The organism is Campylobacter sp. W0066.1, assembly GCF_024723635.1.
Lineage (GTDB): Bacteria > Campylobacterota > Campylobacteria > Campylobacterales > Campylobacteraceae > Campylobacter_D > Campylobacter_D lari_C.
The window spans coordinates 1-57,671 of the sequence record NZ_JANQCW010000009.1 but is presented as its reverse complement, the minus strand read 5'-3'; the positions used below and the strand labels follow the sequence as shown (position 1 = coordinate 57,671).

Below are 57,671 nucleotides of genomic sequence, written 5' to 3'. Positions count from 1 at the left end.
AACAAACTATCATTGCAGAGCTTGGTTTTGGTATAGGTTTAAATTTTTTCCTTACTTTAAAGCGTTTTATAAAGGAAAAAAAAGAAAATCAAAGATTATTTTATCTTAGTTTTGAAAATTTTTATATAGAAAAAGATAAATTAAGAGAAATTTATAAAAATCTTGGTTTTTATGAGGAATTTAAAGAGCTTTTAGAGCAGTTTTTAAAATTTTATCCCCCATGTAAAGATGGAGTTTATAGATTTTATTTTCAAGATTGTTTTTTAGACTTGGTATTTGGCGATGCTAAAGAAAAGTTACAAAATTTAGACTTTAAAGCCGATGTTTGGTATTTAGATGGTTTTGCTCCTGCTAAAAATCAAGAGATGTTTGATGAGGATATTATAAACAAAGTTGCTAAAAATTCAAAAATAAATGCTAAGATTTTAACCTTTTCTTCTGCAAGTATTTTAAAAAAAGCTTTAATTAATAATAATTTTCAAGTACAAAAAATCAAAGGTTTTAGAAAAAGAGAAATGATACAGGCTATTTTTAACGGTCTTGATTTTGAAGATAAATTTGCTTATTTTAACACTCCAAGTTTAAAAAAAGATATACAAAAAATAGCCATCATCGGAGCAGGTATAGCCGGAGCTAGTATAGCTTATGAGCTTTCTTTAAGAAATGTCCAAGTAGATGTTTTTGAAAAAGAAAATTCATTAGGCAAGGGTGCTTCTGGAAATATCAATGGAATTTTAAGCTCTTTGATTTTAAAACCTGATGTATTATTGGGTGAGTTTTCACAATATGCTTTTTTAGAGGCTAGTAGATTTTATAGGCAAATTTTAGGTTTAATTCCTCAAGGGGTTTATGAATTTGCTCATAATGAGCTTATGCAAGAGCGTTTTGATAGCCAAAAAGATAATGTTTTATTTGAAATTATTAACAATCAAGCTTTTTTAAAAGATGGAGCTTGCATAAAACCTCAAGAGCTTGTGAAAATGCTTTTACAAAAAAGCAAGGCTAGGGTGTTTTTTGAGTATGAATTTAAAGATTATTCTTATGAAAATGAAAAGTTTTCTTTGCAATTTAACAATCAAAAAATATTAAAAGATTATGATGTGCTAATTTATGCTCAAGGCGCTGATGTTAAGAATTTTTTAGAGTATAAATATATGAAATTAAGTAGTGTTAGAGGTCAATGCACTCATTTAAAACCATTTTTAAAAAATTCTCATGCTTTATCTTCAAAAGGCTATATTTGCCCTATCAATGAAGAATTAAATTTGCAACTTATTGGTGCAAGTTATGATAGGCTTAATCAAGACACAACGCTTTTAAAAAATGATGATTTGCAAAATATTGAAAATATAAAAGAATTTTTACAAGGTGAAAATTTAGAAATTATGGGTGGTAAAGTAGGATTTAGATCATATTCTAGTGATAGATTTGCCATAATAGGTCAAGCCTATGATGAAAATTTTTATATGCAAAATTATAAGGCGCTTTTATGGCATAAAAATAAAAGTCAAGTAGTGCCAAATGATTTCATTCCTTTATATTTTTCTATCGCTCATGGATCTAGGGCTTTTGCTAGTGCTATTATTGGAGCTAGAATGCTTAGTGCATTAATCTTTGATGAACCAAAAATAGAAAAAGATTTTTTATATGCTACTCATCCTACTAGATTTTTAATCAGAATGCTAAAAAAAGGAAAAATTTTATAACAAGTAGTTTTTTTGTTTGAAATGCTATTAGCTATATTGTAAAAATATAATGCTATTATAAATATAGAGTTAGCAATATTTCATGATAAATGTGGAATTTTGTATCTTTATAAAATAATACATTAGAGGTTGAGTGAAAAAATACATTTTTTTAAGCTGTATATGCATAAATGCATTTGCTTTAAATTTAGAAGAAAGCTTAGGTGAGGGTGAGGCTAATGTTAGCAAAGAGCAAAAAACAAATACAGTTTCTAAGCAAGTATTTTTTCAAAAACCACAAGAATATCAAGCCCAAAATGTTGATTTTGGATCCTTTGCTAGTAAATCTTTAGGGCAAGTTTTAAATTTAAGTTCTAAAGATAAAACAGAAGCAAGTTTAGACTACAATGCTTTGAGTGTTAATATAAAAAATATCAATTCGATATTAGATTATGATAATGCTACCTTACTTTTAGAAAAACAAGCAAGAATAGATCAAGCAGAGCAGGCATATTCTTTAGGACTTATTAATCGTTATGAATTTGATGAGTTTAATTTTGGTTTTAATTATTTTAATGATCAATATAAAGAAGCTTATACTAAGAATAGCTTTGGCGCTGAATTGCAGTTTAGTCATTATTTTAAAGCATATGCTAATCATTATAAGATCAAAGAAAACGATAGTGATGATAGTACAGAACTTGGAATTGTGTTTGACTTGCCATATTTGAATGTTTTAAATGTAAATTCTAATATAAAAGAATTACAAAACCAATATAACATTACTTATTCTCCAATTTCTATTTTAGATTTATCACTTAATTATCAAGATGAAAAAACTAACGCCAAAGATCAAACAGCAATGTGGGTAAGATTTAGACTAAATTATGAGCAAAGTTTAAGTAAACAATTTTACAATAGCTTTTACCGTAAAAACAATATAGGCGAATTTAACCGTTATGATTTTGCTACTAGGACTTATTAATTGTTCATAAAACGAGTAATATCATTATAAGTTACAAACACCATTAAACTTAAAAGTAAAGCCATGCCAAAATAACTAAGATATTCAAAACATACTTTTGGTACTTCTTTTTTAAAGATTAACTCATAAAGGTTAAAAAGTATATGTCCTCCATCTAGCGCTGGGATAGGAAGTAAATTTAATACTCCAAGGTTGATAGAAATTAAAGCTGTGATTAAAAATAAAACCACTATGCCGGTGTTTGCTGCTTTGGAGGTTATATCTACCATAGTGATGATTCCACCCATGTTTTTAGCGTCTAACTCCCCGCTGATGATTTTAGCAAGGCCTTTAAAAATAAGCAAAGAAGCCTCTATACTTTCTTCATAAGCGTATTTTAAACTACTAATTCCTGGATGATAAATAGTAACAAACTCACCCTTAGGTGCTATGCCAATTAGTGGTTTTTGAACTTTTTGATAAAACTCATTATAACCTTGATCAATTTGCGGGGTTAGGGTGAGGTTGATGAGTTTACCATCGCGTTCTATACTAAGTAAGGTTGGTTTTATATGTACAAGTTTGCCAATTTCTTCAAAGCTTTGAATTTTAACTCCATCTATAGCTAGGATTTTATCTCCAATTTGTAAATTTGCTTTTTGTGCAGCTGAATTTGGTGCTATATTGCCAATAATAGGTGCAAGTTTTTGCACACCTAAAAAACCTATGGCTATATAAAGCAAAAATGCTAAAAAGAAATTAAAAAATGGTCCTGCAAAAAGTATGTAAATTCTAGCTAGAGGACTTAGAGTGTTATAGCTATTTGGTTCGTAATTTTTTTCACTAGGATTTAAATCATCTTGTCCTTTAAGTTTAACATAACCACCAAAAGGTAGAGTAGATAAGCGATATTCTGTGTTTTTGTAGGTTTTTTTAAAAACAGCTTTTCCAAAGCCTATGCTAAAAATTTCTACATCGACTTTCATATGTTTTGCGGCTAAAAAATGTCCTAGCTCGTGAAAAAAAATTAAAAAAGATATAACCAAAAGTGTTATTAAAAAACTAAAAGAATAAAATTTAAAGCCAATAGCTAAGATAATAAATAAAAATAAATATGATTTCAAATTATACCTTTTTTAAATGTTTTATATAAGCTAGTATGTATTCAAAAGCCGAATAAAGTGTAAGTACTAAGGCAATAAATAATAATGTATTGGCAAAAGGCCATTGCATGATTAAAAATATAATGGCTATCATTTGAAAGGTTGTTTTTATTTTTCCTGCAAAAGAAGCACTTACATCAAATTTTTCACTCACCATAACCACTCGAAAACCGGTTATAAAAAATTCTCTTACTAAAATAATATAAATCATCCAAGGATCAGCTTTTTGGGTGAGTAATAATCCTAAAAAAGCAGCCAAAACAAGCATTTTATCCGCTAGTGGATCTATAATGGCTCCAAGTTTTGTAGTTTGATTCCAAGTTCTTGCAATATAACCATCAAAAAAATCAGTTAAGGCAGCTATACCAAAAACAACACAAGCAAAATAATTTACCCAACTAGGATGAATATTTTCAAAATCATTAATAAGCAAAAAAAACAAAAGTGGAGCTAATAATATCCTTATAAATGCTAAGATATTGGGTAAATTCATTGTTTATTAATCCTTGTGTTTAAAGAAAATACCCCAAAATGGGGTAATGAATCATTTAAAAGTGGTACCACCATCTACGATTAAGGTATGTCCTGTGATCCAATTTGCTTTATCAGAACATAAAAATAAACATGCTCCTGCTAAATCTTGAGGTTGTCCAATGCGGTTTAATGGACTAAGATTAATAGTTGCATTTTTAACTTCTTCATAATTTGTAAATGCCTTAAGCGCATCAGTGTCAATTGGTCCACCACTTACTACATTTACGCGGATGTTTTTAGAACCAAGTTCGGTTGCAGCATATCTTGCCATAGCTTCAACTGCTGCTTTTGCTGTACCGTGTCCTGCATAGTTTTCAATATGTACCAAATTTCCTGTTGAAGAAATAGATAATATACTACCTCCACCAACTTTTTCCATTCTTTTTGCTGCTTCTTGTGCTCCAACAACAAAAGCATTTACAGTTGCTGTGAAAATATTATTTATTCCACGAGGTTTTAATTTCATAAATTTAGTATATCCACCTACAACAGCACGACCTGAGATAATAGCATTAGAGATGAAAAAATCTATTCTGTCAAAATCTTGATCGATTTTTTCAAATAAGTCTTTATAAGTTTCTGGTTCAAGTATGTTAAACTCATAAGCCTTTGCTTTGATTTTATAGTTATTTTCTAAATCTTTTACAATTTCTTGAGCTAAATCTGCATTAGAATTATAAGTAAAAGCTACATTAGCTCCTGCTTTTGCAAACTCATATACAATAGCTTTACCAATCCCTCTTGTTCCACCGCTAATTACTAAAGTTTTATTTTGAAAAAAAGTATCCATTAAAATCCTTTTATATTATAGTTTTTCATAATCGCTTCTATTTTTGCTAAATTGCAATCACTAGGTTTACAAAGTGGCAAACGATATTCTAAAGTAGGAGTTAAACCTGCTATATACATTGCTGCTTTAATAGGTATAGGATTGCTTTCGCAAAATAAAATTTTATTGATATTATACAACTCATCATTAATTTTTTTAGCTTCAATATATTTTTCTTCTAAAGCTTGATGAGTTAATTTTGAAATCATATCAGGAAGTAAATTTGAAGTAACTGAAATCACACCTTTACCGCCATTTGAAAGTATAGGATAATTAATTGCATCTTCACCACTTAAAAGCATCATTCTAGGCTCATGTGCTAGCAAATCAACGCATTTATCAATGCTCCCACTAGCTTCTTTTACCCCATAAATATTTTCACAATCTCTAAATAATCTTATAATGGTTTCTGTTTGAAGTTCACAGCCTGTTCTTCCTGGCACGTTATATAAAAGTACAGGTATATCTATGCTTTTTGCTATTTCTTTATAATGCAAATACAAACCTTCTTGTGTGGGTTTGTTATAATATGGAGTAACGCTTAAAATTCCATCAGCTCCATGTTCTTGTGCAAACTTAGCCAAACTTACAGCCTCATGCGTAGCATTGCTTCCTGCTCCTGCTAAAACCTTACAAGAACTTCCCTTGCAAGCATCTAGTGCTATTTCTATACAAATTCTATGTTCTTCATGGGTTAAGGTGGCACTTTCTCCGGTTGTTCCAACAGGCACTACCGCATCAATCCCATTTGCTATTTGTCTTTTGATGAGTTTGTGGTAAGTTTGTTCATCTAATTTTCCATTTTTAAATGGAGTTATTAAAGCTGTCATTGCTCCTATGATGATTTTATTGTCCATTTTCACCCCTTTTTTAAGATTATTGTAGTAGATTTGTTTTCATTGAAGTATTTTTTAGCACAATGAATTAAATCATCTTTGCTTAGATTTTCTATATTTTTTTCATAATCAAGCAAAGGCTTTAAATCACCTTTTGCAAGATAAGAGCCATAAATATTTGCAACGCTACTTGCATTGCTTAGTGAAAAGATAAAATCACTTTTTACGGTATTTTTGATTTTTTCCATGATAGTATCATCAAATTTGGCATTTTTTACATCTTCAAGAATTTTTAAAAGCTCTTTTTCAACATCTTCTGCTTTTATACCTTCATTGCAAACGCAAATAAATATAAATAAATTCTCATCTATATTTTCACTTGCATAAGCATAAAATTCATTGATTAATTCTAATTTATCAATTAAAATTTCACTTATTAAAGAACTTTTTCCATTTCCCAAAAGTTCGCTTAATGCACAAAGTTTTGGCATATCTTCATGATTAAATGCAGGAATTTTATATGCAAGTGCTAGTAATTGTGTGTCGCTTTCTTTATGTAAGATCACGCGTTTAGCACCATCTTGTTCAGGTTCTTTTTCATGAACTATAGGGATTTCTTTGGTATTTTTTATATCTTGAAAATGTTTTTTAGCTAAAGTAAATACCTCATCTTCGTTAATATCGCCACTCACAAGCAAAATAGCATTTTTGGGTTGATAAAAAGTTTGATGAAAATCTTGTATATCTTCTATTTTCCAATTTTGTATATCTTTAAAAAAGCCTATCGGGGTCCAGTGATATGGATGGTGTAAAAAGGCATGGTTGTATAATCTAAAATACAAATATCCTAAAGGATTATTATCAGTTCTCCAACGCCTTTCTTCTAAAACTACATTTCTTTCAGGTTGAAACTCATCATCTTTTAAATTTAAATTACGCATTAATTCAGCAAAAAGCCATAAAGACTTATCTAAATTTTCACTAGAGCATTTTATAAAATAATGCGTATAGTCAAAGCCCGTGCTTGCATTATCCACTCCACCAAAACCTTTGACTATTTCATCAAATTCACCTGCTTTTAAATTTTTTGTACTTTTAAAATTTAGATGTTCAAGCATATGGGCTATACCACTTTTTCCCATTTTTTCATTTCTTGAGCCAACTTTATAAAAAATATCTACACTTATAACCCCGCTTTTTTTATTTACAGGTAAAGTATAAACTTCAAGTTTATTTTCAAGGGTAATTTTTTTATAATTAATCATTTAAAATTAACTCCTATAGCTTGACTAATATGATTAAAACCATCTTGTTTTAAAAGCTCAATTAAACCTTGATTGATATTTTTAACAATGCTTGGTCCTTTAAAAATCATAGCTGTATAAATTTGAACCAAACTAGCCCCGTTTTTAATGCGCTCATAAGCAAGTTCGGCACTATCTATGCCTCCACTTGCTATTAAAATAGTATCTTGATAAATTTCTTTAGCTACTTCTTTAAAAAATGTCGCACTTTTTTGGGTGATTAATCTACCACTAATTCCGCCAAAAGTTCTTGCATTGTCAATCAAAGAATAATCTATACTAGTATTTGCCATGATAATGCCATCAGCTTTTGCACTAACAGCACTTTTGCAAAGTGAAATTGCGCTATCTATATTCATATCTGGAGCAATTTTTAAAATCACAGGTTTATTCGTGATTTCTTTTGCTTGGTTAAATAAAGTACTTACAAATTCCTCGCTTTGCAAATCTCTTAAATTTTTGGTATTTGGAGAGGATATATTAACCACAAATAAATCACATAAATCTTTAAATTCTTTTAATAAAATAATATAATCATTAATAGCTTCTTCATTCGGAGTGATTTTATTTTTACCTATATTTGCCACTAAAGGTATGCTAAAAGGATAGATTTTTTTTACTTCTTTTGCAATGGCGTCTTTGCCTTTGTTGTTAAAGCCCATAGCATTTTGAATACTTTCTTGTTTAACAAGTCTAAAAAGTCTAGGTTTTTCATTACCATTTTGAGGTTTTGGAGTAAAAGTTCCATATTCTAAAAAACCAAAACCTAAAGCACTTAGCGGTCTTATCATAGTTGCATTTTTATCAAAGCCACCTGCTAAACCTACAGGATTATAAAAATTTAAATTAAAAATTTCTTGATTTAAAATTTCATCATTTATCACACAATCTTTTGCAAAAAAACCAAGTCCTCCAGGAAATATACAATCTAGTGTTCGCATACTAAATTCAGCTAAAGCATGAGCATTTTCTGGATCTAATTTATATATTAAAGGTTTTAAGCTTTCATAGGTCATATTTTTCCTTTTTTACAAAATAGCATATTGTACTAAAAAAATGATAATTCTTAGTTTTCATTTTCATTAACTTTATCAGTTTTTTGTACTTTTTGTTTTAATTTTTGATAAATTTCACAATGTTGCATTAAATAAGCATCATTTCCTATAGAAGCTATTTTTCCTTTATCAAGTACAGCAATTTTATCAGCATTTTCTATAGTGCTAAGTCTATGAGCGATGATGAGTATTAAGCGATCTTTTTTTAAGCTTTCTATAGTTTTTACTATGGCTTTTTCACTTTCATTATCAAGTGCTGAGGTTGCTTCATCAAAAATTAAAATTTGAGGATTTTTATATAAAGCCCTTGCTATAGCAATGCGTTGTTTTTGTCCGCCGGAGAGATTTTTCCCATGTTCTTTTAATTCAGTATGTATACCGCCAAGCTCTTGAACAAAATCATAAGCATTAGCTTGTTTTAAAACCTCTATTATACGTGCTTCATCGTATTCTTTAGCATAAGCAATATTTTGAGCTATAGTGTCATTAAATATATAAATATTTTGAGTTACCAAAGAAATATTTTCTCTTAAACTAATAATATCAAAAGAACTAATATCTCTTTGGTTGATTAAAATCTCACCACTATCTTTTTCAAAAAAATACATTAAAAGATTAATAATAGAAGATTTTCCTCCACCACTTGATCCAACTAAGGCTAGAATTTCTCCTTTATTAAAAGAAAAATTTACATCTTTTAATACCATTTTATCTTTTTGATAGCTTAAAGAGACATTTTTAAAATGGATATTTTGGATATTTTCTGTAAGTTTTTTATCACCACCTTTAATTTGTGGTTCTAAATCAGTTAAATAAAAAGTTCTCTCGCTAGCTGCTACTGCATTTTGTAATCTTGTATAAAGTGAAGAAAGTCTTTTAATAGGAGTATAAGCCATAAATAAAGCTGTAGTAAAGCTAAAAAAAGATCCTATACTTAAACTTCCATCAATTACTTCTTTACCGCCTATTATAATTACTATTGCAAAGCCAATTGAACCCATGGATTCCATTAAAGGGCTACTCAAAGCTTCGATTCTAATGCCTTTTAAGGAAAGCTTGCAAACTTCACTATTGGTTTGGCTGAATTTTTGCATTTCATTTTTACTTGCATTAGAAGCTTTAATAAGTTCTATATTAGAAAAGATTTCGCTTAATCTTGAAGTAAGATCAGAATTTTTTTCTTGGGTGTTGCGTCCTATTTTTTTGATTTTTTTAGCAAAAATAGCAAGAGGGTAAATTGCTAAAGGCAAAATTACTAAAGCAAAAAAAGCAAGTTTTGGACTTTGATAAATCACCACACTTAAAAGCCCAATGGCAGTTAAACTTTCCCTTAAAATTTCAGGTATTATGGTAGAAACTATATTTTGCAAAGCTCCAATATCAGAAGTACACCTGCTGATTAATTCCCCACTTCTGTATTTATGAAAAAAGCTCATATCTAAGCGTAAAAGATTGCCAAGAACTAATTCTCTTAATCTTCTTAAAATATCTGTCCCAACATAAGATATATAATAAACTTGCATATAAGCACCAAGATTTTTTAAAGCATAAATTAAAATCACCAATAAAGGCATATAATAAAGCAATTGAGCATTTTTTTCTATAAAAATTTTATTTAAAATAGGCTCTATGATGTATGCACTAGCTGCTGTGCCACCGCTAGTTAAAAGCATACCTATAATAGCTAAAACAAAATAAAACCAATAATCTTTATAATAAGGCTTAAAGCGAGTAAATACCTCTCTAAGCTTCATTTCTTTGTAATTTTTATCCATTTTTCTCCCATACCACACCATTTGGTGTATCCATTAAAAGAATATTCTCTTTAGCCAAATCATCACGAATTTGATCTGCTAAGGCATAGTTTTTTTCTTGTTTTGCCTTGTTGCGTAGAGTGATTTTTTCTTCTATTTCTTGACATTTTTCTTCACTAATACCAAATTGAAAATATTTTATAGTATCTATAAAACCTATACCAAAAATAAAAGAAAGTTCTTTTAAGGTTTTTTCTAATTGTATTTTATAAGTTTTATCTTTTGGATTTTGATCTAAGTAAATATTACTTTCATTGATAAACTCATCAAGTAAAGCTAAGGCTTTAGAGGCATTTAAATCATCATTTAAAACTTCTAAGATATTTTTAGCTATTTCACTTTCTATGGTAATTTTTTCATCTATAAAAGCATTTAAATTTAAGCGTTTTTTTAAGCGGTAAAATTTATCAAGTCTTTTTTTAGCAGCTTGTAAGTCTTCTAAAGCATAGTTAAAATGCGCTCTATAATGTACGCTTAAAAGATAAAATCTCAAAACCTCTCCACTAAAAAGTTTTAAAGAATCTTTTAGAAAAAAGCTATTTCCCAAGCTTTTGCTCATTTTTTCACCATTAATTTGTACAAAGCCATTGTGTAACCAAAAATTAGCTAATTCATGATTGTTTTTACAACGACACTGACAAGCTTCGTTTTCATGATGAGGAAAAAGCAAATCTATACCCCCTGCATGAATGTCAAGTTTATCTTTAAAAATACTTTCTATCATCACAACACATTCTGTGTGCCAACCTGGTCTTCCTTTGTCAAAACTTGCAGGATAAAATTTTTCATCAAATTTCCATAAAACAAAATCACTATCATTTTTTTTAGCCACGCTTTCTTCTAGGCGTGATTGATTATCTTCTAAATTTCTTTTAGAGATATAAAAATATTTATCATCTTTGCTAGTATCAAAATAAATCCCATCTTCAAGTTTATAAGCTAGGTTTAATTCTAAAAGTTTTTCTATATATATAATCATTTGCTCAATATAAGCTGTAGCCTTTGGTTTAAAATCAGGTTCTAAGATATTAAGTGCTTGCATATCCTCTTCATATCTTTTAATATAAAAATTTGTAATTTCTTCTAAACTTTTGCCACTTTCTTGCATTTTTTTTAAGATTTTATCATCAATATCAGTGTAATTTCTAGCAAAAACTACTTCATAATCATTTGCTAGTAAAACTCTTCTTAAAAAATCAAAACACACGCTACTTCTTGCATGCCCTAAATGTGCATCATCATATACAGTAGGCCCGCATAGATAAATGCTTGCTTTTTTTGCCTCATGTGGGATAAATTCACATTTTTTCTTTAAAACACTATCAAAAAAAACCATTAAAATAAACCTTTAAAAAAATGATAAATTTCAATTAAAAATTGTATTAAAATATCTTTAATTTCAAATAAGCCTAAAGCAAATAAACTTAAAAATACTATACTAATAAGCCAAAATTTAACCCTAAAAATACCCCAAAGATTTTTAAAGCCAAATTCTTTAATATTAGCATATAATAAATAAAAAGCACTAATAGATGAAGCTAATGCAATGCCTAAGCTCTTATAAGCTTCTTCTTTGATAAGTAAAATAATCACTATACTAAAAAATGCTGATATAAAAAGTGTTTTAAAGGCTATTATAGCGGCTATTTTTTGTTTAAATTTAGCATAAAGCCATAAAGAAAAAAGTTTTTGTAAGCCAAAAGGTAAAAGTCCTAAAAGATAAGCTTGTAATAAAAATGCAGTGATTTTTGTATCTTCTTGATTAAAATTTCCTCTTTGAAATAAAAACTCCACAATTTCTTTAGCTAAAATAATCCCCACTATGCTAGCTAAAATCAAAAGCACGCTTAAATATTCAAAAGCTTTTTGCATAAAAGCTAAGGCTTTTTGTTCTTCATTTGCTTTTAAATACCTTAGTATTTTTGGAAAACTTACTTGACTTAGTGCGATTGCAAAAAGAGCTAAAGGAAGCTGAAAAACCCTATTAGAATAATATAAATACGAAATACTTCCAGCCATTAAAAAACTAGCTATAGTGGTATCTAATAAAGAACTAATTTGATTTGCTGAAGAACCTAAAAGTCCATGGGTAAATGTAGAGTGAAATTTATTTAAATTAGTCTTTGTTTTTTTAAGTTTTATGCTTAAATACATACTTTTTAAAATTCTAGTGTTTTTTAAAGCAAAAATATGCCATATAAGTTGAGCTAGACCACTTAAAACAGTCGCATACGAAAAATAATACAAAGCTTCTAAAGGTTTATCTTGAGTGACAAAAAATCCTGCAATCACAACAAAAAGATTAAAAAATGAAGCAGAAAAAGAAGTGATGAAAAAATTTTGTTTATAATTTAACAAAGAGCCTAAAAAAGTTACTAAAAAAATAAAAAACAAATACCAAAAATTAATAGAAACTAAAGGCGCAGCTAGAATGATCGTTTCTTTGTTAAAACCAAAGGCAAAAATCTTTGTAAAAAATTCAGCAAAAAAACTCACTAAAACACAGGTTAAAAAAACAATTATACTAAATTGTAATAAGACATTTATACAAAAAGCACCTTTTTTACTTGCTTTTAAAAAACTTGGTAAAAAAGCTTGTCCAAAAGCCCCTTCTGCAAAAATTCTTCTAAAAAAAGCAGGCATTTTTAAAGCCACAAAGAAAATATCACTATAAATTCCAGCTCCTAAGTACAAAGCTAAAACAATATCTCTTAAAACACCCATAATCCTAGAAAATAAAATTCCCAAGGCATTGATGATGAAATTTTTAAAAATAATATTTTTTTTCATTAATTTTCATTCTTTAAACATTAGTTTGAGTATTATAAAATTTTTTAGTAGCAATAATTTTAACTAAATTTTGATTTTATTTTTGCTAAAATCAAAATTTTATACACAATAAGGAAGCTTAAGCTATGGAAGAGAAGAAAATTTTATATACTAAAGACCCTTATAAAGAGCTTTTGATATTTGCTTCTGAAAATAAATGCGAAGTTGATGAACTTGATTTTAGATTGTTAAGTTTTAGTACTTCTTATACTTATGATAATCAAGAATGGATAAAAGTTAATGAAAAAGAATTAAAAATTTTTGAAGAAAATGAAAAATTTTTAATTCATGATTTAAGTATAGAGCAAGAGTATAAAATAGAAATTTATTTTAAAAAATTTGCACGCATACCAACTTTTGAAGTTAGCTTGCATGTTAATGAGCTTTGTACTTTATTAAAAGCTAGTGTTAGAGCTAGTGAAGCTATTATTTTTCATGATAAATTAGCACTAGAGCTTTTAGAGGCTATTTACAAAGCGATGATAAAAGAGAAATATTTGCTTGGATTTAGAATTTTTGATTTTAAAAAGCAAATTATTGATTTTAATACTAAAGTTAAAGAAAAGCAAAAATTTGATTTTGAAGTTGAATTTGAAGTATGTAAGGGAGTTAATCCCCAAGAGCCCACAAATGAAGAAATTCAATATCACTATTTAGAAAATCTAAAAAAACACAATGATGTGATGAATAGAAACTATGTAGCACCTATAGGAAAAGATGAGGTGGCTATTGAGAGGATTAAACCAAAAGAGGGTAGTGATGGTAAAGATTTAAGATTTAAAATTTTAAAAGCCCTCCCGCCAAAAACAAACAAAGAAAAAGTTATTTGTTCTGATAATTTTGAAGTTAAAGAAGATGATGAAAGTATAAAATATATTGCCAAAAAAGATGGCTTTATTATCCAAAAAAAATCTATTTATGAGATAGAAAATTATTTAGAGTTTAACAAGGTTGATTTTAAAAGTACGGGTTCTATTTGGGCGGGTTTTGATAAACAAGTTATTATTGTGATTAAAAATACAAATAGCTTAGAAGATGCAATAGGTCCTAGGATTACTGTTGAGGCTCAGGAATTAGAAGTTACTGGTAATATGGCTCAAGATTCTGTCTTAAGAGGTAAAAAAGTAATTCTTAAAGGTAATATGCATCATAAAAGCACTATTATAGGGCAAAAGGTTGAGGTTAATATTTTAAGAGGATATTGTGAGGCTGAGGAAGTTTTTGCTGAAACTTTAGAAAATGGCTCTATCAAGGCTAAAAAAGTAAATATTAAAAAGGCTGTGGGTGGGGAGATTATTGCTGATGAAATTTATATACAAGAACTTGGTGGAAATTGTTTATGTAGTGCTAAAAGTTTAATCTGCATTGAAAAAATTCAAGGAAGTGGCAATAAACTTGTAATTCAAGATCTCAAAGCTTTTGATAAAGAAAAAAGTGGCGAGGAAATACTTTTGCATATTGAAGAGTTGAAAAAAGAACAAGAAAATTTAGTCAAAGAAATTGAAGAAACCAAGCATACTATCCATGTGAGTAAAGATTCTGTGAGAATTTTACAGCAAAAGGTAAAAGAATTAATGAGCGCAAAAAGAGCTATACCACAAGCTTATAAGATTACTATTAAAGATTTTAATCAAAAGATTGAAAATTTAAATATTTTAGCTAATAAGATAGAAACTTTAAAAGAGGAAGAAAAAGCAAATATAGAAAAGCTTAAAAAAATTCAAGATGAACTTCTAAAATCAAAAATTATTAATAAAAGTGGAAAATGGATGGACTTAAACGAGGTTAAATTTGTTTTATTAAATCCTAGAAAAGAATTAAGTTATCATCCGCGTAATGATGAGATGATTGAGTGTTTTGAACTTGAAAAGATAGATACTGAAGATGGAGTAAGTGTTTATGAAATTCGCTCTATTAGTAATTACAAGGAATAAGCTAAATGATAGTGGCAATTGAAGGAATAGTGAGTAAAAAAGAACCTACTTTTGTAATTTTAAAAACTTCAAGTGGAGTAAGTTATGGTGTTTATGTGTCGCTTTTTTGCTCAAGTAATTTTGAAAAAGATCAAAAGGTTGAGTTTTTAATCACACAAATTATCAAAGAAGACTCTCATAAATTATATGGATTTTTAGACATTAACGAGCAAAGAATGTTTGAATTATTAATCAAAATTAGTGGTATAGGAGCAACTACTGCTATGGCACTTTGCTCAAGCTTAGATACTAATACTTTTTATACAGCTTTGCAAAGTGGCGATGAGGGTGTATTTAAAAAGGTTCCTGGTATTGGTCCAAAGAGTGCAAAAAGAATTATAGCTGAGTTAAGTGATGCAAAAATCAATATAGAAAATTCTAATCAAGATCAAGCGCAAGCTTTGGCAGCTTTACTTTCACTTGGTTTTAAACAAGAAAATATTTTAAAGGTTTTAAGAACTTGTGAGAGTAAAAATACTAGTGAGCTTATTAAAGAGGCTTTGAAAAAATTAGCATAATAAAAGGAAAAATATAATGATATATGGTGTAATTTTTGGTGCAAATTCTTATGAGCATGAAATTAGCATTGTGAGTGCTGTGGTATTAAAAAAAGTACTCAAAGCGCAAAAAAAATTTATATTTTGTGATAAAAATAAGGAATTTTTTCTTATAGATGAAGAAAAAATGAATGCAAAAACTTTTAGTAGTGGCGCTTATAAAAAAGAAAAAGCCTTAATGTTAAAGCAGGGTGGGTTTTTTATAAAAACCATGTTAGGTGAGAAAAAACTTGACATTGATGTAGCGGTAAATATCGTACATGGAAAAGATGGCGAAGATGGCAAAATAGCTGCTTTGCTTGATTTTTATGGTATAAAATACATAGGACCGCGCATAGAAGCTAGTGTTTTATCTTTTAATAAGGTTTTAACTAAACTTTATGCACAAAGCGTAGGGGTGAAAACACTTGATTATAAGGTTTTAAATTTACATAAAGAGCAAAATGTTTCTTTAGACTTTCCTTGTATTTTAAAGCCCGCAAGATTAGGTAGCAGCATAGGTATAAGCATAGTTAAAGATGAAAGCGAGCTTAAATATGCTAAAGATGTTGCTTTTGAATTTGATGAGGATGTTGTGGTTGAAAAATTTGTAAGCAATATTAAAGAATACAACTTAGCAGGTTGTATGATAGGTGAAAAAATGGAATTTTCTATCATTGAAGAGCCTAGAAAAAATGAAATTTTAGATTTTGAACAAAAATATTTAGGTTTTTCAGAAAGTTCTAAAGTCAGTGAAGCAAATATTAGTGAAGAATTAAAACAAAAACTAAGGGATAATTTTACAAGAATTTATAATCCTTTATTTAAAGGAGCTTTGATTCGCTGTGATTTTTTTGTGATAGATGATGAGGTTTATTTAAATGAGATCAATCCAAATCCAGGATCATTGGCAAATTATTTATTTGAAGATTTTACTAATACAGTTGATAATTTAGCAAAAAATATAGAGCTAGAAAAGCAAATTAAGATTGATTATGCTTTTATTCACAGCATTAATGGACAAAAAGGTAAATTATAATCATGGCTACTTTTAGCAAAGATGAAATTTATACTGCAACTGAAGTAGTAAGAAATTTCAGTACTATGCTTGAAAAAACAAAAAAAAGTGAAAATAGCAGGGTGGTGATAGTAAAAAATAATAAATTTGAAGCCGTGCTTTTGAGCTTTGAAGAATATGAGCGTTTAAATGAAGCTGTAATGCTTTTAGAAAAAATTTATAAAGATAAAAAAGGCTAGAAATGGCAAAAACTAGAGTATATTCTAATGGATATTTTTATAATTTAAGTTATGAAATCATCAATCCAAAATGTGAAAAAACAATTCTTATTTTACACGGTTGGGGTGCTAATAAAGAGCTTATGAAACAAGCTTTTGAAAAGTCTTTGAATGATTTTAAACAAATTTATTTAGATTTACCTGGTTTTGGAAATTCAAGTATAGACGCACCTATGGATTCTTATGCTTATGCAAAGGTTGTAGAAGATTTTTTAACTACAATTGAACAAAAGGCAGATTATTTAATGGGGCATTCTTTTGGAGGAAAAGTTGCGACTATTATGTGTCAAAATGCTAATTTTCAAGGTTTGATTTTACTCTCTAGTGCAGGTGTGGTTTTGCCAAAAAGCTTTAAAGTGAGGTTTAAAATAGCCTTGTTTAAAATTTTAAAAAATCTTCCTTATGGGGATTTTTGGAGGAAATTTTTTATTAGCAAAGACGCTCAAGGTATGAGTGAAGTGATGTATGAAACCTTTAAGAAGGTTGTTAATGAAAATTTAGAAAATGAATTTCAAAAGCTTAAAAACCCTATTTTGATTTTTTGGGGTAATGAAGATAAAGCTACGCCTTTAAAAAGTGGAGCGATTATCCACTCTTTGGCACAAAAAGGAAATTTTTTTGCATTAGATGGGGATCATTTTTTCTTTTTAAAACATGCTGATTTTATAAGTGAAAAAATACATGAGGAATTTTTAAAAAATGATTAGTATGATAGCTTTTTTAAGTTTGAATTTTTTACTCGGATTTTACCTGATTTTAGCTTTGCAATGGTACTCTTATAAATTTTCACGCATAATTTTACATTTTGCTAAGCCTTTGTGGCATTTATATTTTTTAATAATTCCTTATTTTGCTTTTGTGTTTTCTTTGTATAGTGGAAATTTTTATTTATATTTTATAGTTTTTGCTTTATCTTTGTTATATGGTGGGTACTTATATAAAAATTTAGATAAAAAGCTAGTTTTTACTGCTAGGATTAAGCGTTATTTTTTATTCTTGTTGCTTTTTACTTTAGTATTTATGCCATTTTTTTGGATGGGTTTGGAAGCTTTAGTAGCTGCATTTTTATTAAGCTTTTTAGTAGAAAAAATAAACCAAAATACATTTATAAAAAAGGCAAATAAAAAAATTTGTGATAATCCAAAATTAAAAATTATTCTAATTACTGCAAGTTTTGGAAAAACAAGTATAAAAAATTTTTTATACGAACTTTTAAAAGATGAGTTTAAGTGTTATAAAACTCCAAGAAGTGTTAATACTTTCATGGGTATAGTAAAAGATATCAATGAAAATTTAGAAAATAATACTGAAATTTATATCGTAGAAGCTGGCGCAAGAGAACAAAATGATATTTTAGAAATTACAGAGTTTTTGAATCCTCAAATTTGCATAGTAGGTGAGATCGGCTTGGCGCATTTAGAGTATTTTAAAACTCAAGATAATATCCGCAGTGCTAAGTTACAAGCTTTAAAATCTAAGCGCTTGGAAAAATACTTTTTACACTCAAGCACCTTATATGAAAATGAATTTTATGATGATTGTTTAAGTGATGTTAGGGCAAGTTTAGAAGGTTTAGATTTTAAAGTAAGATTAGATGATAATATTTATGATTTTCATGCGAATTTATTGGGTGCTTTTAATGCTTATAATATTAGCGTGTGTATTTTACTTGCTCATTATTTAGGAATAAAAATAGAAAATATTATAAAAAGTGTATCAAATTTAAAAGCAGTAGAGCATCGTTTGCAAGTGATTTCTAAAGAGCCTAAATTTATCATAGATGATGGTTTTAATGGAAATTTTAAAGGTATGAGTCAAAGCTATGAGCTTTGTAAAAACTATCAAGGAAGAAAAATTTTGGTAACTCCTGGTATAGTTGAAGTTAATGAAGAAGAAAATATAAAATTATGTAAGATAATCAATGAATGTTTCGATTTTGTAATTATTACTTCAGAGGCTAATAGCACGATTTTGCAAAAACATATTACATTAGATTTTTATGTATTAAAAGAAAAATCTCAACTTGTACAAGCTTTATCAAAATTAACCCAAAATGGAGATTTGATTTTATTTTCTAATGATGCGCCAAGTTTTATGTAAAACCATTTAGCTTAAAAAGGCCAAATGGTTTCCATGAATTTTGTCCCCCAAGGCTTACGCGTTGATTTATCTATATCACCTTCTGTTTTATAAAGAATTTTTGCATCAGCTATATATTTACTATCTATCATGTTATCTTGAGAAATATCATAAGGTCTTATAACCCCACTTAGCTGAATGATTTGCTTTTCTCCATTGATTAAAAGCTCACGACTTCCTTCTATAAAATAATTTCCATTAGATAAAACTTTAATCACTCTAGCAGAAATGGTGGTTTGGAAATTTTCACTTCTAGTTTGGCTTCCTGTGCCTTGATATTGTGAAGTACTTGCTGTAGTATAGCCTATATTTGTATAATCATTGATAAAATCTCTAGCTTTGCTAAGTCCAGCACCAGTGGTTACTTGTCCTCCGCCTAAATTAACATTATTGTTTTTACTTGTAGCTTTAGAGCCTTGTGAGTTTTGTGTGGCATTTTCTCTAATGACTACGGTAACTAAATCATTTACATTCATTGCTTTTTTATCAGAAAATAAAGGATTATCTCCTTTACCAAACAACGATCCAGGGTTGCTTTGGGTGTTATGATTTTGTTTTGGAGCTAATTCTTCTACATAAGTTGGAGGTTTCATGTTAATATGCGGATCGACTGTGGCGCTACAACCAAACATTACAAAAGGTAACAAGTAAAAATTAACATTTTTAAATTTCATAGCTTTATAACCTTATATTATTGTGATGAATTTTAAAATTATTATATTACAAAAAAACAATTATTTTGTTAAAAAAGAGGAAAAAATGAAATCCATGTTTTTATTAAATTGTGTTGATGAGAAATTTTTAACACAGTCTTTAGGAAAAGTTCAAGGTAAAATAGCTTTTTATTTTCCTGTTTTTTGTGAGAAAAATAAAGAAAAAATTGCTTTAATATGCTCAAAAAATAATACTAAACTAGAGTTTTTTAGTAGTTTTGAAAAAAATGATTATCAAAGCAAATTTACTCAAAATTCAAATGATTTTTTTAAAAAAATAATTCAAGATTATGAAAAATTAAAAAAAGAAAATGATTTTGTTATAGTGGTTGGAGTAGATGATTTTGGCTTGATGGGTGATTTGAGTTTAAATATAGCCTTAGCTAAAGAGCTAAATACTCCATTATATGCAAAAAGTCAAGATGAAAATCATACTATGTTAAATTTCTTACTAAGCCAAAAGCTTAGCGACTTTGTTTTATTAAAAGAAAATGAAGATTTTACTCAAGATTTATTACAAGAATATACCTATAAAACTCAGGCAAGATTTTCTTATGAGCTTTTTGAAAAAGCAAAAGCAGATAAAAAAATAGTGGTTTTACCTGAAAGTTTTGATGAAAGAGTATTAAAAGCTAGTGAGTTTTTAATGCAAAATGAGATTGTTGATTTGATTTTGCTAGGCGATAGCAATGAAATTTGTGCTAAAGCTAATAGTTTAAGTATTAATATCGATGGTGTACGTATTATAAATCCTAAAAATTCTCAATATAATGAAGAATTTGAAGAACTTTTATATGAGGCTAGAAAAAGTAAAGGTATGAGTAAAGAAGAAGCTAAAAAGTTAGTACAAGATAAAACATATTTTGCAACCTTGCTTGTTTATACTCAAAAAGCGCATGCTATGGTAAGTGGTGCGAGCACAACTACTGCTGAAACTATTCGTCCTGCCCTGCAAATTATCAAAACAAAACCTGATGTGAGTTTGGTTTCTGGTATGTTTTTTATGTCTTTAGAAGATAAGGTTTTGGTTTTTGCTGATTGTGCTGTTATGCCAAATCCAACTCCTGAGCAACTTGCTGAAATTGCTTATGTGAGCGCAAATAGTGCTAAAGCTTTTGGGCTTGAACCTAAAGTGGCTTTGCTTTCATATTCTAGTGGAGATAGCGGAAGTGGGGCTAGTGTAGATGTAATTAAAGAAGCTACTAAAATAGCTAAAGAAAAATATCCTCAACTTGAGCTAGAAGGTCCTATACAATTTGATGCAGCATATGATATGCTAACAGCAAAAAGCAAAATGCCAAATTCTAAAGTAGCAGGAAAGGCAAATGTATATGTGTTTCCTGATTTAAATGCGGCAAATATTTGCTATAAAGCAGTGCAAAGAACAGCAAATTCTTTAGCTATTGGCCCGATTTTACAAGGCCTTAAAAAGCCTATTAATGATTTAAGTAGAGGTTGCTTAGTGGAGGATATTGTTAATACTGTGATTTTAAGTGCTATTCAAGCACAAGAATAAGGAGAAAAATGAAAATATTAGTTTTAAATTCAGGCTCATCTTCAATTAAATTTAAGCTTTTTGAAAAAGATGAAGCCCTAGCATCTGGTTTGGTGGAAAAAATAGGTGAGCAAAGCTCTAAAATAGAATTAAAAGATCTAAAAAGTGGTCAAAAATACAAAAAAGAATTAGCGATTAAAGATCATGAGCAAGGTATTGAATTAGTAAATGAACTATTTGCTCAAAGTGGAATTTTACATGATTTAAACGAACTTGATGGATGTGGACATAGGATAGTTCATGGAGGCCCAAATTTAACTAAACATTGTTTAGTAGATGATGAAATTTTAAAAGAAATTGATAGAGTTGCTCACATAGCACCTTTACATAATCCTGCACATTTGATAGGTATTAAAACTATGATAAAAGCAGCTCCAAAAGTTCCTAATGTGACAGTTTTTGACACAGCTTTTCATCAAAGTATGCCTGATTATGCTTATATGTATGCTTTGCCTTATGAGTTTTATGAAAAACACCAAGTTAGAAAATATGGCTTTCACGGCACATCACATTCTTATGTAAGCAAGCAAGCTGCGCATATACTTGGTAAAGATATTAATGAATTTAATGCAATTAGCGCTCATCTTGGAAATGGTGCAAGTGTTTGTGCTATAGAAAATGGAAAATGCATAGATACTTCTATGGGCTTTACACCGCTAGAAGGTTTGATCATGGGGACTAGATGTGGAGATATTGATCCTGCTGTATTGCCATTTTTAGCAAAAGAATTAAATTTAAACCCGTCTGATTTAGACACTATAATGAATAAAAAAAGTGGTGTTTATGGAATTTGTGGGTTTAATGATTTTAGAGATATTGAAGCTCAAATTGAACAAAATAACGAAAAAGCAAGACTTGCTCTTGATATGTTTTGTTATCGTTTGAGTAAATATATTGGCTCATATTTTGCGATTTTACCTAGAGTTGATGCATTGATTTTTACAGCTGGTATAGGCGAAAATGATGATATTGTTAGAGCAAAAGTTTGTCAAAGACTAGCGCATTTAGGATTTGATATAGATTTAGATAAAAATGCACAGCTTAGGAATGGCGAGATTAGTAAAAAAGACTCTAAAATTAAAATTTTAATTGTTCCAACAGAAGAAGAATTAGAAATAGCTAAAATTACCACAGAACTTATTAAAAATAAATAACCTTGAGTTTTAAAACTCAAGGTTTGTTTTAAAATGCAGGGACCACTGCACCTTGGTATTTTTCATTGATAAAATCTTTTACTTTTTGACTTTGTAAAGCCTTTACTAAAGCTTTGATTTTAGGATTGTCTTTATTATCTTGAGTGGTTACTAAGATATTTGCGTAAGGACTTTCTTTGCTTTCTATTAAAATAGAATCTTTTACAGGATTTAAATTTGCTGATAAGGCATAGTTTGAATTAATCACTGCAAAATCAACATCATCTAAAGCTCTTGGAAGTTGTGCTGCTTTTAACTCTTTAAATTTGATATTTTTTGGATTATCTTTGATATCAATTGGAGTTTTTAATGCGCTATTTTCAAAACTAACGAGCTTGGTACTAGCGATAATATCTAAAGCTCTGCTTTCATTTGTTGGATCATTTGGTACAGCTATGGTAGCATTTTGTGGAAGATCTTGGATGTTTTTATATTTTTTAGAATAAACTGCCATTGGTTCGATATGAACTTTTGCAACGCTAATTAATTTTGTGCCTTTATTAGCATTAAACTCATCCAAATAAGGCTGATGTTGGAAGAAATTTGCATCAAGTTCTTTGCTATCTGTGCTAAGATTTGGTAAAATATAGTCATTAAATTCTTTAATTTCTAATGTGTAACCTTCTTTTTTTAATAAATCTTTAGTTTGTTCTAAAATTTCAGCGTGAGGTACTGGTGTCGCACCTACAGTAATAACTTCATTAGCAAATAAACTTGCACCTAAAATTGTGCTTGCAGCGAGCAATTTTAACAATTTCATTTTAACTCCTTTTTATAGTTTTTAATATGCTTGATTATATTGTAAAAATATTAATAAGATAGGAAAAGTTTTATTTTTGTTTGTTTTTGTATTCTTTGGCAAAATGTTTGAGTTCTTTTATAAAATCTACATAACCACCTTTGTGCCAATTTTTTTGAGCCTTAATAAGAGCTTGTCCGATTTTATAAGAATAAGTATTTTGGTTTTTAATACCCTCGCTTTTATAATCATCATAACTTGATAAAGGTGGAAGTTTAAGATAAGGTTTTGTTTTTAAATCTTTTTGATATTGCTTGGCAAGTTTTGTGTGTTTATAGTAAATCTTTAACAAAGTAAAAGGTAAAAAAGGAATTTTTTTCTTATTTTTAGTGCATTCTATAAAAGCATAGCCTAGTTTGTATGATAAATGATATCTTGTGCGTTGGACGGATTGTTTATTATCTTTATAAAAAGATCCTGTATATTTACTTCCACCAAGTTTTAGCCATTTTTCATAATATTCTTGCCATTTAGGCCATGTTTGATTGCAAAATTTACTATTCCAAAAACGACTATTAGTTCCACAAGCGTGAACTATAGAAGCATTTTGCGTAAGATTTGTAAGATAATGAGTACTTCCTGTGTATTTGTCTTTTAAATCTTTAACTTTAAAGTGATTTTCATAAGCCATTAAGGAAAAAATTCCTTGATCTTGCCAATTTTTAGTATTTTGTGAAAGATAATTATAGATAAACTGATAACACTGTAAAGGATTTGGTATAAGATCAGTAAAAACTAAAATCCCTGTTTGATATACACGCTTATTATTATGATTTTTTTCTAAAGGTAGAGCTGTTTGAAGCAAAGTTTTACCTAATCTTGCACCAAAATGATATTTTCTAGCTCTTAATTTGCTAAGTTCATCTATACTTTTTAAAAGTAAAACATCAAAATCAAGATAAATAATACTTTCGCATTCATCTAAAAACTTAAAAGCTTCAAATCTTGCAAAAGCCATATGCGTCCATCTTTTTAAGAAAAATAAATTATTAATATCATTTTGATTTTTACTAAGAGTGGCTAAAAAATCTTCTTGAGTAAAAGGAAGAAATTTAATTGTTTTATTTTTAACAATTTTTTGCATGATATTTTGATCATTCAAGCTAAAACCATCATGTAAAATGTAAAACACATCTACCTTTTCACCCATAACATCCATAATGTTAATGAGCAAGGTTCCTATGGTAAAGCTTGAATTTTTAGTCGCTGCTAGCAAAATACCAAGTTTATGTTTCATTGTTTATCTTTTGGTGATTTTATAAAGAATATTTCCTATAAATTGTATGATTTGAACTAAAACAATTAAAATCACAACGGTTTGAATCATAATATCAGTTCTAAAACGCTCATAACCATAGCGAATAGCTACATCGCCCAAACCACCACCACCAACAGTTCCTGCCATAGCGGAAAATCCTATTACGATGATTAAAATCAAAGTGATACCATTAATAATGCTTGGTAAAGCCTCACTAAACATAACTTTAAAGATAATTTGTGCTTTGCTAGCTCCATAAGATCTTGCTGCTTCAATGATAGCAGGATCAATTTCTTTAAAAGCACTTTCAATCATTTTAGCTAAATAAGGCGCAATTCCTATGGTAAGTGGTACTATGGTAGCAGTTGTTCCTATACTAATACCAATAAGATATTTTGTAAAAGGGCTTAAAACTACAATGAGTACTAAAAATGGAAAGGATCTTAAAATATTGATAATAAAATCAAGCACACTGTAAATGCTTTTATTTTCCCATAAGCCACCTTTATCAGTAACAGTAAGCACAATTGCAGGGATAAGTGCGATTAAAAAGGCTAAAAAAGTGGCTGTAAAACTCATATAAAGAGTTTCTAATAATGCCGGATAAAGTATATTTTCAAAATTTCTTAAAATTGCTTCTAAATTCATTACACAAGCTCCCAAATAACGCCATTTTCTTGTAAATAATTTAAAACTCTTTCTTGATCTTTAGCTTCTATATTGATTACCAAATTTCCTAAAGCATTATTATTTAGCTTTTCTATTTTACCCCAAACTATATTAAAATCAATATTTATACTTCTAGCCATATGAGTGATTATGCTTTGATTTGCTTTTTCTTTGCAAAAATATAAGCGCACATTGACTCCATTTTGTGGTAAAAAATCACTCTCCCCTAGAAATTCACGCATTTTTTCACTTGGCTTTAAGAATAAATCTTCAATTTTCCCTTGACCTATGATTTGTCCATGCTCTAATAATACAGCCTTTTGTGCTATTTGCTTTACTGCTTCCATTTCATGAGTTACTAATACTACGCTGATGTTAAATTCTTGATTGATTTTAGCAATAAGCTCTAAAATATTGTTTGTGGTATTTGGATCAAGTGCAGAAGTAGCTTCATCGCTTAGTAAAATTTTAGGATTTAAAGCAAGGGCTCTAGCTATGGCTACCCTTTGTTTTTGCCCACCACTTAGTTCATTTGGATAAGCTTTGCTTTTGGCTAAAAGCCCCACAAGATCTAAAAGCTCATTAACTCTTTTTTGAATTGTGCTTTTGTCAAAATTATGAATTTCTAAAGGCATAGCCACATTTTCAAATACATTTTTTCTACTCATAAGTGCAAAATGCTGAAAAATCATTCCTATATCTTTTCTAAATATTCTTAACTCTTTTTCTTTTAAGGTAGCTATTTCTTTACCAAAAATCTCCACGCTACCACTTTGATAATTTTCTAAACCATTAATACATCTTAGCAAAGTTGATTTTCCCGCCCCGCTGTGTCCAACAAGAGCATAAATTTCCCCTTCTTTAACTTCTAAAGAAACATCATTTATAACTAATTCTTTGCCATAATATTTTTTAAGATTTTGTATTTTTATCACTTATTAGCCTTCTAAATTAGAAATTTCATCATTGATTTTTTCAAGTTGAGTTTTAATGCTTTCAAGTTGAGTTTTATTTTGCTCAACAACCGCAGCAGGTGCATTAGAGATAAATTTTTCATTTTTCATCATAGCATCTAGCTTGTTAAATTCTTTTTCAAGTTTTGTTTTTTGACTATTAAGTCTATTTAAAACACCGCTTAAATCAAGATCTTGAGTTGGTATAAATACTTCTAAATTTTCACTAACATCTCTAATGGATTTTTCTAAATTTGTACTAATAAACTCGATGTTTTCACATTTTGCAAGTGTTGAGATGAAATTGGTGTAATTTTTTAACTCAGCCATTAAACTCTCATCATTTAATTTTATACAAGCTTTTTGAATTTTTGCATTTGCAAGTTCTACTAGGGTTTTTGCACGGCGTAAGCTTACTATACTTTCTATAATGATATTGAATAATTTTTCTATTTTTTCATCTCTAGAATTAAATTTAGGATATTTTAAAATCATTATAGAATCATGAGTTTGAATAGAAGTTTTACTTAGCTCATGGTATAAATACTCACTAATAAATGGCATAAAAGGATTTAAAAGCTTTAATGCTTCTTTAAAAATGCTTCCAAGTTCTTTTATACTTGATTTTTCAGCCTTACTAAGCTCGATCCCCCAATCACAAAATTCATCCCAGAAAAATCTATACAAAGTATTTGCCGCATCATTAAAGCGGTAATTATCTAAATTTTCTCTTGTTTCTTTTACGCATACTTCAAAACGAGACAGCATGTATTTTGCCAAGTTAGTTTGAATTTTGCTTTTATCTAAATCCTCAAATTTTTCTTCATTTAAAAGTAAAAATTTGCTTGCATTATAAAGCTTATTCGTAAAATTTCTAACTTGTATGAGTTTGTCATTGCTTAATTTTATATCTCTACCTTGGATAGCTAAAAGAGCAAGGGTAAAACGCAAGATATCAGCACTATATTCATCCACGCTTTGCACAGGATCAATGACATTACCTAAAGACTTGCTCATTTTTCTACCTTGCTCATCTTTAACCAAAGCATGCAAATATATATCTTTAAAAGGAAGCTCACCTAAAGCATTAGTACTTTGAAACATCATTCTTGCAACCCAGAAAAATAAAATATCAAAGCCGGTGATTAATAAAGAATTTGGATAAAAATCTTTTAAATCATCTTCATGCCAAAGTGTATTTTTGCCCCAGTCTTTATTACCCCAACCTAAAGTACTCATAGCCCAAAGACCTGAAGAAAACCAAGTATCTAAAACATCAGGGTCTTGTTTGAAATTAGTGCTTTGGCATTTTGGGCATTGACTTGGAGTTTCTTCGCTTGCCCATTCATGAGAGCATTCACAGTAATACACAGGAATTTGATGACCCCACCAAAGTTGTCTTGAAATACACCAATCTTTTAAATCCCTCATCCAAGCATTAAAACTATTAATCCAATGTGCAGGGTAGAATTTGCTTCCACCAAGATTAACTTTTTCTATGCTTTCTTTTGCGATTTCATTTTTTACAAACCATTGTTTAGAAATGTAAGGTTCAACTACATTTTTACAACGATAACAATATCCTACTTGATTAGTATAATCTTCTATTTTTTCAACAAAACCTTTTTCTTGTAATTCTTTTATAGTAACATCTCTTGCTTCTAATCTTTCTAAGCCTTTAAAATGCAAGCAGTGTTCATTTAAAATACCTTTTTCATCAAAGATGGTAATAAATTCAAGTTTATGTCTTAAGCCTACTTCATAGTCATTATGATCATGTGCTGGGGTTACTTTCACAAAGCCTGTACCAAATTCCATATCTACATGCTCATCAGCAATAATAGGAATTTTTCTATCTATTAAGGGTAAAATGACATTTTTGCCTATTAAGTGTTTAAATCTTTCATCGTTTGGATTAACCATCACAGCGCTATCACCAAAATAAGTTTCCGGTCTTGTGGTGGCTACTACGATGTATTCTTGAGAATTTTCTAAGAAATATTTTAAATAATATAATTTTCCTTTATTTTCTTTATGTTCTACTTCTATATCACTTAATGCTCCATCATGAGTACACCAATTTACCATGTAATTTCCACGCACGATAAGCTTTTTACCATAAAGATCTACAAAGGCTTTTTTTACCGCATTTACTAAACCTTCATCCATAGTAAAGCGCAAACGACTCCAAGCAGGAGTGATACCTAAAATTCGCATTTGCTTAACTATGGTACCACCGCTTTGCTCTTTCCATTCCCATACCTTTTTTATAAATTCTTCTCTACCAAGTTCTTCTTTTTTAATACCTTGAGCTAAAAGTTGTTTTTCTACAACATTTTGTGTTGCAATGCCTGCATGATCAAGCCCTGGTTGGTAAAGGGTTTTATAACCATCCATTCTTTTATAACGCGTTGTGATATCTTGTAAAGTACAAGTTAGAGCATGACCTATGTGCAAAACGCCTGTTACATTAGGTGGTGGCATCATAATACAAAAGTTTTTACCTTTTTCTTGAATTTTTTCATTACCATTGATTTCAAAATATCCGCGTTCTTCGCAAATTTTATAATATTCTTTTTCTAGTGATTTATCATACATAATTGCTACCTTGAGAATGAAAATAAATTGTTATGTTAGCTTAAAATTGTTAAAGAAGTTTTGAAATTTAGAAATTAGTTATAAAAAACTAATTTCTACTTTACGATTATTTTGTCTTTGAGAATCAGACTTATCTTTAGTAGGGTAGGTATCTTTTCCCAAAGATTCTATTTCTATAACCTCAGTAAAACTAAAGAAATGTTTGGCCACGTTCATTGCTCTATTTAACCCTATCATATAGTTTGCAAAAGTGCTACCTCTATCGTCCGCATAACCTTGAATTTTAACTCTTTTGAGTATATCTTCTCTTGCTAGATTTTGATTGATTTTTTCAAGTAAATTTTCATTGCTATATTCGCTATATCCATTTCTTTCAAATAAAAATTTTAAATCAGAAATTTTAACATCTACATAATTATATTTTTTCTTATTTTTAGCAAAAACAATATCTTTATTATATATGCTTAATTTCATATTGTTATTTGAAAGCATATCGATAAAAATAGTTAAATTATAATCTTGAGAATTAACTTTAACAGGATTAATCATTTCTTTTAACATATCAATTCTATAATCACTTAAGCTTTTTCCATCTAATACATAAACTTTAACAAAATCATCACTCAAACTTGGCTCATATCTGCTAGTTTTACCTTTTGCAATGTATTCTTGCATGGTATTTTTACATTTTGTTGTTTTTTCTTTTTTTACGCTTGTTTGTTTGTTGTTTTCAACGAGAAGTTTTTGTTCTTCTTGGGTTGCTTTAGGTGTAATAGTTTCATTTTTAGAAACTTCAGCCATATTTGTTTGGGTTGTTGGCGCGACTTCTTGAGTGCTTGTATTTTCATCCATGATAGGATTATTTTGCACTGGAGTTTCTTCTTTTAAAGGCTCTTGAACTGTTTGTTGTGATTGATAAGTATTATCACTTATATTATTTCTTTCTTGGTTGTATTGAGTACTTGGCGGAGTGTAGCTTTGATAAGAACTACTTTTTTTATAATCATATACATAAGTATTTGAATCATCTTCAAAATACCACATATAAAAACCAATACTAGCGCCTATTAGCACCACAAAAGCTATACTAAAAGCAATAATACTTTTCATTTTTTATCCTTTGTGAAGTCCTTAAAAGGACTTTTGATTATTTATAATTTTTAATAGAATTTTCTAAAATTTCACTTGCTTTTTCAATGCCTGCAAATTCTTTTACTTTTACCCATTTGTTTGGTTCAAGCATTTTATATGTTTCAAAGAAATTTTTGATTTTATCTAAGCTCGCTTTTGGTAAATCATCTAAACTTTTAATATTATCATATCTTGGGTCAATTTTGCTTACAGGAACAGCTAGTAATTTTTCATCCATACCGCTTTCATCTTCCATTAATAATACCCCTATTAAACGACAAGGAATCACAGCTCCTGCTTGGATAGGGTATTCATTTAAAACCAAAACATCAATAGGATCGCCATCATCTGCAAGAGTATTTGGTATAAAACCATAGTTTGCTGGATAAAACATAGCTGAATACATCACACGATCAACCATGATGGCTCCGCTTTCTTTATCAAGCTCGTATTTGATGTTTGATCCATAAGGAATTTCAATAACTGCATTAAGTTTGTTTGGTACTTCTCCAACTTTGATTTTGCTAATATCCATTTTTTATCCTTTATTTTAATAAATCATTGATTAAATTTTTCATATCAGCTACGATAGCTTCAATACTTCTTTCACCATTGATTACATGGTGGATATTTTCTTTAGTATAGAAATTTGTTATTTCTTCTAAAGGTTTTAAAAAAACTTTCATTCTATTATTGAAAACTTCTTCGTTATCATCAGCACCTCTAGCACGCCCTAAAACTCTTTCTCTAGCAACTTCTTCGCTAACTTTAACTTCTATAACACCTTTTAAATTTACTTCACTTTGATTTTTTAATACCTTATCAAACTCAAGCATTTGTTCAACGCTTCTTGGATAACCATCGATAAGTATCGTGTTGGTTGGTGCATTTTTTAAAGCAGTGATGATGGTATTTACAACTACATCTAGTGGAACTAAATTTCCTTTAGAAATAAAACTATCAATAGTCTTTCCAAGTTCGCTTCCACTAGCCACTTCTGCTCTTAGTAAATCACCTGTAGAATAATGAGTAATATTTGCATCATCTGTAGCTATAATGCTTGCATCAGTTGTTTTGCCACTACCTGGTGCGCCTATGATTAAAAATAATTGTTTCATTTAGTATTCTCCCTTAATCTTATACCTAATTCTCTCATTTGTTCATTGCTTACTTCGCTTGGAGCTTGAGTCATAAGACATTGCGCTCTTTGTGTTTTAGGAAATGCTATAACTTCTCTAATGCTTGAAGATTTTGTTAAAAGCATGATAAGTCTATCAAGGCCTATTGCTATACCACCATGTGGTGGTGCTCCAAAGCTTAATGCATCAAGTAAGAAGCCAAATTTCTTTCTTTGTTCTTCTTCATTAATATTTAAAAGTTTAAAGACTTTTTGTTGGATAGGGCTTTTGTGAATTCTTATACTACCACCACCTAATTCTACACCATTTAACACCACATCATGTGCAATAGAATTAATTTCTTCTAAATCTTGCTCATCAATATTTTTTGGCATAGTAAATGGATGGTGCATTGCAGAATAGCTTCCATCATCATTTTGTTCAAACATAGGAAAATCAATAACCCATAAAAATTCTAATTTATCCTCATCAATAATTTTCATTTCATCAGCAAGGAATAATCTAAATCTACCCATATAATCAAGCACGGTTTTCTTAGCCCCTGCACCAAAAAATACTACATCTCCAACTTCTAATTCACATCTTTGAATTAAAGCGTTTAAATCCTCTTCACTAAAGAATTTGCAAAGTGGACCCTTAGGACCATCTTCTTTCATTTGTATAAATGCAAGTCCTGCTGCTCCAAATTTGCGTACAAATTCTTCAAATCTTTGCATTTGGCGTTTAGAAAAAATCGTATCGCCTTTTGGAACTCTTAAAGCTTTAATGCGATTTTTCTTTGTATCTTTTGCAATATTTGCAAAAATTTCGTTATTTGATTTTGCAAAAATATCAATCACATCAATAAATTTCATATCAAATCTTAAATCAGGCTTATCAGAACCATAATTTTCCATAGCTTCTTTGTAACTCATTTGTCTAAAAGGTATGCTAATTTCTTTTCCGCAAGCTTTGAAAATATCTTTGAGTAAATTTTCTGCCATAGCTATGATATCTTTTTGCTCACAAAAACTCATTTCTATATCTATTTGAGTAAATTCAGGTTGGCGATCTGCTCTTAAATCCTCATCTCTAAAGCATTTTGCAATTTGAAAATATCTATCAAATCCTGAACACATTAAAAGTTGTTTGAAAAGTTGAGGACTTTGAGGTAGGGCATAAAATTCGCCTTGATGTACGCGTGATGGTACCAAATAATCTCTTGCGCCTTCTGGGGTAGCTTTAGTTAAAATAGGAGTTTCAACCTCTAAAAATCCCATTTTTGCTAAAGAATTTCTTGTTGCTATACAAGCAGTTGATCTTAGAGCAAAATTATCATAAAGTTTTTTACTTCTTAAATCTAAAAATCTATATTTTAATCTTAATTCTTCATTCACACTTTCATCGCCTATAGCAAAAGGTATTACAGCGCTTTCATTTTCAATAGTAAGTTTGCTTATAACAACTTCTATTTCCCCGGTTTTTAATTTTGGATTTACAAGTCCTTCACCGCGTGGGCGAATTTTTCCTTGTGCTATTAAAATATATTCATTTCTTACTGATGAAGCTATATTGTGTGCTTCTTGATTATCTGCAGGATCGCATACTAACTGTATAAGTCCGCTACGGTCTCTAAGATCGATAAAAATTACACCTCCATGATCACGGTAAGAATTTACCCAACCACATAATGTTACTTCCGCGCCAACATTTTGTATGTTAAGCTCTGTATTGTAATGAGTTCTCAAAATTTTTCCTTAGCTTAATTTTGTTCAATTTTGTTATTATAGTATTTTATTCTTTTGCTTAGCTAAGTTTTGTTATAATTTTTTTATGAAAAAAAATATAAATATAGAAAAAATTCAAAAAATAGGCTTATTTTGCAGGTTAAATACAAATTTAAATGAGCAAATTGCTTTTTTAAAAACAATTTTTTTGCAAAAAAATATAGAGCTTGTATTATTAGAACAAGAAAAAATTAATCTAAAAGATTTACAAAAATTAGATTTTTTGATTTCTCTAGGTGGGGATGGCACGCTTTTATCTTTATGCAGACAAGCTTATCAGGCTAAAAAGCCTATTTTGGGGATAAATGCAGGAAATTTAGGTTTTTTAACAGCCCTTTCTTTTAATGAGATAGAAAGTTTTTTTGAAGATTTTTTTAAAAGTGATTTTAAAATAGAAAAAGCCAAAATGCTTCAAATTACCTTGTATAAAAAAAATAAAATCATTAAAAAATTTGCTTTTAATGACGCGGTTTTTTCGCGTGATAATGCTTTAATGGCAAATGTGGAAGTTTTTTTTGAAAATAAACTTTTTAATGCTTATTATGGAGATGGTTTAATCATAGCTAGTTCAAGTGGTTCAACTGCTTATAATATTAGTGCAGGTGGACCTATAGTGCATCCTTGGAGTGAAATTTTTGTTTTAACTCCAGTTTGTTCTCATTCTTTAACCCAAAGGCCTATAGTTTTACCTTATGGCTTTGAGCTTGAACTAAAAGTTGAGCATTGTTTGTTGTATTTAGATGGGCAAGAAGTGATTGATCCTAAAGAATATGATAGAATTATTATAGGACTTAGTAAAAAAGAACTTAGTTTTATACATAAAAAAGATAGAGATTATTTCCAAGTTTTAAAAGAAAAGTTAAATTGGGGTAAGTGATGATAGAGAGTATTTTAATCAAAGAAAATTTAGGTTTTAAACAAGCAAAATTAGACTTAGAAGCGGGGCTTACTGTCTTTACTGGCTTAAGTGGTGCTGGAAAATCGGTGCTTTTTAAGGCTATTTTGGCAGCATTTGCTCTAAGTGAGAGTGAAGCTAAAATGGTAGAAATTTTGTTAAATGATGAGCTTGAATTAGATGAGTTTGGTATCGAAAATGAAGAATTAAATGTATTTAAACTTTTAAAAGATAAAAGCTCGCGTTATTTTATCAATAATCAACTTATTTCAAAAAAGAATTTAGTCTTGCTTTCTAAGAAATTTGTAAAATATCTTTCAGCTAAGGAAAATAATGAGTTCTCAAATGAAAGATTTTTAAACTTACTTGATTTTATGCAATCAAAAGAGGATAAGAAATTTCAAGATTTTTTAAATGAATATAAAAATATTTATAAAGAATACATGGAAAATAAAACTAAATTAGAAAAAATTCAAGAAGAAGAAAAAAAAGTAGAAGAATTAAAAGAATTTACGAGCTTTGAAATACAAAAAATTCAAAGTATTAACCCAAAAATTGGCGAATTTGATGAGTTGATGAGTTTTAAAAAAAGACTTTCTAAAAAAGACAAAATTGACGCTGCTTGGAATAGGGCAAGCAGAATTTTTGAATTAGAATCAGCAGTGATTGAAGCTTTGCAAATTAGTGATGTTGATAGTTCATTTTTTTCAGAGTGTTTAAACGAATTAAGAGCAGTGTGGGAAAATCAAAGCTTTGATGATTTTGATTTTGATATAGAAGAAGTACTTGATAGGATAGAAAAACTTTCTTCTTTGATTTCAAAATATGGAAGTATAGAAGAAGCTTTAGAAGCTTTAGAGAAGAAAAAAGCAGAATTAGCTCATTATGAAAATTTAAGTTTTGAAAAAAAAGAATTAGAAAAAAAAGTACAAAATACCAAAATGCTTTTAGATGAGAAAAGTCAAAAATTAAGTACTTTGCGTAAAAAAAGATTAAAAGAGCTTGAAAAATTACTGAATTTTTATCTTGAAAAACTTTATATGAAAGAAGTTAAATTAGAGCTTAAAGATTGTGCTTTAAGTATTTTAGGTAAAGATGAAGTGAGTTTAAATATCAATGAGGCTAGTTTGAAAAATTTAAGCTCAGGCGAGATAAACCGTCTAAGACTTTCTTTTATTGCAACAGAATGTAATGTTACTAATAAAGCTAGTGGTATAATATTTTTAGATGAAATTGATGCAAATTTAAGTGGTAAAGAAGCAATGAGTATAGCTGAAGTATTAAAAGAGCTTGCTAAGTTTTATCAAATTTTTGCAATTTCACATTTACCACAGCTTTCATCAAAAGCAAGCAGCCATTTTTTAGTAGAAAAAATAGGAAATGAAAGTAGGGTAAGAAAAATAGAAAAAGAAGAAAGAGTAAGAGAGCTTGCTAGAATGGTAAGTGGGGAAAATATTACCCAAGAAGCTTTAGAATTTACTAGAACTTTACTTTAAAAATAAAAAGTAAATTTTCTATATGGTATAATAATAGTTTTAAATTACAAAGAGAGTTGGCTATGGAAGAAAAAATTTTAATTATTGATGATAATAAAATGCTTACAAAGCTTTTGGCAAAAAAAGTAGAAAATACTTTAGGTTTAAAAGTAGATGTTGCTTTTGATATGAATAGTGCTAAAGAATTAGTGAAAAATAATTATTTTATGGCTTTTGTAGATCTTTGTTTGCCAGATGCTCCTAATGGAGAAGTGGTGGATGTAATTTTAGAAAAAAATATTCCTGCTATAGTGCTTACAGGAAGTAGCGATGGGCAAACGCGTAAGAAATTTATGGAAAAAGATATTATAGGTTATATACAAAAAGATAGTGAAAGCTGTATTGATGAAATGCTAAGTTCCATTAGAATGCTTCAAAAAAATAATAAAACTAAGATAATTTTAGCAATCGCAAATGTAACTTTACGTGCAGAAATGAAAAAAAATCTTAATAATCAACTTTTTAATGTCTTAGCAGCAGCGCATGGAGAAGAAGCACTAAATTATCTAAGTGATAATCCTGATACAAAATTAGTAATTTGTGATGCAACTATGCCTGTAATTAATGGGGAAGATTTGCTTGCAGAAATTCGCTCAAAATACTCTAAAATAGAGCTTGGTGTGATTATGGTTGGAGATAAAGATGATGCGCTAGAGGCAAGATCTTTTAGAAAGGGTGTGAATGATTATGTGATTAGACCTTTCCAAAAAGAATCACTTAATTGTAGAGTGAATAATTGCTTAGATTATATGCAAAAATGTGTTTTACTTGATGAATATAGTTTGGGTAAAGATTTGCTAACAGGACTTGATGATTATGCAAATTTTGAAAAAAGATTTTTAGATTACTTAGAAGATATGCAAGAAAATGAAGAAATGGCTTTGGCATTAATTGATATAGACAATCTTGCAACAATTAATTATGAGTTAAGTTATGATTGTGGTGATGGAGTGATAAAGCACACAGCTAAAAAAATCAAAGATCAAATTCGTGGTATGGATTTAGCAACTAAAATTGAAGATGGTAAATTTTATGTACTTTTAAAAAATACAGATAATAAAGAAGCGTTGAAGGCTTTTTCAAATATAAGAGTAAATATTGCTAAAGAAAGTGTTTTAATAGCTTTAGATGAGGTTGATTATAGTGTTTCTGTGGGAGTTGCTTTTGGAGTTAAAACAAGTCAAATGCAAGATTTACTTAATAATGCTCAAAAGGCACTAGATTTAGCTAAGTCTAATGGTAAAAATAGGGTAGAGGTATGTTTTTAGATTGTGATTTTAGTGAAAAAATCATAGATACGCATTGTCATCTAGATAGCCAAGTTTATTTTGGATATTTAGATGAAATGTTAAACCATGCCTTTGCTAATGGAGTAGATAAAATCATCATACCTGGTGCGGATATAAAAGATTTGCCAAGAGCAAGGGAAATTGCACATGATTATGAAAATGTGTATTTTTCTTGCGGGGTACATCCTTATGATATAGATGATTTTGATTTAGATATTTTAAAAGAATTTATAAATGATAAAAAATGCGTTGCAGTGGGCGAGTGTGGGCTTGATTATTATCGCTTAAGGGCTGATGAGGATGAAATAAAAGCAAAGCAAAAAGAAGTTTTTATAGCTCAAATTCAACTAGCTATTGAATATAAAAAGCCTTTGATTGTGCATGTGCGTGAGGCTAATGAAGATAGTTTTAATATTTTAAAAACATATGCAAAAGATTTGCAAGGTGGTGTTTTGCATTGTTTTAATGCTAGTGAGCTTTTACTTCAGCTAGCAGATGATGGTTTTTATTTTGGTATAGGTGGGGTTTTAACTTTTAAAAATGCAAAAAAACTAGTAGAAGTTTTGCCTAAAATTCCAAAAGATAAGCTTGTTTTAGAAACAGATGGACCTTATTTAACTCCAGAACCACATCGTGGCAAGGTAAATGATCCTATTTTGACGCATTTTGTAGCTCAAAAAATGGCCGAACTTTTAAATTTATCTAAAAATGAAATAATAAAACTTACTAATTTTAACGCTAATCGTTTGTTTTTCCAAGGTTTATAATGAAAAAAAGCTTTTTGTTTTTTATTTTAGTATTATTATGTTTAAATGCTAAGGCCTTGCAATTTACTCCAGAGCATTACACGCAACAAGCACAAATCTTAAGAAATTTAGATATAGAAGCAAGTTATCTTAGTGATATGATTTTTTTAGAATTTAAAGAATCTTCTATGGATATGCATTCTAAAACTTTAGTAGATACGATGAGGGAATTTTATAAAATCACTCCGATTATCCGCAAAATATTAGAAAAAGAAAATATTCCTCAAGAATTTTTGTATTTAGCGATTGTAGAATCTGGTTTAAAAATTCATAGTATTTCAAGAACTAAAGCAGTAGGTGTTTGGCAATTTATGAAACCAACGGCACAAACTTTGGGTTTAAGGATAGATCCTTATGTAGATGAGAGAAAAGATTTAGTAAAATCAACTTATGCAGCTATTACTTATTTAAAACAATTAAAAGAGCAGTTTGGAAAATGGTATTTGGCTATTTTAGCTTATAATTGTGGTGATGGTAAATTACGTCAAGCTATAAAAAAAGCAAAAAGTGATGATTTAAGGGTTTTGCTTGATCCTGATAAAAAATACTTACCATTAGAAACTAGAATTTTTATTAGAAAAATTCTTACTATGGCATTTTTGGCTAATAATAATGATTTTTTAATTTCACAAGATAGCGCCTTGCTTAATTACGCCCTATCAAGTGAAGTTAAAAAAATCTCAGTTCCCCCAAGTGTTTCTTTAAGAGAGCTTGCTAAAGTAGCTAAAATGTCTTATAATGAATTTAAACGTTATAATCCACATTTTAATTATGACTTTACTCCACCTGATAAAAAAGATTATTACATGTATATTCCTTTAAGTAAAAGCGTGGCGGTAGAAAAGGCATTAGAGAATGTAAAATTAGCTAAGGTGGATACAACCATTCCGCATACAAAAATTTATATAGTAAAAGAGGGTGATAGTCTTTATACTATTGCAAGAAAACACAAAATAAGTGTTGAAAGCATTAAAGAATATAATAAAATCAAAGGAAATTTAATCAATATCAATCAAAAACTTGTGTTAAAAATTAAGGAGAATAATAATGCAAAAATTAAAACAACTCAAAAAATATCAAAAAACTCTCATACAAAAGTCGTTAGTCGTTAGTTGTATAGGGGTTTTGTTTAGTGCTTGTAGTATGGTACCTATTAGCACGCCTACTGTGTATTACCCAGAAAGAGATTTTAAAAGTATAAAGCATAATAATACAAGCTTAAAAGGCACTATGAAGCCTTACACTATTAATGGTAAAACTTATTATCCAACAGTAGTAGAAGTAGGTGAGACTGCTGATGGTATAGCTAGTTGGTATGGTCCGGGCTTCCATGGTAAAAAAACTTCTAATGGTGAAACTTATGATCAACACGCATATACCGCAGCTCATAAAACTTTACCTATGAATACCATAGTAAAAGTAACTAATTTAAAAAATCATCGTCAAACTACTGTTAGGATTAATGATAGAGGACCTTTTGTAGCAGGCAGGATTATAGATTTATCTAATATGGCTGCAAGAGATATAGATATGATTCAAGCAGGAACAGCTCCTGTAAGACTTGAAGTGATTGGTTTTGGAACAAGTGCAAGTTCGGGTTCAGTTCATACTAATTCTAATTTAGGCAGCAGTGGAGAGATTGCTGATAGTGGTCATATTTTCCAAGGTGGATCTTTTATGGTGCAAATTGGAGCATTTAGAAATAAAAGTGGTGCAGAGCTAATAGCAAGTAGATATAAAAATTATAATTCTTACACTTCAACAATACAAACAAGTGCTAAAGATGGCTTGCATAGAGTATTTTTAAAAGGTTTTAGAAGTGAGCAAGAAGCAAGAGATTTTGTTGATAGTGGATCTTTCCCAGGTGCGTTTATAGTAAGAGAGTAAAATCATGATAGAACTTATTTTTTTAGATGTAGATGGTTGTCTAACAGATGGTAAAATCATCTACACACAAAATTATGGTGAGATTAAAGAATTTAATGTAAAAGATGGCGCAGCAATTGAAGCTTGGCAAAAGCTTGGTAAAAAAGTTGCTATCATTACAGGTAGAACTAGTGAGTGTGTGTATTTTAGAGCTAGGGATTTAAAAATTGATTTAGTCTATCAAGGTATTAGTGATAAACTAGCTTGTGCTAAAGAAATTTTAGAAAAATTAAATTTGGATTTTTCTCAATGTGCTGCTATTGGGGATTATTATAATGATATGAGCTTGCTTGAAGCAGTTGGATATAGCTTTAAGCCAAAAGATGCACACAAGGCTTTAAAAACTGATAAAGTTTTAAATAGAAAAGGTGGTAATGGAGCAGTGAGTGAGATGATAGAAATTTTAATTGAACATAATAATATGCAAGCTCAATGGGATAAACTTTGGCGATAAAAATTTTTGCTATATTAATGAGTTTATTCGCCTTTGTTATGGTGATTTTAAGTACTCAAGATCCTTATTTATTTGCTATAAAGCCACAAAAGGTAGATGTGGCAAATATGCAAGCTTTTGATGTGCTTGATTATGAGTTAAATGCTAGTGTGATTAAGGCTACATATCAGGCAAGTCGCTGGGTAAAATACCAAGATAAAGATATTTTTGATGATTTTAAAGTGCAAGCACTTGATTATAATTTAAGTTCAGATTTATTAGTAAGAAATGAAGAAAAATCCATTTTAGAAGGTAATGTAAGTTATTTTGATCATAATCAAACTTCTATTTTTACCCAAAAAGCAACTTATGATATGAAAAATAAAATTTTATTTTCTAATGATAATTTTAAAGCATATATAGGTTTAAATGAGGTTTTTGGGGATAATTTTTTATATGATGTGAATCAAAAAGAATTAAAAATTCAAGGAATAAAAGCATGGTTTTTAGAGTAATAATTTTTTTGTGTTTGTTAAATTTATTTGCATTTAGTGCGCAAAAAATAGAAGTTTATGCTAAAGATTTTTATTTAGATGAAAAAAACGAAACAAGTGTATTAACCGGTGATGTGGAAGTTAAAAAAGGCAAAGATATTTTAAATTCGCAAAAATTAGTTGTTTATATGAAAAATAAACAACCCATTAAATATATAGCTACTAAAGACGCTAAATTTAAAATCATGATGAAAGATAAAACTTATCATGGAAGTGGTGATGAGTTTGTTTATAATGTAGCTAAGGATACATATGAGATTAATGGCAATGCAAAAATTACAGAAATGCAAACAAAAAAAGAACTCATAGGGGATAAAATCATAGTAGATAGAAAAAATATGACTTATAGAGTAGTGAGTAAAGATAAAAAACCTGTGAAATTTGTATTTGAAGTAAAAGAATGATACTAAATGCTAAATTTTTAATTTCTGCTTCCAAAATAGACGAAGCCCCACAACCTATATACACTGAAATCGCTTTTTTAGGACGCTCTAATGTGGGTAAAAGTTCTTTGATTAATACTCTTTGTAAGAATAAAAATTTAGCAAAAAGCTCTTCAACTCCGGGCAAAACCCAACTTATTAATTTTTTTGAAGTTGATTGTAAAAAAGATGAGGATAAATTTAAACTAGTATTTATTGATTTGCCTGGTTTTGGTTATGCGAAAGTGAGCAAAAAAACTAAGGCTATTTGGAATAAAAATTTAGATGAGTTTTTAAAAGAGCGCAGTTCTATCAAACTTTTTATCCATCTAATAGATTCAAGGCATGATAATTTAGATATTGATGCAAATTTGGATTTATATTTAGATTCTTTTATTCGAGCTGATCAAAAAAAAATAACAGTTTTTACAAAAGCAGATAAGCTCAATCAAAGCCAAAAAGCAAAAATTTTAAATGCAAATAAAAATGCCATTTTGGTGTCAAATTTGAAAAAAAGTGGTATTGATAAATTAGAACAAAAAATCATTTTAGAGAGCTTGGGTTTTAATGAGGAGTAGAAATTTAGTAAAAAATAGATTTGATTTTTCTTATTTATTTTTCTATCTATCTTTGATTTTTTATCAAGTACTAAGCTCTGTGTATTATTGGATACCTCCTTTATTTGGGGTATTTTTTTGTTACATGATAGTGCTTTTAAAAGAAAAAGAAAGAACCCTTAATAAACTTGATTTTAGATGGTATTTTTCTTTGTTTTATCTTTTATTAATTGATGTTATTCATGGATTTTATCTTTTTAGCTCATGGATAGCTTTTTTTATTTTTTATCATTTTTTTGTGGATTGGTTTAAAAGTAAATTAAAACTAGGGCATTATTTGCTCGTTATATTCACTTTTTGTGCTTATATTTTCATCTATCTTTTTGATGTGTTTTTAGCATATTTAGATAATAATGAAATTTTAAAATTTGGTATTGAATATTTATGGTTTTTTGCTGTTGAAGCTTTGATTTCTTTTGTTATTTTTAAAGGAAAAATCTGATTATGCGTATGCGCTTGGTGATGGGCTTTATAGCTTGTTTTTTTATGCTTTTGCTTGCTAGAGTGTATTATATAAGTATAAAATCTAATGTTTATTATGAAGAAATAGCCAAGCAAAATGCCATTAAAACGCAGTTTTTAGCACCTGTAAGAGGGCAAATTTTAGATGTTAAAGGTAGACCCTTAGCGGTAAATAAATTAGGTTTTTCAATCTCTATAAAGCCATATTTGCATATAAAAAAGAAAAACAGAAATCTTTTAGAGCAAGAATTACAAGCTATAGTAGATGCTTTTCCTGATTTAAATATAACTAAATTAAAACGAAATTATATAAAAGCGGATTCTTATTATAATCAAGATTATATAGAAGTGGTGCCATTTATAGAATATGATGCCATGATTAAGCATTTTACTAAGCTTAATTTGCGTGAAAATATGCAAGTTAAATCTACTACTCAAAGATTTTATCCTTATGATGCTTTAGCTAGTCATGTTATAGGTTATGTTGGAAAAGCAAATTTAAACGATATGAATGAAAATGAAATTGCAAGATTAACTAGCTATGTAGGGCGTAGTGGCATAGAGCGTTCTTATAATGAAATTTTACAAGGCCAAAAGGGCGAAAAGGTTAGTAAGGTAAATGCATTAAATAAAGAAATAGAAGAGCTTTCTTACAAAAAACCTACTTCAAGTAATATCACTTTAAGTATAGATCTTGATTTGCAAGAATACTTAGCTAGTATTTTTGAAAATTTAGCAGGTGCGGCTATAATAATGGATGTAAAAAGCGGGGCTATTTTAGCAGCGGGTAGTTTTCCTGAGTATAATCTTAATCCTTTCGTTACGGGTATTAGCCAAGAAGAATGGGATAAACTTTCTAATGATTTAAATCACCCTTTTACTAATAAACTTATTAACGGTCTTTATCCTCCGGGCTCAGTTGTGAAAATGGGTACAGCTTTAGCTTTTTTAGATAGTGGTAAAGTAAATGAAAATCATAAATATTTGTGTGATTCTAACTTTGAGCTTGGTGGTAGAAAATTTAGATGTTGGAAAGCTATAGGTCATGGTTATGTAAATATGAATGATGCTATTAGAGAAAGCTGTGATGTGTATTTTTATAAAGGCGCTTTAGAAGTTGGTATTGATACTATTAGTTCTGTTTTTGAAAGAATAGGTTTTGGTACAAAAACAGGAGTTGATTTACCTAATGAATTTATAGGAACAGTACCTAATAGAATTTGGAAAAAAGAAAAATACAACCAACCATGGTATCAAGGTGAAACTTTAAATACAAGCATAGGACAAGGTGATTTTCTTGCTACTCCTATGCAAGTGGCTAAATTTACAGCTATGATTGCTACGGCTAAAAATATCACTCCACATTTTTTACATAGCGTTGATGATAATGTTACTAAGATAAATTTTGACAATAATGAAAGTGTTTTTACGACTTTTGAATTATCAAAACTCCCACTTTTAAGGCGTGCGATGTATGAAGTTGCTAATGAAGATGGTGGAACTACGGCAAGATTTTTAAGAAATTCGCCTATTACCATAGCAGCTAAAACAGGAACAGCGCAGGTAGTTGGAATTTCTCAAAGTGAAAAAAAGCGTATTAAAGAAGAGGATTTAGAGTATTTTTTAAGATCTCATGCTTGGATTACTTCTTATGCACCTTATGAAAAACCACAATATGTAGTAGTGGTTTTAATCGAACATGGGAAAAGTGGTAGTAGCACAGGGGGACCTATACTGGCTAAAATTTATCAAAAACTTATAGATTTGGGTTATATTGATAAAAAATATATCAAGAAAAAGACTAAATAATTAGCATTCCATCGCCATAAGAATAAAAGCGATAGTTATTTTTTATAGCTTCATGGTAAAGCTCTAAGGTTTTTTCTCTACCTATAAATGCTGCTACAAGCATAATTAAAGTTGATTTTGGTAAGTGAAAATTAGTAAGTAAATAATCAAGTCTTTGCGGGGTGTTTTGTGGGTGTAAAAACAAATCACAAAAACCTTCTTTTATTTTTTTTCTATGATAATACTCTATACAACGAGTAACAGTGGTACCAACGCCTAGTATTTTCTTAGAAGAATCAATCAAAGCACAAGTTTCATCATCAATATGAAAAAATTCTGAATGCATTTTATGATCACGTATATCTTCACATTCTACACCTTTAAAAGTTCCTGCACCAACGTGTAGTGTGATAGTATGGATATTATGATTTTTTTTAAGTTCATTGATCATTGCTTCATCAAAGTGTAAGCTCGCAGTAGGTGCAGCAACTGCGCCTTGATTTTTAGCAAAAATACTTTGATAGTTAATGCTATCTTGTGCTTCATCTGCTCTTTTTATATAAGGTGGTAAAGGTATATGACCTATTTTTTCTAAAATTTCAAAAACTTCATGATGACTAAGCTCTTTTTCATCATTAAAAAATTCTACTTCTCTTGTGCCATCATTGTGCAATTTTTTGATTTTAGCTTTTAAAGAATTTTCAAAATATAAAATTTGTCCTTCTTTAACCTTACCCCGAATTTGCACTAAAAAATCATTATTTTTTAAAGGATGGTTGATAAAAAGTTCTATTTTGCTACCACTTTCTTTGTTTCCATAAATTCTTGCTTTGATAACTTTGGTATCATTAAAGATGATTTCACAAGGTGGTAAAATTCTAGCTAAGTCTTTAAAATGTAAATGTGAAATTTGATCTTTACATCTTTCATAAACTAAAAGTTTAGCATTCTCTTTGGGTAAGATAGGAAAATTTGCTATAAGTTCATTAGGTAAATCATAATCATAACTAGAAAGCAAAAGATCTTTATCAATCATTTTCATCATCTTCTTTTTGACTAGGATTAACTTTTTTAGCTATATAAATAGAAATCCCATAAAGTCCGCACAAAGGCACAGCCATTAAAAATTGTGATATAACATCAGGCGGTGTCATCATAGCTGAGAAAACAAAAATCACTAAAACTGAAACTCTAAAATGTTTTTTCAAAAAAGTATCATCAACAAGTCCAAGTTTAGCAAAGAAAAAGGTTATTACAGGCATTTCAAAAGCTAAACCAAAAGCAATTACTAATTTAGTAAAAAAGCCTACATATAAACCTATGCTAATTAAAGGCTTAAAATCTTGGGTTTGCACCCCAAAATCAATCAAAAATTTAAAAGCCAAAGGTATAACTATATAATAACAAAACAAAACACCAAGTGCAAACATAATGCTAGCAAAGCTTACAAAAGGCACTACTAATCTTTTTTCATTATCATAAAGTCCTGGTGCTACGAATTTCCAAAACTGCCAAAAAATAACTGGTAAAGAAATCAAAAAAGCTGTAAAAAACGATACCTTCATCGCAGTAAACAAAGGCTCTTGCAATTCAACGAAGGTCATTTGTCTTGAAATTTCAGGTAAGGCTGCTTCAACAGGCGCTTTTAGTATATCTATGATGTAGTTATTAAAACTAAAACATACAAAAAACATCACAACAACACAAGCAACACTTATAAATAATCTTTTTCTAAGTTCTACTAAATGCGGTTTTAATTCTTCAAACATTCTTAGCTTTCCATTTTCTGAGTATTTTTTTCATCTTTTTGAATTTTTTCTTCAAGATTAGAAAGTTCTTGTATATCCTTTTCTAAATCATTAATTTCACTTTTTAATTCTTTGGTATTATTTAAAATATCTTCTTTGAGTTGATCAAATTCTTCAAAACTTAGTTTTTTTCTGATATTTTCATTAGTTTGTGAGAATTCATCTTTGTATTTTTGTGCTTCATCTTTTAATTCTGCTATTTTTAGTTCTTTGTTAATACTCGCTTTTGCTTCATCGATATTACTTTTAATGGCTTTTAAAATTTTTGCAATTTCGACTATAGTTGAAGGTAATTTTTCAGGCCCAAGTACTAAAATAGCTACAACTAAAATAACTAAAATTTCACCAAAACTCATTATTTTATCTTCTTTCGCTTGAATATATGGTTTACATTTTACATAAAAATACTTAAAAATATTATTACTTTTACTATATTAATATATAAAGATATCTTGATATATTAATATATTTTTGTTATATTTGATTAAAAACAAAAAAGGAAGAGCATGGAAAAATTAGTTTTTATTTTAAAAGATTTTCTTATTTTGTTTATAGAAATATCTGTTTTGTTTATTTTAGTTAGTATGCTTATTGCTTATTTAAATGAGCGTTATGCCAAATTTTTTAATGAGCATTTAAAGAAAGATTCTTTTACAAGCTATATAAAAGCCATACTTTTGGGTTGTTTAACCCCATTTTGCTCATGCTCAAGCATACCGCTTTTAAACGCATTTTTAAAAGCTAAAGTCCCACTTGGGGTATGCATAGCTTATTTAATCACCTCACCTTTAATCAATCCCATTATAGTGGTGATGTTTATGGTGAGTTTTGGCTTAAAAATATCTTTATTTTATGTAGGATTTTTATTTTGTGTGATTTTATTTCTTGCTTTTTGTGTTTCTAAAATAAACACTCAAAGATTTTTTAATGAAGACTTTTTAAAAAATGAATTAGAGCAAAAGTCATGTTGTTCTAATAATACTTTTCAAAGCTCATGTTGTCAAAAATCTAGCTTGGTTTTTAACAAAAATTCCAAAACAAGTAAAATTTTAAATTTTAAAAACAAAACTAAAGAAAATAAAATCAAAATATTATTTTCACAAAGTTTTAAAGAGTATAAAAAAATTTTACCTTATATTGTTATAGGTATGGCTATAGGTGCTATTATACATGGTGCTTTTCCGCAAGATTTTTTTCAAAATTATATGAAAGATTATGGAGTTTTGGGTGTATTTATAGCAGCTTTTATAGGAGTTTTACTTTATATGAATTGCACAGCTATGATACCTGTAGCACTAGCTTTAACTACCAGCGGAATTCCACTTGGTATAATGATAAGTTTTTTAATAGCAGGAGCAGGGTGTTCTTTACCTGAGCTTATTTTGCTTAAAAGAATTTTTAAAACAAGCTTTTTGATTTTATTTGCAGGTATGATTGTTTTTATAGCAATTAGTTTTGGTTTTTTAATATTTTTCATATAAGGATTTTTATGCAAGAGTTTTTAAAAATAACAAGTGCAATTAATGATGAAAGTAGAATTTTAATCCTAGCTTTTTTACAAAAATACGGAAAACTTTGTGTGTGTGATTTGCAAAGTTCTTTAAATATGAGTCAATCAAGACTTTCAAGACATTTAAAAATTTTAAAAGAAGCTAATTTTTTAGAAGTAGATAGGCAAGGTGTTTGGGCGTATTATGGAGTAAAAGAAAATTTAAATAATTTTTGCAATGATATACTAAAAAACATCAATGAACTTTCTATAAAGCTTCCTGAGCTAAAAAGAATTTCTTGTGAATGTAAAACTTAAGTGCTAATATACAAAGCTAGCTCATCGCTTAAAAGGTAGTTAGTATTATAAAAAATTCCATTTTTGTAAACTAATTTTCCTTTTTTGCTAAGAAACATAGCTTTTTCTTTTTCTAAAGGTTCTAGTTTTGTTTCATCCACTCCTATAATACTTCTAAGTCCTAAGAAAATATGCTCTAAACACAAATCTTTTGAATTTAAATTTTCAATCTCTCTAAAACAAGGATCATTGATATAATCTTTTAAACTTTTTTTAGTATAAAATCTTTGATTTTTTAAAAATCCTACCGCACTTAAACCACATCCTATATAGTCTTTTCCTTGCCAGTAAGCAAGATTGTGTTTGCAAATTTGTCCAAAATTACTGATTTCATATTGTTTATAACCAAGGTTTTCAATAGCTTTGATAAAATATTTTGCAAGGCGTGGCGCATTTTTTTTAAAATGAAATTTTTTAGCAAATCTTGTCTTTTCTTCTATAGTTAGATTATAAGCACTCACATGATTAATATCAAGTAGGGTTAGTTTAGAAATTTCATAATCAAGTATTTTTTTATTATCAAGTTTTGTATCATAAATTAAGTCTAAGTTGATATTATCAAATCCTGCTTTTTTTGCATTTTCTATGCTAGTAAAAATGCTTTTTTGATCATGAATGCGTCCAAGAAATTGTAGTTTTTTTTCATGAAAACTTTGCACTCCAAAAGAAATACGGTTAAAACCTAGATTTTTTATCTCTTTAAGCCATGAAAAATTACTCGAGTTGGGGTTAGATTCTATACTAATTTCACTATCTTTTTGTAAATAACTTTGTAAAAAAATAAATATTTTTTCATAAAAACTAGCTTCCATTAAACTAGGCGTACCACCACCTACAAAAACAGTCTTTATGGAATTTTTATCAAGCTTAAAAAAATCTAGTTGATATTTTATATCTTGCATTAAGGCATTTAAATAATCTTTTTCAAAGTCCTTTTTTTTAAGTGAAGTAAAAGAACAATAAAAACACTTACTTTCACAAAATGGTATATGTATGTATAAATGCATAAAACTTCTTTAAAATGTGATTATAAATTCGTATTTTTTTGTTAGAATTATATTATTAAAAAGTCAAGGATAAGAAAATCATGGAAAAAGAAAAAAAATATAGGCCAAATGTAGCCGCTGTTGTACTATCATCAGCTTATCCTTTTGAATGTAAAATTTTACTCGCTAAACGCAATGATATGGAAGATATATGGCAGTTTCCTCAAGGTGGTATAGATGAAGGAGAGGATGCTAAAAGTGCGTTATTTAGAGAATTAAAAGAAGAAATAGGTACAGATGAGATTGAAATTTTAGCCGAACATCCTGAATGGATTAGTTATGATTTTCCACCTAAGGTTGCACAAAAAATGTATCCTTATGATGGTCAAAGTCAAAAATATTTTTTAGTTAGATTAAAAAATAAAGCTATTATTAATCTAAATACTAAAAATCCTGAATTTGATGCATATAAATTTGCTTCATTAGAAGATGTTTATGATATGATTAACCATTTTAAAAAACCTATATATATCAAGGTTTTGAAATATTTTAAAGAAAGGGGGTATATTTAATGCTGATCGTACAAAAATATGGAGGAACGAGTGTAGGAACGCTTGAGCGTATTGATGAAGTTGCTAAAAGAGTGGCAAAAAGTAAAAAAACTTGCGATAAGCTAGTTGTAGTAGTTTCAGCGATGAGTGGGGTTACTAATGAGCTTATTGATTTTGCTCATCATTTTAGTAAAAATCCTTCAGGTCGTGAGATGGATATGCTTTTAAGTAGTGGTGAGCGCGTAACTTCATCTTTACTTGCCATTGCATTAAATGAAATGGGTTTAAAAGCCACTGCATTTTCCGGACGCAATGCAGGGATTGTTACAGATGATGTTTATACTAAAGCAAGAATAGAACACATTGATACTACAAATATCAATAAAGCTTTAGATGAGGGGTATATTGTAGTAGTTGCTGGCTTTCAAGGTATTGATAAAATGGGTAATGTTACTACTTTGGGTCGTGGTGGAAGTGACTTAAGTGCAGTTGCATTAGCAGGAGCTTTAAATGCTGATTTGTGTGAAATTTATACCGATGTAGATGGAGTATATACTACTGATCCTAGAATTGAACCAAAGGCTAAAAAGCTAGATAAAATTTCTTATGAAGAAATGCTAGAGCTTGCAAGTTTAGGAGCTAAAGTTTTGCAAAATCGCTCTGTAGAGCTTGCTAAAAAATTAAATGTAAAATTAGTTACTAGAAGTAGCTTTAATGAAAATGAAGGGACGATTATTACTAAGGAGGAAAATATGGAACAAGCTTTGGTTAGTGGTATAGCACTAGATAAAAACCAAGCAAGGGTTACTTTAAGAAATATTGATGATAAGCCAGGAATTGCTGCTGAAATTTTTGGGACTTTAGCAAATGAAAATATCAATGTAGATATGATTATCCAAAATGTAGGTGTAGATGGAGCTACAAATTTGGGCTTTACTGTGCCTGAAAACGAGCTTGATTTAGCAACTAATGCTATGAAAAAAGTTTTAGGTGCTAATGCTAATATAGAAACAGATAGTGCTGTGGTAAAAGTTTCAGTTGTGGGCGTGGGTATGAAATCACATTCTGGAGTAGCTTCGGCAGCTTTTAAAGCATTAGCAAATGAAAATATCAACATACAAATGATTTCTACAAGTGAAATTAAAATTTCAGTTATCGTGCATGAAAAATACGGCGAATTGGCTGTAAGAGTATTGCATGAAGTTTATAAACTAGATATATAAATGAGTAATAGTTTTTTAAAATTTACCCTAGAACAAATCCGAGAAAATGGCACTTATACAAGTTGGTTAGAAGAAAGGCGTCTTGAATGGTCGCCTTTGATCGCTTCTAAGCTAGCTTTGCTTTTGCAAGGTTATACTTTTATTGTGATTACTGATGAGCAAAGAGCTTGGTTTGAAGAGTATTTTTTAAGCCAAATCAATGCTAATACTACAAGACCTTTAGTGCCTTTTGTGTCTTTAAAAGGAATTTATAATAAAGCTTGCAATACCCAAGAAGATATAGATTTGCTTAATGATCTTTTGAGCATTTCTTTTCCTAATGGTTATGCCTTTTTTTATATAGGAACTAATACAGGGTTTAAATTTAAAATCGCTAATTCTAAAGCAGAAAGTATGCTTTGGCTTTTTGATGAGCAATTGCAAAATAGTTTTTATCTTTCCTCACGCGATAAAGAATTAGACTATAAACTTATTTCTTTATATAAAGTATTTGAACAAAGCTTAGAGGCTGTACTTTTTTCTAAGGTAGAAATTTGAATCTAAGAAATAAAATCATTATTCATAATGATTTTGAGCTAATGCAAGAAAAGCTCACAGAAGAATATGGAGCAAAAAATCTTAAATTTTTCATACCTAAAAATCCTGACTTAGAATTAAGATTAAATGACTTAACTTATGATAAAAATGGCCAAGCAACAGCAAGAGCTATTATGAAAGAAAGCTATATGGCTGAAGCACAAGCTAAAATCATTGTTATACTAGCTAAGTCTTTTCGCGAAGAAGCACAAAATTTTTTACTAAAAGTTTTTGAAGAGCCACCAAAAAATGTGTATTTTATCATCGTAGCTCCTTCAAAAAATGTTTTTTTACCTACTATACTTTCAAGATTTATCATAGAAAAGCATAAAATTCAAAAAGAAAAAATGTCTTTAAATTTAGATCTTAAAAAAATGGATCTAGCTCAAATTGCTTCATTGTTAAAACAATATGAAAATATAGACAAGCATGAGTGTTTAGATTTAATTAGTGCTTTAAGTCATGAGTGCTTTAAACAAGATATAAAATTAAACGATGAAGAAATTGAATTTTTTTACAAAGCTTATGAGCTTGCTAAATTAAATGCAAAGCCAACTATTTTACTAAGCACCATAGCTTTAATTTTACACGAGAGAAAAAATGAAAATCATTAAAATCAATCCTAATACAGACTTTGAGCAAATTTCTAAATATATAAAGCCACATAAAGCAGGTAAGAAAATTATGAGTGAAAAAACTCAAATTCATTTTTTTCTTATCAAAGAACTAAGAGCACCTGCTGCAAATATACTTAAACAAGACGCACTAAGGGTTGGAGCTGAACTTGTAACACATAAAGAAGTTATACTAGGTAAAGAACATACTAATGCCTTACTTATGGTAACGCAAGATCAAGCTAAAAAGCTTATAGAAAAAGAAAAATTACAAGATTTTAAGCTTAAAAATTTAGCACTATTTTTAAAGTCTAATTTCACTAAACCAAAACACGCAAAAATCATGGGTGTGATTAATGTTAATGAAGATAGTTTTAATGCTCAAAGTAGGGTTAAAGAAAATGAAGTTTTAGAAAAAATAGAACTTATGATTTCTCAAGGGGCTGATTATATAGATATAGGCGCAGTTTCTTCAAGACCTGGTAGTGTGTATTGTGGGAAAGAAGAAGAGTTTAAACGCTTAAAAAATACCCTAGATTTAATCTATAAAGAAAAACTTTATGAAAAATGTATTTTTAGTTTAGATAGTTTTGATGAGTATTGTTTAGAATATGCTTTAAATAAAGGCTTTAAGCTTATTAATGATATTACTGGTTTTAAAAATGAAAATTTAGCCAAACTAGCTTTAAAATACAAAGCCACTTATACACTCATGCATATACAAAATACCCCACAAAATATGCAAGATAATCCTTTTTATGAAGATGTATTAGCTGAGCTTGATGATTTTTTTGCTCAAAAACTAGAAAGGCTAAGTGAGCTTGGTTTAGAAAATGTGATTTTAGATGTTGGCATTGGTTTTGGTAAAAGTCCTTGGCATAATATGATGTTAATCAAGCATTTAGAGCATTTTTTACGCTTTGAAAAAGAACTTTTAATCGGAGCTAGTAGGAAAAGTATGATAAATGCTTATTTTAATTCAAGTGTTGAGCAAAGACTAGCAGGCACGCTTTATTTGCATTTAGAGGCTTTTAAAAATGGTGCAAGCATTATAAGAGTGCATGATGTGTATGAACATAAGCAAATGTTTGAACTTGCAAAAGCTATGGATGAACTTTCTTTGGAGTAGTGATGACTTATCAAGAGTATTTAGAAAAGGTAAAATTAGCAAAAGAATGGATGAGGGCTTATTATGAAGATGATGAGCCTTTAGCAAGCGATGAAGAATACGATAAACTTATAAGAGAGTTAAAAGCGTTTGAAACGCTTCATCAAGAAAAGATTTCTAAAGATTCTCCTACGCAAAATATCGCCCCAACTATACAAAGTGAATTTCACAAACTTGCACATAGTGCAAAAATGTGGTCTATGGAAGATGTTTTTGATGAAACTGAGCTTAGAGCTTGGGCAAAAAGAGCTAAATGCGAGTTTGATTTTTTCATAGAACCTAAATTTGATGGAGCGAGTTTAAATCTTACTTATGAAAATGGTATTTTAATCAGCGGTGCTACAAGAGGCGATGGAGAAGTAGGCGAGGATATTACTTTAAATGTAAAAGAAATATCAAACATACCTCAAAAAATTCCTTATAAAGACAAGATAGAAATTCGTGGCGAGGTAGTGATTTTAAAAGAAGATTTTGAAAAAATTAATGAAAAAAGAGCTAAAGATGGTTTAAGCTTATTTGCAAACCCACGTAATGCAGCAAGTGGTTCGCTAAGACAGCTTGATACAAGCATTACAAAAGAAAGAAATTTAAAATTTTATCCTTGGGGGGTGGGGGAGAATTCTTTAGAATTTAGTAAGCACTCTGAAGTGATGGAGTTTGTAAGAAGCCTTGGTTTTTTAAAAGATGATTTTGTTTTTTGTGTGAAAACTTTAGATGAGGTTTTGGAAAAATATCATGAGCTTTTAGAAAAAAGAGATCAAAAACCTATGATGATGGATGGTATGGTTGTAAGAGTTGATGATTTAGCTCATTGTAAGCTTTTGGGTTATACCGTGAAATTTCCAAAATTTATGGCCGCGTTTAAATTTCCTGCTTTGGAAAAAACCACAACCTTGCTTGGGGTTAATTTGCAAGTTGGAAGAAGTGGGGTGATTACCCCTGTGGCAGTGTTAGAACCTGTAAATTTAGATGGGGTTGTAGTAAAGTCTGCAACCTTGCATAATTTTGATGAGATAACTAGACTTGGAGTGATGATAGGCGATAGTGTAAGTGTGATAAGAAGTGGCGATGTTATACCTAAAATCACTAAAGTTTTTACCCAAAGACGCGATGGTTTAGAAAGTAAAATCACCAAGCCAACTCTTTGTCCTGAGTGTTTAAGTGAGCTTTTAGATGAGGGTGCTTTTTTAAAATGTCAAAATTTAGATTGCAAAGCAAGACTTGTAAATTCTATTATACATTTTGTATCTAAAAAGTGTTTAAATATAGACGGCCTTGGAGAAAATATCGTAGAACTTTTATTTAAAGAAGGAAAAATCACTAATATAGAAAGCATATTTTTCTTAAAATATAGTGATTTTGAAGGTTTAGAAGGCTTTAAAGAGAAAAAAATCAACAATCTTCTAAGTGCTATTGAAAATGCAAAAAAATGCCCTTTGTCAAGATTTATCACTGCTTTGGGTATAGAGCATATTGGAGAAGTAGCAGCTAAAAAACTAGCTCAATCTTTTGGCTTTGAATGGTTTATGCAAAGCTATGAAGATTATGCAAATTTAGAAGGCTTTGGCGCGCAAATGGCTAAAAGCTTAGAAGAATTTACCCATGTCAATGCAAACCGCATTCAGCATTTTTATGAAATTTTGCATTTAGAAGATGAGAAAAAAGAGCTTATTATAAATGATAATATTTCTAATAAAACCTTTGTTATCACAGGTACTTTAAGCAAATCACGCGATCATTTTAAAGAACTAATCGAAAGCTTTGGAGCAAAGGTAAGCTCAAGTGTATCTAAAAAAACCGACTTTGTATTATATGGAAGTGAGGCAGGCTCAAAGCTTGAAAAGGCTCAAAGCTTAGGGGTTAAATGTATTAATGAAGCTGAGTTTAACGCTCTTTTAGGCGGTGATGATGAGGTTTGATGTTTTTGTAAGCACAAAGTTAAACATTTCTCGCAATAAAGCTTGTGAGCTTATAGAAAACAAGCAAATTTTACTCAATGGCGAGTTTAAAAAAACCTCTTTTAAAATCACATCTTTAAATCCTTTAGAAGATGAGAGTTTAAAACTCACGCTTTTAGAAGAGCTTTTTGTAAGTAGGGCTGCTTTTAAGCTCAAGCATTTTTTACAAGAGCATACATTTACCATCAAAGATAAAATTTGTTTAGATATAGGCTCATCAACCGGAGGTTTTGTGCAAATTCTGCATCAAAATAAGGCTAAACACATCACAGCTTTAGATGTAGGTTCTAACCAACTTCATGAGAGCTTAAGAAATTTAGAAAATATCCAAATTTGTGAAAATACTGATTTGCGTGAGTTTAAAAGTGAAATTTTATATGATGTTATCACTTGCGATGTGAGTTTTATCTCTTTAACACATTTGATTTTTTATATAGATAAGCTTGCTAAAGATCTTATCATCTTGCTTTTTAAACCTCAATTTGAAGTAGGTAAAAATGCTAAGCGCGATAAAAATGGAGTGGTAAAAGATATAAAAGCTATTAAAACTGCTAAAGAGAGCTTTGAAAAAGCTTGCGCAAAGCTTGGTTGGATCTTGCAAGCAAGTCAAGAGTCACACTTAAAAGGAAAAGAAGGCAATGTTGAGTTTTTCTACGCCTATAGAAAAAACTAAAATCACAAATTTAGCCATAGGGCGTTTTGATGGTATGCATTTGGGGCATTTTGAGCTTTTCAAGCATTTAGATGAAAATGGAGCTTTGTTTATCATCACAAAAGAAGAAAAAGAAGCTCTAACGCCTAAGGATTTTAGAGTAAATTTAGTTGATTTTCCTATGATTTTTTGTGATTTTGAAAAAATCAAAAACTATAAAGGTGAGGATTTTTTAAAGCTTTTAAAGCAAGAATTTCCCAAACTAGAAAAAATCATCGTAGGTTATGATTTTAAATTTGGCAAAGAAAGAAAATGTAGCGCCAAAGACATACAAAACCTTTGTGGTATAAACACCATCATTGTAGATGAGTTTAAAATTCAAAACAAAAGCGTTCATACAAGTATGATTAAAACCTTACTCAAAGAAGCAAAAGTTAAGAAAGCTAAAAATTTTCTAGGTAGATTTTATACTATACAAGCAAATATCATAAAAGGGCAAGGCATAGGCGCTAAAGAGCTTTTTGCAACTTTAAATTTATACGCAAAAGACTTCTTTTTACCCAAAGATGGCGTATATGCGACTTTGGTAAAGATTAAAAATAAAAGCTATCATAGTGTAAGCTTTATAGGCATAAGATCTACTGATAAAAATTTTGCTTTAGAAACGCATATTTTAGATGAAAATTTTACAAGTACAAAGGCAAAGTTGGTGGAGTTAAGCTTCATTGACTATATAAGAGCTAATGAGAAATTTAACGACTTAGCCTTATTAAAAGCACAAATTAGTAAAGATATCAAAAAAGCAAAAGAAATTTTAGGAAAATTAAATGAAAGATGAAATTTTTAAAAAACCCTTAGAAAAACAATTTGAATTTGATAAAAGCGTAGCAAGCGTTTTTGATGATATGGTGTCAAGATCCGTGCCTTTTTATACGCAAAATTTAAAACTCATAGTTGAACTCATAGATCATTTTGCCTCGCAAAATGCGAGAATTTGCGATCTTGGTTGTTCTACTGCTAGTTTATTGCTTGCACTTTATGAAAAAAGAAAAGATTTTCTTTTAAGTGGGGTTGATGAGGCTAATGCTATGCTAGAGATTGCTAAAAGTAAATGCCAAGCCTTTGGAGCTAGGGTGAAATTTCATCAAAAAAATTTAGATGACTTTGAGTTTTTTAAAAATGATGTTTTTATAGCTACTTATACTTTGCAGTTTATCCGCCCACCTAAAAGACAAGAGCTGGTTGATAAAATCTATCAAAACCTAAATGAAAATGGTATATTTGTGCTTAGCGAAAAAATTCTTTATGAAGATGTTAAAATAGCAAAAAAAATGATACAAATTTATGAGCAGTATAAACTAGAGCAAGGTTATAGCAAGCTAGAAATTTCAAGCAAAAGAGAAGCCTTAGAAAATATCCTCATACCTTATACTCAAAATGAAAATATAACCATGCTTAAAAAGGCAGGATTTTCTAAAGTAGAAAGTGTTTTTAAATGGGTAAATTTTGAAACATTTATAGCTTTTAAATGAATTTTAAAAATGTTTAATCTTTTTAAGATTAAACATTGAATCTAAAATGCATTACATCGCCATCTTGTACGATATAATCTTTCCCTTCAAGGCGTAGCTTTCCTGCTTCTTTAGCACCATTTTCGCCTTTACAAGCGATATAATCTTCATAAGAAATCACTTCAGCTTTAATAAAACCTTTTTCAAAGTCATTGTGGATCACGCTTGCTGCTTTTGGTGCTTTCCAGCCTCTTTGTATAGTCCATGATCTAACTTCTACTTGTCCTGCGGTAAAATAGCTAATTAAATTAAGCTTTGAAAAGGCTGTGCGTATAACTACTTCAAGCCCACTACGCTCAACGCCTAAAGATTTTAAAAACTCAAAATGCTCTTCATCGCTTAAAGCTATCATTTCCTCTTCTATTTTAGAGCAAAGCTTGATAACCTCATGGCCTGATTTTGCTGCGAATTCTTTAAGATCTTTTACAAATTCATTATCTTCTAAAAGGGAATCCTCATCTACATTTGCCCCATATATCACTTCCTTAGCTGAAAGCAATCTTAGTTCTTTTATAAGAGCATGATAGACTTCATTTTTATTTGGGAAAGAACTTGCGCTATTGTTTTGATTTAAATGTTCTAAAAGCTCATTAGCTAAAGCCAAACTTTCTTTTGCACCTTTTTCGTTAGCCTTTGCACCTTTAGTGAGTTTTTCTATTTTTTTACTAAGTTGCTCTATATCTGCTAATATAAGTTCTGTTTCTATGATTTGCACATCACGCACAGGATCAACACTACCTGCAACATGGGTGATATTTTCATCATCAAAACAACGCACAATATGCAAAATCATCTCTGTTTCACGTATGTTAGATAAAAATTTATTACCCAAACCCTCGCCTTTGCTAGCGCCAGCTACTAAACCTGCTATATCAACAAATTCTATATTTGAGCGTATGATTTTTTGTGGATTGACAATCTTTGCTAGCTCTTTTAAGCGATGATCAGGCACAGGAACGACTGCTTTGTTTGGTTCTATGGTGCAAAATGGATAATTTGCACTTTCGGCATTTTGCGCTCTTGTTAGTGCATTAAAAGTGGTAGATTTTCCAACATTTGGAAGTCCCACTATACCAACTGATAAACTCATTTTTGTTTCCTTGAAAGATAAAGTAAATATGAAAGACACATTCTAACACCCGCTCCACTTGCACCAAAGCTATGATAACCCCAAGCTTTTTCTAAGTAAGCTGGCCCTGCGATGTCTAAATGTAACCATTTGTCTTTGTATTCTTCTCTAATGAAAGAATTTAAAAATAA

General features: G+C 29.4%; 56 protein-coding genes and 2 pseudogenes (1 of these 58 running past the window's edge). 33 read left to right on the top strand and 25 right to left on the bottom strand.

What is annotated here, in order from left to right; genetic code table 11:
• Positions 1-1,706 carry the 3' portion of a bifunctional tRNA (5-methylaminomethyl-2-thiouridine)(34)-methyltransferase MnmD/FAD-dependent 5-carboxymethylaminomethyl-2-thiouridine(34) oxidoreductase MnmC gene (gene mnmC / locus CAMP18497_RS04955; protein WP_337212842.1) on the top strand. The gene continues 133 nt to the left of window position 1, outside the view, so the window shows 1,706 of its 1,839 coding nt (coding positions 134-1,839); its start codon lies beyond the left edge, outside the window; its stop codon occupies positions 1,704-1,706.
• Between the two features lie 133 nt (positions 1,707-1,839).
• Positions 1,840-2,670: a hypothetical protein gene (locus tag CAMP18497_RS04950; protein ID WP_337212840.1), complete on the top strand. Its 831-nt coding sequence runs from the start codon at positions 1,840-1,842 to the stop codon at positions 2,668-2,670.
• Here the strand turns inward: CAMP18497_RS04950 and rseP are convergent.
• The 9 genes from rseP to murJ are packed head-to-tail and all read right to left on the bottom strand — an operon-like array spanning position 2,667 to position 12,974.
• The gene (gene rseP / locus CAMP18497_RS04945) at positions 2,667-3,773 is read right to left on the bottom strand and encodes an RIP metalloprotease RseP (protein ID WP_337212838.1); all 1,107 of its coding nucleotides are present in this window, start codon (positions 3,771-3,773) and stop codon (positions 2,667-2,669) included. The two genes, CAMP18497_RS04950 and rseP, sit on opposite strands and share 4 nt — an antisense overlap.
• A 1-nt stretch (position 3,774) precedes the next feature.
• A complete protein-coding gene (gene pgsA / locus CAMP18497_RS04940) occupies positions 3,775-4,305 on the bottom strand; it encodes a CDP-diacylglycerol--glycerol-3-phosphate 3-phosphatidyltransferase (RefSeq protein ID WP_039618023.1) in 531 nt (176 codons plus the stop codon).
• 51 nt (positions 4,306-4,356) lie between these two features.
• On the bottom strand, positions 4,357-5,136 hold the full coding sequence (locus CAMP18497_RS04935; RefSeq protein WP_039628226.1) for an enoyl-ACP reductase: 780 nt from the start codon (positions 5,134-5,136) through the stop codon (positions 4,357-4,359).
• Positions 5,136-6,032, bottom strand: coding sequence for a 4-hydroxy-tetrahydrodipicolinate synthase (gene dapA, locus CAMP18497_RS04930; protein WP_337212835.1), 897 nt, complete (start codon positions 6,030-6,032; stop codon positions 5,136-5,138). Before dapA ends, CAMP18497_RS04935 begins: the two co-directional genes overlap by 1 nt.
• Positions 6,033-6,034: 2 nt before the next feature.
• A complete protein-coding gene (locus CAMP18497_RS04925) occupies positions 6,035-7,276 on the bottom strand; it encodes a M16 family metallopeptidase (protein ID WP_337212833.1) in 1,242 nt (413 codons plus the stop codon).
• Complete coding sequence (locus CAMP18497_RS04920; protein ID WP_337212831.1) at positions 7,273-8,331, bottom strand: quinone-dependent dihydroorotate dehydrogenase; 1,059 nt, start codon at positions 8,329-8,331, stop codon at positions 7,273-7,275. The genes CAMP18497_RS04925 and CAMP18497_RS04920 overlap by 4 nt, the downstream gene beginning before the upstream one ends.
• 50 nt (positions 8,332-8,381) lie before the next feature.
• Positions 8,382-10,145 carry an ABC transporter ATP-binding protein gene (locus CAMP18497_RS04915; RefSeq protein WP_337212829.1) on the bottom strand — a complete coding sequence of 588 codons (1,764 nt, stop codon included), beginning with the start codon at positions 10,143-10,145 and terminating at the stop codon, positions 8,382-8,384.
• Complete coding sequence (gene cysS / locus CAMP18497_RS04910) at positions 10,138-11,520, bottom strand: cysteine--tRNA ligase (protein ID WP_337212827.1); 1,383 nt, start codon at positions 11,518-11,520, stop codon at positions 10,138-10,140. The genes CAMP18497_RS04915 and cysS overlap by 8 nt, the downstream gene beginning before the upstream one ends.
• Positions 11,520-12,974: a murein biosynthesis integral membrane protein MurJ gene (gene murJ / locus CAMP18497_RS04905; RefSeq protein WP_337212825.1), complete on the bottom strand. Its 1,455-nt coding sequence runs from the start codon at positions 12,972-12,974 to the stop codon at positions 11,520-11,522. Before murJ ends, cysS begins: the two co-directional genes overlap by 1 nt.
• A gap of 125 nt (positions 12,975-13,099) precedes the next feature.
• On the opposite strand from murJ, the gene CAMP18497_RS04900 reads away from it, so the two are divergent.
• From CAMP18497_RS04900 to CAMP18497_RS04875, 6 genes are read left to right on the top strand one after another with little or no spacing between them, the layout of a single operon-like run.
• On the top strand, positions 13,100-14,947 hold the full coding sequence (locus CAMP18497_RS04900; RefSeq protein WP_337212823.1) for a flagellar assembly protein A: 1,848 nt from the start codon (positions 13,100-13,102) through the stop codon (positions 14,945-14,947).
• A gap of 5 nt (positions 14,948-14,952) precedes the next feature.
• Complete coding sequence (gene ruvA, locus CAMP18497_RS04895) at positions 14,953-15,504, top strand: Holliday junction branch migration protein RuvA (RefSeq protein ID WP_337212821.1); 552 nt, start codon at positions 14,953-14,955, stop codon at positions 15,502-15,504.
• Between the two features lie 16 nt (positions 15,505-15,520).
• Positions 15,521-16,561, top strand: coding sequence for a D-alanine--D-alanine ligase (locus CAMP18497_RS04890; RefSeq protein ID WP_337212819.1), 1,041 nt, complete (start codon positions 15,521-15,523; stop codon positions 16,559-16,561).
• Positions 16,562-16,563: 2 nt separating this feature from the next.
• Positions 16,564-16,779 (top strand): type II toxin-antitoxin system Phd/YefM family antitoxin, encoded by a 216-nt coding sequence (locus CAMP18497_RS04885; protein WP_039618043.1) that lies wholly within the window; start codon positions 16,564-16,566, stop codon positions 16,777-16,779.
• A 2-nt stretch (positions 16,780-16,781) separates the two neighbouring features.
• Entirely contained in the window at positions 16,782-17,525 is a 744-nt protein-coding gene (locus tag CAMP18497_RS04880) for an alpha/beta fold hydrolase (RefSeq protein WP_337212816.1), read from the top strand.
• Entirely contained in the window at positions 17,518-18,918 is a 1,401-nt protein-coding gene (locus CAMP18497_RS04875; RefSeq protein WP_337212814.1) for a UDP-N-acetylmuramoyl-tripeptide--D-alanyl-D-alanine ligase, read from the top strand. Before CAMP18497_RS04880 ends, CAMP18497_RS04875 begins: the two co-directional genes overlap by 8 nt.
• A gap of 11 nt (positions 18,919-18,929) precedes the next feature.
• On the opposite strand, the gene flgH is transcribed toward CAMP18497_RS04875, so the two are convergent.
• Entirely contained in the window at positions 18,930-19,631 is a 702-nt protein-coding gene (gene flgH / locus CAMP18497_RS04870) for a flagellar basal body L-ring protein FlgH (RefSeq protein WP_263664106.1), read from the bottom strand.
• An 85-nt stretch (positions 19,632-19,716) separates the two neighbouring features.
• Between flgH and pta the strand changes: the two genes are divergently transcribed.
• Together pta and CAMP18497_RS04860 are read left to right on the top strand one after the other, a co-directional pair.
• Complete coding sequence (pta, locus tag CAMP18497_RS04865) at positions 19,717-21,186, top strand: phosphate acetyltransferase (RefSeq protein WP_337212812.1); 1,470 nt, start codon at positions 19,717-19,719, stop codon at positions 21,184-21,186.
• 8 nt (positions 21,187-21,194) lie between these two features.
• A complete protein-coding gene (locus CAMP18497_RS04860) occupies positions 21,195-22,379 on the top strand; it encodes an acetate kinase (RefSeq protein ID WP_337212810.1) in 1,185 nt (394 codons plus the stop codon).
• Between the two features lie 28 nt (positions 22,380-22,407).
• Here CAMP18497_RS04860 and CAMP18497_RS04855 read toward each other — a convergent pair whose 3' ends face one another.
• The 9 genes and pseudogenes from CAMP18497_RS04855 to aspS all read right to left on the bottom strand — a co-directional run bounded on the left by CAMP18497_RS04855 (position 22,408) and on the right by aspS (position 32,692).
• Entirely contained in the window at positions 22,408-23,178 is a 771-nt protein-coding gene (locus tag CAMP18497_RS04855; RefSeq protein WP_337212808.1) for a MetQ/NlpA family ABC transporter substrate-binding protein, read from the bottom strand.
• Between the two features lie 70 nt (positions 23,179-23,248).
• Positions 23,249-24,454: a glycosyltransferase gene (locus CAMP18497_RS04850; RefSeq protein ID WP_263727284.1), complete on the bottom strand. Its 1,206-nt coding sequence runs from the start codon at positions 24,452-24,454 to the stop codon at positions 23,249-23,251.
• Positions 24,455-24,463: 9 nt separating this feature from the next.
• Positions 24,464-25,120: pseudogene (locus CAMP18497_RS04845) on the bottom strand (methionine ABC transporter permease); the annotation flags it as partial.
• Between the two features lie 2 nt (positions 25,121-25,122).
• A complete protein-coding gene (locus CAMP18497_RS04840) occupies positions 25,123-26,079 on the bottom strand; it encodes a methionine ABC transporter ATP-binding protein (RefSeq protein WP_337212804.1) in 957 nt (318 codons plus the stop codon).
• A gap of 3 nt (positions 26,080-26,082) precedes the next feature.
• Positions 26,083-28,695 carry a valine--tRNA ligase gene (locus CAMP18497_RS04835; protein WP_337212802.1) on the bottom strand — a complete coding sequence of 871 codons (2,613 nt, stop codon included), beginning with the start codon at positions 28,693-28,695 and terminating at the stop codon, positions 26,083-26,085.
• Between the two features lie 78 nt (positions 28,696-28,773).
• Complete coding sequence (locus CAMP18497_RS04830; protein WP_337212800.1) at positions 28,774-29,805, bottom strand: hypothetical protein; 1,032 nt, start codon at positions 29,803-29,805, stop codon at positions 28,774-28,776.
• 37 nt (positions 29,806-29,842) lie between these two features.
• A complete protein-coding gene (ppa, locus tag CAMP18497_RS04825) occupies positions 29,843-30,361 on the bottom strand; it encodes an inorganic diphosphatase (RefSeq protein WP_120759358.1) in 519 nt (172 codons plus the stop codon).
• 10 nt (positions 30,362-30,371) lie between these two features.
• The gene (locus CAMP18497_RS04820; protein ID WP_337212797.1) at positions 30,372-30,944 is read right to left on the bottom strand and encodes an adenylate kinase; all 573 of its coding nucleotides are present in this window, start codon (positions 30,942-30,944) and stop codon (positions 30,372-30,374) included.
• The gene (gene aspS, locus CAMP18497_RS04815) at positions 30,941-32,692 is read right to left on the bottom strand and encodes an aspartate--tRNA ligase (RefSeq protein ID WP_337212795.1); all 1,752 of its coding nucleotides are present in this window, start codon (positions 32,690-32,692) and stop codon (positions 30,941-30,943) included. Before aspS ends, CAMP18497_RS04820 begins: the two co-directional genes overlap by 4 nt.
• Positions 32,693-32,777: 85 nt before the next feature.
• Between aspS and CAMP18497_RS04810 the strand changes: the two genes are divergently transcribed.
• From CAMP18497_RS04810 to mrdA, 12 genes are all read left to right on the top strand, one after another.
• Positions 32,778-33,608, top strand: coding sequence for an NAD(+)/NADH kinase (locus CAMP18497_RS04810; RefSeq protein WP_263675634.1), 831 nt, complete (start codon positions 32,778-32,780; stop codon positions 33,606-33,608).
• A complete protein-coding gene (locus CAMP18497_RS04805) occupies positions 33,608-35,122 on the top strand; it encodes an AAA family ATPase (protein ID WP_337212792.1) in 1,515 nt (504 codons plus the stop codon). The genes CAMP18497_RS04810 and CAMP18497_RS04805 overlap by 1 nt, the downstream gene beginning before the upstream one ends.
• Before the next feature lie 62 nt (positions 35,123-35,184).
• Positions 35,185-36,429, top strand: a complete 1,245-nt coding sequence (cbrR, locus tag CAMP18497_RS04800) for a bile resistance response regulator CbrR (protein WP_337212790.1) — start codon at positions 35,185-35,187, stop codon at positions 36,427-36,429.
• Positions 36,420-37,217 (top strand): TatD family hydrolase, encoded by a 798-nt coding sequence (locus CAMP18497_RS04795; protein WP_337212788.1) that lies wholly within the window; start codon positions 36,420-36,422, stop codon positions 37,215-37,217. The genes cbrR and CAMP18497_RS04795 overlap by 10 nt, the downstream gene beginning before the upstream one ends.
• On the top strand, positions 37,217-38,368 hold the full coding sequence (locus CAMP18497_RS04790; protein ID WP_263724056.1) for a lytic transglycosylase domain-containing protein: 1,152 nt from the start codon (positions 37,217-37,219) through the stop codon (positions 38,366-38,368). The genes CAMP18497_RS04795 and CAMP18497_RS04790 overlap by 1 nt, the downstream gene beginning before the upstream one ends.
• A complete protein-coding gene (locus CAMP18497_RS04785; protein WP_337212785.1) occupies positions 38,304-39,143 on the top strand; it encodes a septal ring lytic transglycosylase RlpA family protein in 840 nt (279 codons plus the stop codon). Before CAMP18497_RS04790 ends, CAMP18497_RS04785 begins: the two co-directional genes overlap by 65 nt.
• A 4-nt stretch (positions 39,144-39,147) precedes the next feature.
• Entirely contained in the window at positions 39,148-39,636 is a 489-nt protein-coding gene (locus CAMP18497_RS04780) for a 3-deoxy-D-manno-octulosonate 8-phosphate phosphatase, YrbI family (protein WP_039618077.1), read from the top strand.
• A 17-nt stretch (positions 39,637-39,653) separates the two neighbouring features.
• The gene (locus CAMP18497_RS04775; protein WP_337212782.1) at positions 39,654-40,130 is read left to right on the top strand and encodes a hypothetical protein; all 477 of its coding nucleotides are present in this window, start codon (positions 39,654-39,656) and stop codon (positions 40,128-40,130) included.
• Complete coding sequence (gene lptA, locus CAMP18497_RS04770) at positions 40,115-40,573, top strand: lipopolysaccharide transport periplasmic protein LptA (RefSeq protein ID WP_337212780.1); 459 nt, start codon at positions 40,115-40,117, stop codon at positions 40,571-40,573. Before CAMP18497_RS04775 ends, lptA begins: the two co-directional genes overlap by 16 nt.
• Positions 40,570-41,169: a ribosome biogenesis GTP-binding protein YihA/YsxC gene (gene yihA, locus CAMP18497_RS04765; RefSeq protein WP_263683553.1), complete on the top strand. Its 600-nt coding sequence runs from the start codon at positions 40,570-40,572 to the stop codon at positions 41,167-41,169. Before lptA ends, yihA begins: the two co-directional genes overlap by 4 nt.
• Complete coding sequence (locus CAMP18497_RS04760; protein ID WP_337212777.1) at positions 41,159-41,650, top strand: hypothetical protein; 492 nt, start codon at positions 41,159-41,161, stop codon at positions 41,648-41,650. The genes yihA and CAMP18497_RS04760 overlap by 11 nt, the downstream gene beginning before the upstream one ends.
• Before the next feature lie 2 nt (positions 41,651-41,652).
• Positions 41,653-43,479: a penicillin-binding protein 2 gene (gene mrdA, locus CAMP18497_RS04755; protein WP_263676837.1), complete on the top strand. Its 1,827-nt coding sequence runs from the start codon at positions 41,653-41,655 to the stop codon at positions 43,477-43,479.
• On the opposite strand, the gene queA is transcribed toward mrdA, so the two are convergent.
• The 3 genes from queA to tatB are packed head-to-tail and all read right to left on the bottom strand — an operon-like array spanning position 43,472 to position 45,622.
• Positions 43,472-44,500, bottom strand: a complete 1,029-nt coding sequence (gene queA, locus CAMP18497_RS04750) for a tRNA preQ1(34) S-adenosylmethionine ribosyltransferase-isomerase QueA (RefSeq protein ID WP_337212775.1) — start codon at positions 44,498-44,500, stop codon at positions 43,472-43,474. The genes mrdA and queA overlap by 8 nt on opposite strands.
• Entirely contained in the window at positions 44,487-45,227 is a 741-nt protein-coding gene (tatC, locus tag CAMP18497_RS04745; RefSeq protein ID WP_337212773.1) for a twin-arginine translocase subunit TatC, read from the bottom strand. The genes queA and tatC overlap by 14 nt, the downstream gene beginning before the upstream one ends.
• Before the next feature lie 2 nt (positions 45,228-45,229).
• Positions 45,230-45,622 (bottom strand): Sec-independent protein translocase protein TatB, encoded by a 393-nt coding sequence (tatB, locus tag CAMP18497_RS04740; RefSeq protein WP_039618091.1) that lies wholly within the window; start codon positions 45,620-45,622, stop codon positions 45,230-45,232.
• A 150-nt stretch (positions 45,623-45,772) separates the two neighbouring features.
• Between tatB and CAMP18497_RS04735 the strand changes: the two genes are divergently transcribed.
• Both CAMP18497_RS04735 and CAMP18497_RS04730 read left to right on the top strand, forming a co-directional pair.
• A complete protein-coding gene (locus CAMP18497_RS04735; protein WP_337212772.1) occupies positions 45,773-46,747 on the top strand; it encodes a permease in 975 nt (324 codons plus the stop codon).
• 8 nt (positions 46,748-46,755) lie between these two features.
• Positions 46,756-47,073: an ArsR/SmtB family transcription factor gene (locus tag CAMP18497_RS04730; protein ID WP_263676834.1), complete on the top strand. Its 318-nt coding sequence runs from the start codon at positions 46,756-46,758 to the stop codon at positions 47,071-47,073.
• Here the strand turns inward: CAMP18497_RS04730 and hemW are convergent.
• On the bottom strand, positions 47,070-48,119 hold the full coding sequence (gene hemW / locus CAMP18497_RS04725; RefSeq protein WP_263676833.1) for a radical SAM family heme chaperone HemW: 1,050 nt from the start codon (positions 48,117-48,119) through the stop codon (positions 47,070-47,072). The genes CAMP18497_RS04730 and hemW overlap by 4 nt on opposite strands.
• Positions 48,120-48,199: 80 nt before the next feature.
• Between hemW and CAMP18497_RS04720 the strand changes: the two genes are divergently transcribed.
• Genes CAMP18497_RS04720 through cmoA form a run of 9 tightly spaced genes read left to right on the top strand, consistent with a single transcriptional unit; the run spans position 48,200 to position 56,372 of the window.
• Positions 48,200-48,670 carry an RNA pyrophosphohydrolase gene (locus CAMP18497_RS04720; protein WP_263676832.1) on the top strand — a complete coding sequence of 157 codons (471 nt, stop codon included), beginning with the start codon at positions 48,200-48,202 and terminating at the stop codon, positions 48,668-48,670.
• Positions 48,670-49,872, top strand: coding sequence for an aspartate kinase (locus tag CAMP18497_RS04715; RefSeq protein ID WP_263676831.1), 1,203 nt, complete (start codon positions 48,670-48,672; stop codon positions 49,870-49,872). The genes CAMP18497_RS04720 and CAMP18497_RS04715 overlap by 1 nt, the downstream gene beginning before the upstream one ends.
• On the top strand, positions 49,873-50,409 hold the full coding sequence (locus CAMP18497_RS04710; RefSeq protein WP_133319197.1) for a HobA family DNA replication regulator: 537 nt from the start codon (positions 49,873-49,875) through the stop codon (positions 50,407-50,409).
• A gap of 41 nt (positions 50,410-50,450) precedes the next feature.
• Positions 50,451-51,062, top strand: coding sequence for a DNA polymerase III subunit delta' (locus CAMP18497_RS04705; RefSeq protein ID WP_337212861.1), 612 nt, complete (start codon positions 50,451-50,453; stop codon positions 51,060-51,062).
• Complete coding sequence (folP, locus tag CAMP18497_RS04700; RefSeq protein ID WP_337212767.1) at positions 51,049-52,191, top strand: dihydropteroate synthase; 1,143 nt, start codon at positions 51,049-51,051, stop codon at positions 52,189-52,191. Before CAMP18497_RS04705 ends, folP begins: the two co-directional genes overlap by 14 nt.
• Before the next feature lie 2 nt (positions 52,192-52,193).
• Complete coding sequence (gene ligA / locus CAMP18497_RS04695) at positions 52,194-54,149, top strand: NAD-dependent DNA ligase LigA (RefSeq protein WP_337212765.1); 1,956 nt, start codon at positions 52,194-52,196, stop codon at positions 54,147-54,149.
• Entirely contained in the window at positions 54,139-54,861 is a 723-nt protein-coding gene (gene tlyA, locus CAMP18497_RS04690) for a 23S rRNA (cytidine-2'-O)-methyltransferase TlyA (RefSeq protein WP_337212859.1), read from the top strand. Before ligA ends, tlyA begins: the two co-directional genes overlap by 11 nt.
• Complete coding sequence (locus CAMP18497_RS04685) at positions 54,827-55,678, top strand: bifunctional riboflavin kinase/FAD synthetase (protein ID WP_337212763.1); 852 nt, start codon at positions 54,827-54,829, stop codon at positions 55,676-55,678. The genes tlyA and CAMP18497_RS04685 overlap by 35 nt, the downstream gene beginning before the upstream one ends.
• Positions 55,668-56,372 carry a carboxy-S-adenosyl-L-methionine synthase CmoA gene (gene cmoA / locus CAMP18497_RS04680; protein WP_337212761.1) on the top strand — a complete coding sequence of 235 codons (705 nt, stop codon included), beginning with the start codon at positions 55,668-55,670 and terminating at the stop codon, positions 56,370-56,372. The genes CAMP18497_RS04685 and cmoA overlap by 11 nt, the downstream gene beginning before the upstream one ends.
• A gap of 28 nt (positions 56,373-56,400) precedes the next feature.
• Here cmoA and ychF read toward each other — a convergent pair whose 3' ends face one another.
• Both ychF and CAMP18497_RS04670 read right to left on the bottom strand, forming a co-directional pair.
• Positions 56,401-57,501 carry a redox-regulated ATPase YchF gene (ychF, locus tag CAMP18497_RS04675; RefSeq protein ID WP_337212759.1) on the bottom strand — a complete coding sequence of 367 codons (1,101 nt, stop codon included), beginning with the start codon at positions 57,499-57,501 and terminating at the stop codon, positions 56,401-56,403.
• Positions 57,498-57,671, bottom strand: a pseudogene (locus CAMP18497_RS04670) (leucyl aminopeptidase); the annotation flags it as partial. The gene ychF and the pseudogene CAMP18497_RS04670, both read right to left, overlap by 4 nt.

What these genes read in the sequence shown, in the direction of transcription:
- pgsA (WP_039618023.1), bottom strand. Translation starts at nt 4,305, where the DNA reads ATGAATTTACCCAATATCTTAGCATTTATAAGGATATTATTAGCTCCA.
- CAMP18497_RS04935 (WP_039628226.1), bottom strand. Translation starts at nt 5,136, where the DNA reads ATGGATACTTTTTTTCAAAATAAAACTTTAGTAATTAGCGGTGGAACA.
- dapA (WP_337212835.1), bottom strand. Translation starts at nt 6,032, where the DNA reads ATGGACAATAAAATCATCATAGGAGCAATGACAGCTTTAATAACTCCA.
- CAMP18497_RS04925 (WP_337212833.1), bottom strand. Translation starts at nt 7,276, where the DNA reads ATGATTAATTATAAAAAAATTACCCTTGAAAATAAACTTGAAGTTTAT.
- CAMP18497_RS04920 (WP_337212831.1), bottom strand. Translation starts at nt 8,331, where the DNA reads ATGACCTATGAAAGCTTAAAACCTTTAATATATAAATTAGATCCAGAA.
- CAMP18497_RS04915 (WP_337212829.1), bottom strand. Translation starts at nt 10,145, where the DNA reads ATGGATAAAAATTACAAAGAAATGAAGCTTAGAGAGGTATTTACTCGC.
- cysS (WP_337212827.1), bottom strand. Translation starts at nt 11,520, where the DNA reads ATGGTTTTTTTTGATAGTGTTTTAAAGAAAAAATGTGAATTTATCCCA.
- murJ (WP_337212825.1), bottom strand. Translation starts at nt 12,974, where the DNA reads ATGAAAAAAAATATTATTTTTAAAAATTTCATCATCAATGCCTTGGGA.
- CAMP18497_RS04900 (WP_337212823.1), top strand. Translation starts at nt 13,100, where the DNA reads ATGGAAGAGAAGAAAATTTTATATACTAAAGACCCTTATAAAGAGCTT.
- ruvA (WP_337212821.1), top strand. Translation starts at nt 14,953, where the DNA reads ATGATAGTGGCAATTGAAGGAATAGTGAGTAAAAAAGAACCTACTTTT.
- CAMP18497_RS04890 (WP_337212819.1), top strand. Translation starts at nt 15,521, where the DNA reads ATGATATATGGTGTAATTTTTGGTGCAAATTCTTATGAGCATGAAATT.
- CAMP18497_RS04885 (WP_039618043.1), top strand. Translation starts at nt 16,564, where the DNA reads ATGGCTACTTTTAGCAAAGATGAAATTTATACTGCAACTGAAGTAGTA.
- CAMP18497_RS04880 (WP_337212816.1), top strand. Translation starts at nt 16,782, where the DNA reads ATGGCAAAAACTAGAGTATATTCTAATGGATATTTTTATAATTTAAGT.
- CAMP18497_RS04875 (WP_337212814.1), top strand. Translation starts at nt 17,518, where the DNA reads ATGATTAGTATGATAGCTTTTTTAAGTTTGAATTTTTTACTCGGATTT.
- flgH (WP_263664106.1), bottom strand. Translation starts at nt 19,631, where the DNA reads ATGAAATTTAAAAATGTTAATTTTTACTTGTTACCTTTTGTAATGTTT.
- pta (WP_337212812.1), top strand. Translation starts at nt 19,717, where the DNA reads ATGAAATCCATGTTTTTATTAAATTGTGTTGATGAGAAATTTTTAACA.
- CAMP18497_RS04860 (WP_337212810.1), top strand. Translation starts at nt 21,195, where the DNA reads ATGAAAATATTAGTTTTAAATTCAGGCTCATCTTCAATTAAATTTAAG.
- CAMP18497_RS04855 (WP_337212808.1), bottom strand. Translation starts at nt 23,178, where the DNA reads ATGAAATTGTTAAAATTGCTCGCTGCAAGCACAATTTTAGGTGCAAGT.
- CAMP18497_RS04850 (WP_263727284.1), bottom strand. Translation starts at nt 24,454, where the DNA reads ATGAAACATAAACTTGGTATTTTGCTAGCAGCGACTAAAAATTCAAGC.
- CAMP18497_RS04835 (WP_337212802.1), bottom strand. Translation starts at nt 28,695, where the DNA reads ATGTATGATAAATCACTAGAAAAAGAATATTATAAAATTTGCGAAGAA.
- CAMP18497_RS04830 (WP_337212800.1), bottom strand. Translation starts at nt 29,805, where the DNA reads ATGAAAAGTATTATTGCTTTTAGTATAGCTTTTGTGGTGCTAATAGGC.
- ppa (WP_120759358.1), bottom strand. Translation starts at nt 30,361, where the DNA reads ATGGATATTAGCAAAATCAAAGTTGGAGAAGTACCAAACAAACTTAAT.
- CAMP18497_RS04820 (WP_337212797.1), bottom strand. Translation starts at nt 30,944, where the DNA reads ATGAAACAATTATTTTTAATCATAGGCGCACCAGGTAGTGGCAAAACA.
- CAMP18497_RS04810 (WP_263675634.1), top strand. Translation starts at nt 32,778, where the DNA reads ATGAAAAAAAATATAAATATAGAAAAAATTCAAAAAATAGGCTTATTT.
- CAMP18497_RS04805 (WP_337212792.1), top strand. Translation starts at nt 33,608, where the DNA reads ATGATAGAGAGTATTTTAATCAAAGAAAATTTAGGTTTTAAACAAGCA.
- cbrR (WP_337212790.1), top strand. Translation starts at nt 35,185, where the DNA reads ATGGAAGAAAAAATTTTAATTATTGATGATAATAAAATGCTTACAAAG.
- CAMP18497_RS04795 (WP_337212788.1), top strand. Translation starts at nt 36,420, where the DNA reads ATGTTTTTAGATTGTGATTTTAGTGAAAAAATCATAGATACGCATTGT.
- CAMP18497_RS04790 (WP_263724056.1), top strand. Translation starts at nt 37,217, where the DNA reads ATGAAAAAAAGCTTTTTGTTTTTTATTTTAGTATTATTATGTTTAAAT.
- CAMP18497_RS04785 (WP_337212785.1), top strand. Translation starts at nt 38,304, where the DNA reads ATGCAAAAATTAAAACAACTCAAAAAATATCAAAAAACTCTCATACAA.
- CAMP18497_RS04780 (WP_039618077.1), top strand. Translation starts at nt 39,148, where the DNA reads ATGATAGAACTTATTTTTTTAGATGTAGATGGTTGTCTAACAGATGGT.
- CAMP18497_RS04775 (WP_337212782.1), top strand. Translation starts at nt 39,654, where the DNA reads ATGAGTTTATTCGCCTTTGTTATGGTGATTTTAAGTACTCAAGATCCT.
- lptA (WP_337212780.1), top strand. Translation starts at nt 40,115, where the DNA reads ATGGTTTTTAGAGTAATAATTTTTTTGTGTTTGTTAAATTTATTTGCA.
- yihA (WP_263683553.1), top strand. Translation starts at nt 40,570, where the DNA reads ATGATACTAAATGCTAAATTTTTAATTTCTGCTTCCAAAATAGACGAA.
- CAMP18497_RS04760 (WP_337212777.1), top strand. Translation starts at nt 41,159, where the DNA reads ATGAGGAGTAGAAATTTAGTAAAAAATAGATTTGATTTTTCTTATTTA.
- mrdA (WP_263676837.1), top strand. Translation starts at nt 41,653, where the DNA reads ATGCGTATGCGCTTGGTGATGGGCTTTATAGCTTGTTTTTTTATGCTT.
- queA (WP_337212775.1), bottom strand. Translation starts at nt 44,500, where the DNA reads ATGAAAATGATTGATAAAGATCTTTTGCTTTCTAGTTATGATTATGAT.
- tatC (WP_337212773.1), bottom strand. Translation starts at nt 45,227, where the DNA reads ATGTTTGAAGAATTAAAACCGCATTTAGTAGAACTTAGAAAAAGATTA.
- tatB (WP_039618091.1), bottom strand. Translation starts at nt 45,622, where the DNA reads ATGAGTTTTGGTGAAATTTTAGTTATTTTAGTTGTAGCTATTTTAGTA.
- CAMP18497_RS04735 (WP_337212772.1), top strand. Translation starts at nt 45,773, where the DNA reads ATGGAAAAATTAGTTTTTATTTTAAAAGATTTTCTTATTTTGTTTATA.
- CAMP18497_RS04730 (WP_263676834.1), top strand. Translation starts at nt 46,756, where the DNA reads ATGCAAGAGTTTTTAAAAATAACAAGTGCAATTAATGATGAAAGTAGA.
- hemW (WP_263676833.1), bottom strand. Translation starts at nt 48,119, where the DNA reads ATGCATTTATACATACATATACCATTTTGTGAAAGTAAGTGTTTTTAT.
- CAMP18497_RS04720 (WP_263676832.1), top strand. Translation starts at nt 48,200, where the DNA reads ATGGAAAAAGAAAAAAAATATAGGCCAAATGTAGCCGCTGTTGTACTA.
- CAMP18497_RS04715 (WP_263676831.1), top strand. Translation starts at nt 48,670, where the DNA reads ATGCTGATCGTACAAAAATATGGAGGAACGAGTGTAGGAACGCTTGAG.
- CAMP18497_RS04710 (WP_133319197.1), top strand. Translation starts at nt 49,873, where the DNA reads ATGAGTAATAGTTTTTTAAAATTTACCCTAGAACAAATCCGAGAAAAT.
- CAMP18497_RS04705 (WP_337212861.1), top strand. Translation starts at nt 50,451, where the DNA reads ATGCAAGAAAAGCTCACAGAAGAATATGGAGCAAAAAATCTTAAATTT.
- folP (WP_337212767.1), top strand. Translation starts at nt 51,049, where the DNA reads ATGAAAATCATTAAAATCAATCCTAATACAGACTTTGAGCAAATTTCT.
- ligA (WP_337212765.1), top strand. Translation starts at nt 52,194, where the DNA reads ATGACTTATCAAGAGTATTTAGAAAAGGTAAAATTAGCAAAAGAATGG.
- tlyA (WP_337212859.1), top strand. Translation starts at nt 54,139, where the DNA reads ATGAGGTTTGATGTTTTTGTAAGCACAAAGTTAAACATTTCTCGCAAT.
- CAMP18497_RS04685 (WP_337212763.1), top strand. Translation starts at nt 54,827, where the DNA reads ATGTTGAGTTTTTCTACGCCTATAGAAAAAACTAAAATCACAAATTTA.
- cmoA (WP_337212761.1), top strand. Translation starts at nt 55,668, where the DNA reads ATGAAAGATGAAATTTTTAAAAAACCCTTAGAAAAACAATTTGAATTT.
- ychF (WP_337212759.1), bottom strand. Translation starts at nt 57,501, where the DNA reads ATGAGTTTATCAGTTGGTATAGTGGGACTTCCAAATGTTGGAAAATCT.